Origin of the sequence: Stenotrophomonas sp. SMYL89 (assembly GCF_036319985.1) — a bacterium.
In the GTDB taxonomy this organism is placed as follows: domain Bacteria; phylum Pseudomonadota; class Gammaproteobacteria; order Xanthomonadales; family Xanthomonadaceae; genus Stenotrophomonas; species Stenotrophomonas maltophilia_Q.
In genome coordinates this window covers 285,656-343,326 of the sequence record NZ_JAWIRW010000003.1, presented here as the reverse complement: position 1 = coordinate 343,326, position 57,671 = coordinate 285,656, and the positions used below count along the sequence as shown (strand labels likewise).

The 57,671-nt window shown below is 67.1% G+C and carries 44 protein-coding genes and 1 riboswitch (1 of these 45 cut by a window edge); of the genes, 27 read left to right on the top strand and 17 right to left on the bottom strand.

Going from position 1 to position 57,671, the window contains the following annotated elements; all coding sequences use genetic code 11:
* From V3B41_RS06015 to hemH, 3 genes are all read right to left on the bottom strand, one after another.
* Positions 1 to 1,989 carry the 5' portion of a methyl-accepting chemotaxis protein gene (locus V3B41_RS06015; protein WP_329860431.1) on the bottom strand. The gene continues 117 nt to the left of window position 1, outside the view, so 1,989 of the gene's 2,106 nt are visible here — the first part of the coding sequence; its start codon is at positions 1,987 to 1,989; its stop codon lies beyond the left edge, outside the window.
* Positions 1,990 to 2,279: 290 nt separating this feature from the next.
* Positions 2,280 to 3,134 (bottom strand): alpha/beta hydrolase, encoded by an 855-nt coding sequence (locus V3B41_RS06010; RefSeq protein ID WP_049430281.1) that lies wholly within the window; start codon positions 3,132 to 3,134, stop codon positions 2,280 to 2,282.
* The gene (gene hemH / locus V3B41_RS06005; RefSeq protein WP_049430280.1) at positions 3,131 to 4,093 is read right to left on the bottom strand and encodes a ferrochelatase; all 963 of its coding nucleotides are present in this window, start codon (positions 4,091 to 4,093) and stop codon (positions 3,131 to 3,133) included. Before hemH ends, V3B41_RS06010 begins: the two co-directional genes overlap by 4 nt.
* Before the next feature lie 165 nt (positions 4,094 to 4,258).
* Here hemH and V3B41_RS06000 point away from each other — a divergent pair, with 165 nt between their 5' ends.
* From V3B41_RS06000 to tatC, 4 genes are all read left to right on the top strand, one after another.
* Positions 4,259 to 5,152 (top strand): YSC84-related protein, encoded by an 894-nt coding sequence (locus V3B41_RS06000; RefSeq protein WP_049430279.1) that lies wholly within the window; start codon positions 4,259 to 4,261, stop codon positions 5,150 to 5,152.
* A 75-nt stretch (positions 5,153 to 5,227) separates the two neighbouring features.
* Entirely contained in the window at positions 5,228 to 5,455 is a 228-nt protein-coding gene (gene tatA / locus V3B41_RS05995; RefSeq protein ID WP_049430278.1) for a Sec-independent protein translocase subunit TatA, read from the top strand.
* Between the two features lie 15 nt (positions 5,456 to 5,470).
* Entirely contained in the window at positions 5,471 to 5,932 is a 462-nt protein-coding gene (gene tatB, locus V3B41_RS05990; protein ID WP_049430276.1) for a Sec-independent protein translocase protein TatB, read from the top strand.
* Complete coding sequence (gene tatC / locus V3B41_RS05985; protein ID WP_049430274.1) at positions 5,929 to 6,678, top strand: twin-arginine translocase subunit TatC; 750 nt, start codon at positions 5,929 to 5,931, stop codon at positions 6,676 to 6,678. Before tatB ends, tatC begins: the two co-directional genes overlap by 4 nt.
* A gap of 85 nt (positions 6,679 to 6,763) precedes the next feature.
* Here the strand turns inward: tatC and V3B41_RS05980 are convergent, their stop codons facing one another.
* Genes V3B41_RS05980 through V3B41_RS05970 form a run of 3 tightly spaced genes read right to left on the bottom strand, consistent with a single transcriptional unit; the run spans position 6,764 to position 10,279 of the window.
* Positions 6,764 to 7,675 (bottom strand): BPSS1780 family membrane protein, encoded by a 912-nt coding sequence (locus V3B41_RS05980; protein WP_005411674.1) that lies wholly within the window; start codon positions 7,673 to 7,675, stop codon positions 6,764 to 6,766.
* 50 nt (positions 7,676 to 7,725) lie between these two features.
* Entirely contained in the window at positions 7,726 to 8,472 is a 747-nt protein-coding gene (locus V3B41_RS05975; protein WP_049430273.1) for a glutamine amidotransferase, read from the bottom strand.
* A complete protein-coding gene (locus V3B41_RS05970) occupies positions 8,444 to 10,279 on the bottom strand; it encodes a GspE/PulE family protein (protein ID WP_100443728.1) in 1,836 nt (611 codons plus the stop codon). The genes V3B41_RS05975 and V3B41_RS05970 overlap by 29 nt, the downstream gene beginning before the upstream one ends.
* Positions 10,280 to 10,362: 83 nt before the next feature.
* Between V3B41_RS05970 and glyQ the strand changes: the two genes are divergently transcribed.
* From glyQ to V3B41_RS05950, 4 genes are all read left to right on the top strand, one after another.
* Positions 10,363 to 11,274 (top strand): glycine--tRNA ligase subunit alpha, encoded by a 912-nt coding sequence (gene glyQ, locus V3B41_RS05965; RefSeq protein WP_049430272.1) that lies wholly within the window; start codon positions 10,363 to 10,365, stop codon positions 11,272 to 11,274.
* A 77-nt stretch (positions 11,275 to 11,351) separates the two neighbouring features.
* Positions 11,352 to 13,427, top strand: coding sequence for a glycine--tRNA ligase subunit beta (gene glyS, locus V3B41_RS05960; RefSeq protein WP_049430270.1), 2,076 nt, complete (start codon positions 11,352 to 11,354; stop codon positions 13,425 to 13,427).
* Between the two features lie 235 nt (positions 13,428 to 13,662).
* Complete coding sequence (locus V3B41_RS05955) at positions 13,663 to 15,459, top strand: autotransporter assembly complex family protein (RefSeq protein WP_080355060.1); 1,797 nt, start codon at positions 13,663 to 13,665, stop codon at positions 15,457 to 15,459.
* A complete protein-coding gene (locus V3B41_RS05950; protein WP_049430268.1) occupies positions 15,456 to 19,313 on the top strand; it encodes a translocation/assembly module TamB domain-containing protein in 3,858 nt (1,285 codons plus the stop codon). Before V3B41_RS05955 ends, V3B41_RS05950 begins: the two co-directional genes overlap by 4 nt.
* A gap of 11 nt (positions 19,314 to 19,324) precedes the next feature.
* Here V3B41_RS05950 and V3B41_RS05945 read toward each other — a convergent pair whose 3' ends face one another.
* From V3B41_RS05945 to V3B41_RS05935, 3 genes are read right to left on the bottom strand one after another with little or no spacing between them, the layout of a single operon-like run.
* Positions 19,325 to 20,572 (bottom strand): transmembrane chaperone heat shock protein, encoded by a 1,248-nt coding sequence (locus V3B41_RS05945; protein ID WP_049430267.1) that lies wholly within the window; start codon positions 20,570 to 20,572, stop codon positions 19,325 to 19,327.
* Positions 20,569 to 22,044: a heat-shock protein gene (locus V3B41_RS05940; protein ID WP_329860425.1), complete on the bottom strand. Its 1,476-nt coding sequence runs from the start codon at positions 22,042 to 22,044 to the stop codon at positions 20,569 to 20,571. The genes V3B41_RS05945 and V3B41_RS05940 overlap by 4 nt, the downstream gene beginning before the upstream one ends.
* Complete coding sequence (locus V3B41_RS05935; protein WP_329860423.1) at positions 22,041 to 23,729, bottom strand: molecular chaperone HscC; 1,689 nt, start codon at positions 23,727 to 23,729, stop codon at positions 22,041 to 22,043. The genes V3B41_RS05940 and V3B41_RS05935 overlap by 4 nt, the downstream gene beginning before the upstream one ends.
* Before the next feature lie 126 nt (positions 23,730 to 23,855).
* Between V3B41_RS05935 and V3B41_RS05930 the strand changes: the two genes are divergently transcribed.
* The 4 genes from V3B41_RS05930 to V3B41_RS05915 all read left to right on the top strand — a co-directional run bounded on the left by V3B41_RS05930 (position 23,856) and on the right by V3B41_RS05915 (position 31,433).
* Positions 23,856 to 26,003, top strand: coding sequence for a S46 family peptidase (locus V3B41_RS05930; RefSeq protein ID WP_049430261.1), 2,148 nt, complete (start codon positions 23,856 to 23,858; stop codon positions 26,001 to 26,003).
* A 135-nt stretch (positions 26,004 to 26,138) separates the two neighbouring features.
* Positions 26,139 to 29,597 carry a PAS domain-containing hybrid sensor histidine kinase/response regulator gene (locus tag V3B41_RS05925; protein ID WP_329860421.1) on the top strand — a complete coding sequence of 1,153 codons (3,459 nt, stop codon included), beginning with the start codon at positions 26,139 to 26,141 and terminating at the stop codon, positions 29,595 to 29,597.
* 479 nt (positions 29,598 to 30,076) lie between these two features.
* Positions 30,077 to 30,245, top strand: a riboswitch (yybP-ykoY riboswitch).
* 10 nt (positions 30,246 to 30,255) lie between these two features.
* Positions 30,256 to 30,831 (top strand): manganese efflux pump MntP family protein, encoded by a 576-nt coding sequence (locus V3B41_RS05920; RefSeq protein ID WP_049432085.1) that lies wholly within the window; start codon positions 30,256 to 30,258, stop codon positions 30,829 to 30,831.
* Positions 30,832 to 30,977: 146 nt separating this feature from the next.
* Positions 30,978 to 31,433: a transposase gene (locus V3B41_RS05915; RefSeq protein ID WP_049432088.1), complete on the top strand. Its 456-nt coding sequence runs from the start codon at positions 30,978 to 30,980 to the stop codon at positions 31,431 to 31,433.
* 91 nt (positions 31,434 to 31,524) lie between these two features.
* On the opposite strand, the gene V3B41_RS05910 is transcribed toward V3B41_RS05915, so the two are convergent.
* Both V3B41_RS05910 and acs read right to left on the bottom strand, forming a co-directional pair.
* Positions 31,525 to 32,190, bottom strand: a complete 666-nt coding sequence (locus V3B41_RS05910; RefSeq protein WP_005411662.1) for a response regulator transcription factor — start codon at positions 32,188 to 32,190, stop codon at positions 31,525 to 31,527.
* 121 nt (positions 32,191 to 32,311) lie between these two features.
* Positions 32,312 to 34,255 (bottom strand): acetate--CoA ligase, encoded by a 1,944-nt coding sequence (acs, locus tag V3B41_RS05905; RefSeq protein WP_049432091.1) that lies wholly within the window; start codon positions 34,253 to 34,255, stop codon positions 32,312 to 32,314.
* A gap of 245 nt (positions 34,256 to 34,500) precedes the next feature.
* On the opposite strand from acs, the gene V3B41_RS05900 reads away from it, so the two are divergent.
* Positions 34,501 to 35,928 carry a DcaP family trimeric outer membrane transporter gene (locus tag V3B41_RS05900; RefSeq protein WP_197650791.1) on the top strand — a complete coding sequence of 476 codons (1,428 nt, stop codon included), beginning with the start codon at positions 34,501 to 34,503 and terminating at the stop codon, positions 35,926 to 35,928.
* A 98-nt stretch (positions 35,929 to 36,026) separates the two neighbouring features.
* The gene (locus tag V3B41_RS05895) at positions 36,027 to 37,691 is read left to right on the top strand and encodes an MFS transporter (RefSeq protein WP_197620784.1); all 1,665 of its coding nucleotides are present in this window, start codon (positions 36,027 to 36,029) and stop codon (positions 37,689 to 37,691) included.
* A 280-nt stretch (positions 37,692 to 37,971) separates the two neighbouring features.
* On the opposite strand, the gene V3B41_RS05890 is transcribed toward V3B41_RS05895, so the two are convergent.
* Positions 37,972 to 38,661 carry a hypothetical protein gene (locus V3B41_RS05890; protein WP_329860416.1) on the bottom strand — a complete coding sequence of 230 codons (690 nt, stop codon included), beginning with the start codon at positions 38,659 to 38,661 and terminating at the stop codon, positions 37,972 to 37,974.
* Positions 38,661 to 39,344, bottom strand: coding sequence for a hypothetical protein (locus V3B41_RS05885; protein ID WP_329860414.1), 684 nt, complete (start codon positions 39,342 to 39,344; stop codon positions 38,661 to 38,663). The genes V3B41_RS05890 and V3B41_RS05885 overlap by 1 nt, the downstream gene beginning before the upstream one ends.
* Positions 39,345 to 39,749: 405 nt before the next feature.
* Between V3B41_RS05885 and V3B41_RS05880 the strand changes: the two genes are divergently transcribed.
* From V3B41_RS05880 to xth, 4 genes are all read left to right on the top strand, one after another.
* Positions 39,750 to 40,244: a hypothetical protein gene (locus V3B41_RS05880; protein ID WP_152906616.1), complete on the top strand. Its 495-nt coding sequence runs from the start codon at positions 39,750 to 39,752 to the stop codon at positions 40,242 to 40,244.
* Positions 40,245 to 40,298: 54 nt separating this feature from the next.
* Entirely contained in the window at positions 40,299 to 40,838 is a 540-nt protein-coding gene (locus V3B41_RS05875; RefSeq protein WP_329860412.1) for a DUF3304 domain-containing protein, read from the top strand.
* Between the two features lie 127 nt (positions 40,839 to 40,965).
* Positions 40,966 to 42,375, top strand: coding sequence for a coniferyl aldehyde dehydrogenase (locus V3B41_RS05870; protein ID WP_329860410.1), 1,410 nt, complete (start codon positions 40,966 to 40,968; stop codon positions 42,373 to 42,375).
* A 170-nt stretch (positions 42,376 to 42,545) separates the two neighbouring features.
* Complete coding sequence (gene xth, locus V3B41_RS05865) at positions 42,546 to 43,313, top strand: exodeoxyribonuclease III (RefSeq protein WP_197620787.1); 768 nt, start codon at positions 42,546 to 42,548, stop codon at positions 43,311 to 43,313.
* A 76-nt stretch (positions 43,314 to 43,389) separates the two neighbouring features.
* Here xth and V3B41_RS05860 read toward each other — a convergent pair whose 3' ends face one another.
* A complete protein-coding gene (locus tag V3B41_RS05860) occupies positions 43,390 to 43,641 on the bottom strand; it encodes a GlsB/YeaQ/YmgE family stress response membrane protein (RefSeq protein WP_014648887.1) in 252 nt (83 codons plus the stop codon).
* Positions 43,642 to 43,725: 84 nt separating this feature from the next.
* On the opposite strand from V3B41_RS05860, the gene V3B41_RS05855 reads away from it, so the two are divergent.
* The 9 genes from V3B41_RS05855 (at position 43,726) to V3B41_RS05815 (ending at position 51,887) form a co-directional block, all read left to right on the top strand.
* On the top strand, positions 43,726 to 44,325 hold the full coding sequence (locus tag V3B41_RS05855; protein ID WP_329860447.1) for a 4'-phosphopantetheinyl transferase superfamily protein: 600 nt from the start codon (positions 43,726 to 43,728) through the stop codon (positions 44,323 to 44,325).
* Positions 44,326 to 44,364: 39 nt separating this feature from the next.
* Positions 44,365 to 45,003 (top strand): 16S rRNA (guanine(527)-N(7))-methyltransferase RsmG, encoded by a 639-nt coding sequence (rsmG, locus tag V3B41_RS05850; RefSeq protein WP_197619325.1) that lies wholly within the window; start codon positions 44,365 to 44,367, stop codon positions 45,001 to 45,003.
* A 113-nt stretch (positions 45,004 to 45,116) separates the two neighbouring features.
* Complete coding sequence (locus V3B41_RS05845; protein WP_005411653.1) at positions 45,117 to 45,914, top strand: ParA family protein; 798 nt, start codon at positions 45,117 to 45,119, stop codon at positions 45,912 to 45,914.
* On the top strand, positions 45,914 to 46,837 hold the full coding sequence (locus V3B41_RS05840) for a ParB/RepB/Spo0J family partition protein (protein ID WP_019338308.1): 924 nt from the start codon (positions 45,914 to 45,916) through the stop codon (positions 46,835 to 46,837). The genes V3B41_RS05845 and V3B41_RS05840 overlap by 1 nt, the downstream gene beginning before the upstream one ends.
* A gap of 126 nt (positions 46,838 to 46,963) precedes the next feature.
* Complete coding sequence (locus V3B41_RS05835) at positions 46,964 to 47,695, top strand: suppressor of fused domain protein (RefSeq protein ID WP_329860406.1); 732 nt, start codon at positions 46,964 to 46,966, stop codon at positions 47,693 to 47,695.
* A gap of 51 nt (positions 47,696 to 47,746) precedes the next feature.
* Complete coding sequence (locus V3B41_RS05830) at positions 47,747 to 48,712, top strand: NAD-dependent epimerase/dehydratase family protein (RefSeq protein WP_329860404.1); 966 nt, start codon at positions 47,747 to 47,749, stop codon at positions 48,710 to 48,712.
* 89 nt (positions 48,713 to 48,801) lie between these two features.
* Positions 48,802 to 49,524: a glycosyltransferase family 2 protein gene (locus V3B41_RS05825; RefSeq protein ID WP_049443806.1), complete on the top strand. Its 723-nt coding sequence runs from the start codon at positions 48,802 to 48,804 to the stop codon at positions 49,522 to 49,524.
* Positions 49,524 to 49,871, top strand: coding sequence for a lipid-A-disaccharide synthase N-terminal domain-containing protein (locus V3B41_RS05820; RefSeq protein ID WP_197632582.1), 348 nt, complete (start codon positions 49,524 to 49,526; stop codon positions 49,869 to 49,871). The genes V3B41_RS05825 and V3B41_RS05820 overlap by 1 nt, the downstream gene beginning before the upstream one ends.
* A 246-nt stretch (positions 49,872 to 50,117) precedes the next feature.
* Positions 50,118 to 51,887, top strand: a complete 1,770-nt coding sequence (locus tag V3B41_RS05815; protein WP_049426736.1) for a DUF885 family protein — start codon at positions 50,118 to 50,120, stop codon at positions 51,885 to 51,887.
* A 103-nt stretch (positions 51,888 to 51,990) separates the two neighbouring features.
* Here V3B41_RS05815 and V3B41_RS05810 read toward each other — a convergent pair whose 3' ends face one another.
* Genes V3B41_RS05810 through V3B41_RS05800 form a run of 3 tightly spaced genes read right to left on the bottom strand, consistent with a single transcriptional unit; the run spans position 51,991 to position 57,666 of the window.
* Entirely contained in the window at positions 51,991 to 55,200 is a 3,210-nt protein-coding gene (locus V3B41_RS05810; RefSeq protein WP_329860401.1) for a CusA/CzcA family heavy metal efflux RND transporter, read from the bottom strand.
* A gap of 10 nt (positions 55,201 to 55,210) precedes the next feature.
* A complete protein-coding gene (locus V3B41_RS05805; RefSeq protein WP_197619331.1) occupies positions 55,211 to 56,416 on the bottom strand; it encodes an efflux RND transporter periplasmic adaptor subunit in 1,206 nt (401 codons plus the stop codon).
* Positions 56,413 to 57,666: a TolC family protein gene (locus V3B41_RS05800; RefSeq protein ID WP_197619333.1), complete on the bottom strand. Its 1,254-nt coding sequence runs from the start codon at positions 57,664 to 57,666 to the stop codon at positions 56,413 to 56,415. The genes V3B41_RS05805 and V3B41_RS05800 overlap by 4 nt, the downstream gene beginning before the upstream one ends.
* Positions 57,667 to 57,671 lie beyond the last annotated feature (5 nt).

Here is a 57,671-nt window from a genome sequence, read left to right as displayed (position 1 = left end):
CGCAGCATTCTGCTGCGTGGCCTGGTCCATCTGCACCACGGTCTGGTTGATCTGCTCGATACCGATTGACTGCTCCTGCGACGCCGCGGATATCTCGCGCATCAGGTGGCTGACATTCTCGACACCCCCCACGATCCCCTGCATGCGTTGGCCGGCATCCGCCACCAGCTGGGCACCTTCGCCCACCTGGCGGCCGGCTTCGTCGATCAGCTTCTTGATCTCCTGGGCCGCCGCCGCCGAACGCTGCGCCAGAACCCGCACTTCACTGGCCACCACGGCGAAGCCTCGGCCCTGCTCGCCGGCGCGCGCCGCCTCCACGGCGGCATTCAGCGCCAGGATGTTGGTCTGGAACGCGATGCCGTCGATGACGCCGGTGATGTCGCCGATCCGCTTCGACGCGCCCTCGATGGCCTGCATGGTGTCGACCACCCGCCGCATGGCCAGGTTGCCGTCGCTGGCCGCGTCCTGCGTGGAGGACGCCAGCGCGCTGGCCTCCCGCGCATGGGCGGCGTTCTGGCGCACGGTGGCCGTCAGTTCCTCCATGGAGGCCGCGGTTTCCTGCAGATGCGCCGCCTGCCGCTCGCTGCGCTCGGACAACGCGCCGTTGCCGGCAGCGATCTCACCGGCCGCGGTACTGATCGACGATGCGCAGTCCTGGATGCGGCCGACCATGCGTGCCAGCTGTTCCGCCGTGGCATTGGCGTCGCGCTGGATGGCAGCGAAGGCGCCGTGATACTCGCCGTGCATGCGCCGATCCAGGTCGCCGTTGGCCAGTGCCGAGAGCATCTGCCGCACTTCGTCGATGGTGCGGCCCAGCGTATCCAGCAACTGGTTGATGCCACCGGTCAGGCCATCGAGGAAGCTCGCCCCTTCGGTGGCCTGCAGGCGCTGGTCGAGATCACCGGCGGCGGCGGCAGCGACGATGCCGGCCACGGCGTTCTCCAGCGTGAGTTCGTGGGTCCGATCATGCCACTCCACGGCAAAGCCCAGGCGCGCGCCCTGGTCGTCGAACACCGGTGTGACCACCTGCGCGAAGTGCACCGGGCCGATCTGCACCTTGCCGTTATGCGTGACCTGCAGGCCATTGAGGATGGCGCGGATGCGGTCCGGGTTGGCGTGGAAACGATGGATGCTGCTGCCCACCAGGCGTTCGGCGTCGAAATCGGGGAAGGCCTGTCGCAACGTTGCCTGCTGGTTGCGCAGCAGTGCTACCACCGAACGGTTCACATAGCGGATCACGTGGTCGTTGTCAGCGATCATCATCGCGGTGCGTGAGGCATCCAGCGCCTGGCGGATCTGCGCGTTCTCGGCATGCGCCGCCGCCTCGCGTCCGCGCTGGGCCTGCACGTGGCGCGCAGTGTCGGCCAGGGCGTGGGCCAGTGAACCCGGCGCATAGGCGCTGGTGTCGGCATGTGCACCAAGATCGGCGCCGGTGGCGATATCGCGTGCCAGCGCGGCAAGGCGACGCGGGCCATGCCCAAGTGTCTCGGTCTGCTGGCGAAGCCGCAGCGCGACCTGGCCGAGGAACAGGGTCAGGCCCGCGAACATGCCGGCCTGCAGCAGCGTCGGCCACACTGTGGCACCGCTCAGCAACGGGGCCAGCAGTGCGAGCGTGCCGACCCCACCGGCCAGCCACACCGGCAGCCGATCGCGGTGTCCCAGCAGCACGCCCAGCAACAGGGCAACCGGCAGTGCCGGTGACAGGCCGACGATCGCGCACACCAGCGCCAGTTGCAGTGACAACAGCGAGGCCAGGCCATTGCGGGCGAAGCCATGGCCAGCCTGGGATCCGCCCAGCCACGCCGCAGGCAGCACTGCAGCGGCAGCCAGCACGGCGGCCTGCACCTGTGGACCACGCAGGGCCAGCACCAGGCCAGCCAGGCCCAGTGCTGCGCTGCCGATCAGCAGGCGGCGATCAGCGCGGCGGGCGAGCTGCTGCAGGTGCGGCAGGCGAGCGGTATCGGGGGGACGGGAGAATGCAGCGGACATCGGCGACTCCTGGATCAGCAGACGACAGCGGCCATGCGGCGACGCACGCAGGAGTGCGTGGCCAGGGCATGGACCGGGAATTCGGGGAATGCGACGCAATCAACGTCGCGCAGACGGGGCGCCGTGACCACATCCTGTGGGTAACGGTGCAATGGAGCGGGCATGCGGACTTCCTTGCAGAACCAGACACACGCCGCAGGCCCGACCGGACCTGCGTGCTGCAGGCGCAGCGGCCCGCAACTGATGTATCGGCCGCAACTGCGCAGAGTGAAGTGCGCGGACGCCGCGACTCAGCCGGCGTTGTCGTTGCTGAAGAAGCGCAGGATCACCTCGGCGATCTGCGCCGGATCTTCCATGTGCAGGTGATGGTTGCCGGGAAACACCGCCAGACGGCCATCGCGCAGGTGCTGCAGGCGATCGCTGCGCATCGGCTCGGGATAGTAGGACTGCGCCGGCGTGGCATAGATCACCTGCGTCGGGCAGGCGATGGCCTGCAGCAGGTTGTCGATCTGGCCTTCGCTGAGACGGATCGCTGTAGGCAGCATCAGGCGCGGATCGCTGCACCAGCGGTAGCCACCCTCGACCGGTTCCACGCCGCGCTCGACCAGCAGCCGTGCACAGCGCTCGCTCAGCTGGTTGGTCATCATCCGTGCGCGGATCGGCGCGGCCAGGTCGGGGAACACGCGTAGTTGCTTGCGTGCCAGCCCACGCGTGGCATTCACGTGCTCGCGCAGGCGGTTGGCGGTGTCTTCTTCCGGACCGCGCAGGCCGCCGAGCGCTTCGATCGCCACCAACCGCTCCACGCGATCACTGACCGAGGCGGTGAGGCTGGCGATGCCGGCGCCCATCGAATGGCCGAGCAGGCTGAAACGGTCCCAGCCCAGCGCGTCGGCGACATCGAGTACGTGGCAGATCGCGGCGGCCGTGGTGTAGCTGGCACCGGCCGGCAGATGCGCGCTGTGGCCATGACCGGGCAGGTCGATGGCCACCAGCTGCAGCGAGGACAGGTGCGGGGCCAGTGGCACGAAGCTGGCGGCGTTGTCGAGCCAGCCATGCAGGGCCAGCACGCGTGGGCCGTCGCCGTGGTTGCAAAGGCCGGCGACGCGGGCGCCACCGACCTCGAGCTCAAGCGGCTGCAGGCTCATGCCAGCGAGGCCACGGCCAGTCGCGCCAGGGCGCGTGCGTGCTCCGGTTCGGCGTTGAGACAGGGGATGTAGCGCATTGTTGCGCCGCGCTCGGCCAGCGTCTCGGTGAAGCCCATCGCGACCTCTTCCAGCGTCTCCAGGCAGTCGGTGGCGAAGCCCGGGCAGACCACGTCGATCTGCTTCACGCCGGATTCGGCCAGCGCCCACAGGCTGGGTTCGGCATAGGGCTGCAGCCAGCGCTCGCGGCCAAACCGCGACTGGTAACCCATCTGCCACTCGTCCCTGCCCAGGCCCAGCGCGTTGGCAATGGCCTGTGCGCTGGCTTCGCAGCGCTGCGGATACGGATCGCCTGCATCGGCCAGGCGCTGCGGAATGCCATGGAAGGAGAACATCAGTGTCTGGCCACGACCGTGCTGTTCCCAGTAACGCCGGATCGAGCCGGCCACGGCCTCGACCCAGCCCGGATCGACCGAGTAATCGCGAACCAGGCTGACGGTTACACCCGGGTTCCGGCGCTGCCACGCATCGACCCGGTCTTCGACCGAGGCGGTGGTGGTGGTGGAATACTGCGGATACAGCGGCAGTACCACGATGCGGCGCGCGCCGTCGGCGGCCAGCCGGTCCAGCTCGCTGGCCAGCGCCGGTTCGCCGTAACGCATCGCGTGGCGCACAGTCAGGGTCGGCAGCAGGGCCTGCATGGCCTGCGCCAGCTGGCGCGTATGCACCATCAGCGGTGAGCCGTCGGGCAGCCAGACCTGGGCGTACTTGGCCGCCGAACGGCCGCTGCGCAGCGGCAGGATCAACCCGCGCAGCAGCGGCTGCCACAGCAGCGCCGGGATCGAGACCACGCGGGGGTCGGACAGGAATTCAGCCAGGTAACGGCGTACGGCGGGGGCCGTCGGCGTTTCGGGCGTGCCTAGGTTGACCGCCAGCACGGCGGTATCGGGTGCGTCGAGCATGGGCGGTATTGTCGCCGATCCGGTGCCGCGCCGGGATGCAGGGTTCGGATTGCAGGCATAGCGCGCATCAATGTGAGCAGGGAACGCTCATTGGAGATTCATGACAACACTACTAATTTCAGTCACTTGCTATATCTTCCTATGGACTGACTTCTGGAGCCTGCCATGCGTCGCCCGATCCAAGCCCTGCTGATCGCCGCCAGCCTGCTGTCCAGCCAGGCCATGGCCGGACCGCAGGAAGACCAGCGTGCCCGCAATGCCGTGCGCGTGCTGGCTGAAATCCAGGAAATCCCTGAACAGGGCATTCCGGACAAATTGCTCGACGAAGGCCGCGCGGTCATCGTCATTCCCGACACGATCAAGGCCGGTCTGGTCATCGGCGGTCGCCGTGGCCACGGCCTGATGTCGGTGCGCATGGCCAATGGCGCCTGGTCCAACCCGGTGTTCGTGAAGCTCACCGGGGGCAGCATCGGCTTCCAGGCCGGCGTGCAGTCTTCGGACGTGGTGCTGGTGTTCCGCAACGATCGCAGCCTGGACAACCTGGTCAACGGCAAGTTCACGCTGGGTGCCGACGCTGGCGTCGCCGCCGGTCCGGTGGGCCGCAACGCCGCCGCGGCCACCGACGGCCAGCTGAAGGCCGAGATCTGGTCGTGGTCGCGTGCCCGCGGCCTGTTCGCCGGTGTCGCCCTGGATGGTGCGGTGCTGCAGATCGACGACGCCGCCAACCTCGACGCCTACGGCAGCAACACCACGCCGCGGATGATCTTCGAAGGCCGCGCCGCCGGTTCGCCGTCGATGGACGTGGTCGCCTTCCGCGATCGCCTGGAAGAGGCCACCTACGCTGCGCGCAACAACCGCAGCGGCAACGGCGGCAACGCGCCGCGCCCGGCAGCGGCCCCGGCCGTCGCCCCGGCGCCTGTTCAGGCAGCGCCGGCCGCCCCAGCCGAGGCCACCACCGCGCCGCTGCAGAACGTGCCGCAGAACCCGCCGCCGCAGCAGCAGGGTTTCCAGCCGGTCAACGACGGCGAAATCCGCACGGAAACGCTGGGCGGAAACTGACTTTCGTCACGCGCGCCGGCTAACACCCGGTGCGCTATGCTCGACAGCCTGATCACTAACGTAACGAGCGTCTTTATGGGCAGTTTCAGCATCTGGCATTGGTTGGTCGTGCTGGCCATCGTCCTGCTGGTGTTCGGCACCAAGCGCCTGACCAGCGGCGCCAAGGACCTCGGTTCGGCGGTCAAGGAATTCAAGAAGGGCATGCGCGACGAAGACAAGCCGAACGCGCAGCTGGGCGATGAGTCGCGCAGCCAGGACGCCCCGCGCACCGCGCAGGACGAGCACGACCGCAACGCACGTTGATCCGGAGCGGTTGCGGTGTTCGATATCGGCTTCAGCGAACTGCTGGTGATTGCAGTGGTCGCCCTGGTGGTGCTCGGTCCCGAGCGCCTGCCCAAGGCGGCCCGCTTCGCCGGCCTGTGGGTGCGTCGTGCCCGCAATCAATGGGATTCGGTGAAACAGGAACTGGAGCGCGAACTGCAGGCCGAGGACATCAAGCGGCAGATGCAGGACGTGCGCCAGGGCATGCAGGACACCGAGAACCAGCTGCGCGCCAGCGGCGAAGCGATCCGTCGCGAAGCCCAGCAGGCACAGCAGCAGGGCGATGACCTGGTGCAGCAAGTCCGTGCACCGGCGCCAGCGGATCTGCCGCCGCACATGAGCGCCGCGCCCGATGCGGTTGAACCGATGCAGGACGGTGGTGCCGCCGAGCCGGCTTCGGCCGCGCCCGCTGAAGCCGGTACGCCGCCGCCAGCGCAGAGCACGGAGCGCCAGCCATGAGTGGACAGGATTTCGGCGAGAGCTCGCTGGTCGAACACCTGGTGGAACTGCGCGGCCGCCTGGTGCGCGCATTGCTGGGCCTGGGGGTGGCGCTGCTGGCGCTGCTGCCGTTCACCCAGAAGCTTTACAACGCATTGGCCGAACCGCTGGTCTCGCAGCTGCCCAATGGGCAGACGATGATCGCCACCAATCCGGCCGGTGCTTTCTTCGCGCCACTGAAGCTGACCTTCTTCGTCGCGTTGTTCGTGGCGGTGCCGTGGCTGCTGTACCAGCTGTGGGCGTTCGTCGCGCCGGGCCTTTACGCGCGCGAGAAGCGCCTGGCGGTGCCGCTGCTGGTGTCATCGGTGCTGCTGTTCTACACCGGCTGCGCCTTCGCCTATTTCCTGGTGCTGCCGGCGGTGTTCCACTTCCTCACCACCTTCAGCCCGGACGTGATCGCCATTACGCCGGATGCAAACGCCTATCTGGACTTCGTGCTGGCGATCTTCTTCGCCTTCGGCGGCAGTTTCGAACTGCCGGTGGCGATGGTGATCCTGGTGCTGCTGGGCTGGGTGACGCCGCAGCAGTTCAAGGAAGGCCGTGGCTACGCGATCGTCGGCATCTTCGTGGTGGCGGCGGTGCTGACCCCGCCGGACGTGGTGTCGCAGCTGATGCTGGCGATCCCGATGTGCCTGCTGTACGAGCTGGGCATCCACGCCGCACGCTGGCTGGTGCCATCGTCGGTAGTGAAGAAGCCCGCTGCATGATGCGGTAGCGGCGGGCCATGCCCGGCGTGCCGGGTTCGACGTGATGCCACCGCCGGGCATGGCCCGGCGCTACCGGTGGGACCGGTCAGGCGTGGAACACGTCGCTGGAGGTCGGCGTGGTCGGAATCGGCGGGGCTGCGCGGCTGCCGCGGTGCACGAACATCTGCTTCCAGGCGGCATAGACCGCGCCGACATACAGCGGCATCAGCACCGTGGTCAGCACCAGCTGGGCGATGAAGGCGGCGGCCAGCGGGCCACCGATCAGCATCGCGATCTGGATCACGATCACGAACAGGATGTACATGCAGAACGCGGCGATCAGGCCGAGTGCGGCGAACACGATCATCGCGCCGATGTTCTCGATGCAGCCCTGCAGGCTCAGGCGCAGCGCGTGCATGCCGCTCTGCTTGTCGAACACCACCAGCGCCGGCTGGGTGAACATCGCCAGCGACAGCGCGACCGCACTCAGGAACACCAGCAGCATCCACAGCGCGATGCGCTTGGCCGGCAGGTTGGCAACCAGCGCGGCGGCATCGTCCGGCTTGATCTGCTGGCCACTGCGGCTGATCTCTTCCATCTTGGTCATGACCTCGCTGAAGGCGGTGAAGCCCTCGCGGCCGATCATCAGGAACAGCAGCGCGCCCAGCAGCAGCACCGCCAGCACCTGGATGGCCAGCGGCACCAGCAGGTGACTGACACGGTGGTCGCGGATCGGCTGCAGCAGGTGCGAAGCCAGGCCCGGGCGGCCTTCGTCGATCTCGCCCACGGCATACAGCATGCCGCCGAACATGATCGGCGAGATGGCCAGCGTCATCAGCTGCACCGCCATGCCGGCGGCGCCGGGAATCAGCGTCGACAACAGCGTGACCACCCAGCTCACCAGCAGCCAGGTCAGGCCGATCCGGGCCAGCTGCAGCGGCGCACGCCGGTACAGGGAGAACGTATCCAGCAACCACTGGGCGCCCGCCGAAGCCGGCAGCTTGCGAATCTCTTTCATGGACATCCGGGAAGGACAGGAGGGGGCCGGGCGGCTGCCCGTGCCGCCGATTATCCCTGTTTTGCCATCGGCTGGGCTGAAGACAGCCGCGCCTGGCGGACGAAGCGCCGCAACAGCTGGCGGGCCAGCGGCGCGGCACTGACGGCGCGCTCGATGCTGCGGGCGCAGCCGCCATGGCGGCCGATGCAGTCGGCGCGGGCACGCACGTAGCCACGCATATGGTGGGTGGCGAACTCCGGATGGAACTGCACGCCCCAGGCCTGGCGCCCCCAGCGGAAGGCATGGCAGCCGTCCAGCGGCGAACGGGCCAGCACCTCGGCCCCGTCGGGCGCGCGCAGCACGGTCTGCAGATGGGTGGCGTGGGCGGCGAAATGCTGAGGCAGGCCTTGGAACAGCGGGTCCTGCGCGGCCTGCGGCTGCAGTTCCAGCTCGATCGTGCCGGACTCGCGGCCGGCCGGGTTGTAGGCCACCTCACCACCCAGCGCATGTGCCAGCAGCTGATGGCCGTAGCAGATGCCGAACACCGGCAGGTCGTCGTGGGCGGTCTGGCGCAGCCACGCGGCGCTGCGCTCGCTCCAGTCGGCATGGTCGGTGACGAAGGCGGCCGAGCCGGTCACCAGCACGCCGGCGAAGGCGTGCGGATCGGGCAGGGCGCCACCGTGCTCGACATCGACCACCACGGTCTCGTGTTCCTCCAGCCCGGCGGCGACGCGGATCCAGTGCGGGAAGCGCCCGTAGCGGCGCAGCGACGGCACCGGGCGGCCGGTTTCAAGGATCAGGAACGGGGCTGGGTTCATCCGGGGGCGGCAGGACTGACAGGACTTCCTCGATTGTAGTCAGCCCCTGCGCCACCTTTTCAAGCCCGGCCTGGCGCAGGGTTCGCAGCCCTTCAGTCCGCGCGGCACGGGTGAAACCGGCCAGGTCCATGTCGGCGCGGATCTGCCCGCGCAGCCGCGAACCCAATGGCAGCAACTCATACAGGCCGATACGGCCGAGGAATCCGGTGCGCCGGCACTCCAGGCAACCGACCGGCCGACAGGGCGTGGCGGCATCTGGATATGCGGCATGGCTATCAGCCAGCACCGCCCAATCGGCCGCGCCAAGGCTGTGCGGCTGCTTGCAGTGCGGGCACAGCGTACGCACAAGGCGCTGGGCGAGGATGCCGTTGAGGGTGCTGGCCAGCAGGTAGTGCGGCACGCCCAGGTCGAGCAGGCGGGTGACCGCCGATGGCGCGTCGTTGGTATGCAGGGTGGACAGCACCAGGTGCCCGGTCAACGAGGCCTGCACCGCCATCTGCGCGGTTTCCAGGTCGCGGATCTCACCGATCATGATGATGTCCGGGTCCTGCCGCAGCAGGGTGCGCACGCCGCTGGCGAAGTCCAGGTCGATGTTGGTCTGCACCTGCATCTGGTTGAACTCGGGCGCGATCATCTCGATCGGGTCTTCCACCGTGCATACGTTCACGTCCGGGGTGGCCAGCCGCTTCAGCGTGGAATACAGGGTGGTGGTCTTGCCCGAGCCGGTCGGGCCGGTGACCAGCACGATGCCGTGCGGGCGCTCGACCAGCGCATTCCAGCCAGCGGCTTCCTGCGGGCTGAAACCGAGCTGGTCGATGCTCTTGAAGGCCGCGTCCGGGTCGAAGATGCGCATCACGCACTTCTCGCCGAAGGCGGTGGGCATGGTCGACAGGCGCATTTCGACCTCGCGGCCCCCCGGCGAGCGGGTCTTGATGCGGCCATCCTGCGGACGCCGGCGCTCGGCCAGGTCCATGCGGCCCAGCACTTTGATACGGCTGACCACCGCCGTCATCACCGCCGGCGGCACTTCGAACACCTTGTGCAGCACGCCGTCGATGCGGAAGCGCATGCGTCCCATCTCGCGGCGTGGCTCCAGGTGGATGTCCGAGGCGCGCTGTTCGTAGGCGTACTGCAGCAGCCAGTCGACGATGTGCACGATGTGCTGGTCGTCGGCATTCACGTCGCCGGTGCGGCCCAGCTCGACCAGCTGCTCGAAGCTGGGCAGGGTGGTGCTGGCCTCGCCGCGCACATCGCCACGGGCGCCGCGCACCGAGCGCGTCACCCCGTAGAACTCCATGGTGTAGCGATGCAGGTCCAGTGGATTGACCACCGCCAGCTCAATGCGGCGGCGGGTCAGGTGCTGCAGGTCACGACGCCATTCCTGCACCAGCGGCTCGCTGGTGGCCACCAGCACGCGCTCGGCGTCCACTGCCAATGGCAGGAAGCGGTGGCGGCGGGCGTAGGCATGCGACACCAGCGCGGTGACCGCGGCGACGTCCACACGGGTCGGATCGATGCGCAGGTAGCGGCTGCCGGTGCGCTGCGCCAGCCACTCGGTCAGGCGTTCCAGGGTCAGTTCGCCGCCGCCGGTGGCGGCCAGCTTGAGGTTGGACAGCAGTACCAGCGGATGCACTTCACTGGCGTTGCGCGCGCCCTGTGCGGAAAACCGCATGCGCTCGCGGTCCTGCTCGGCCACCAGTCCATCGGCGGCCAGGGCCGCGGCAATCTGCTCGAAATGCAGCCGTCCCCAGGGCAGCGGGACGCCGCCCGCCTCGCCGGGCGTGCCTGCCGGCAGCCGATGTTCCATCTGCCTGCTCCTCCCGGGTACGGAATGCCCCGCAGGTCGGCCGTTATACTAGCGCACCCCCTTGCCGGCCAAGACTCGTACGCATGTCCGCGACCCCGACCGTTCCGATCACCTTCCAGGGCCTGATCCAGACCCTGAACCAGTTCTGGGCCCAGCAGGGCTGCGTGCTCATCCAGCCGCTCGACCTGGAGGTGGGCGCCGGTACCTTCCACCCGGCCACCTTCCTGCGTGCGATCGGTCCGGAAGGCTGGAACGCGGCCTACGTGCAGCCCTCGCGCCGCCCGACCGACGGCCGCTACGGCGAGAATCCGAACCGCCTGCAGCGCTACTACCAGTACCAGGTGGCGATGAAGCCGGCGCCGGACAACATCCAGCAGCTGTACCTGGATTCGCTGAAGGCGCTGGGCATCGACCCGCTGGTGCACGACCTGCGCTTCGTCGAGGACAACTGGGAATCGCCGACGCTGGGTGCCTGGGGCCTGGGCTGGGAAGTCTGGCTCAACGGCATGGAGGTGACCCAGTTCACCTACTTCCAGCAGGCCGGTGGCCTGGAGTGCCGCCCGGTGCTGGGCGAGATCACCTACGGTCTCGAGCGCCTGTGCATGTACCTGCAGAACTGCGACAACGTCTACGACCTGGTCTGGACCTACGGCCCGGACGGCCAGCCGGTGACCTACGGCGACGTCTACCACCAGAACGAGGTGGAGCAGAGCACCTACAACTTCGAATACGCCGACGTGGAAGAACTGTTCCACCGCTTCGACGCCTGCGAGCGCGAAGCGCAGAAGCTGGTGGAAGTGAACCTGCCGCTGCCGGCCTATGAGCAGGTGATGAAGGCCAGCCATACCTTCAACCTGCTCGATGCACGCCGTGCGATCAGCGTGACCGAGCGCCAGCGCTACATCCTGCGCGTGCGCGCGCTGGCCCAGGCGGTGGCCAAGGCCTACTACGAGCAGCGCGAGAAGCTGGGCTTCCCGGGCGCGAAGAAGGCCTGACGGCCGCTCCCTCCCTCTCTCAACTTCCGGGGCGCCGGACGCGTTGCGCGCTGCGCCCCCACAACAGGATCGAACCGATGAGCCAACTGTCCCCCCTGCTGATTGAACTGGGCACCGAGGAGCTGCCGGTCAAGGCGCTGCCGGGCCTGGCCCAGGCGTTCTTCGACGGTGTCGTCGAAGGCCTGCGCAAGCGCGGCGTCGCGCTGGAACTGGGCGATGCACGCCCGCTGTCGACCCCGCGCCGACTGGCCGTGCTGCTGCCGGGCGTCGGCCTGGAACAGCCGGAACAGCACAGCGAAGTGCTGGGCCCATACCTGAACATCGCGCTGGACGCCGAAGGCCAGCCGACCAAGGCCCTGCAGGGCTTCGCCGCCAAGGCCGGGATCGACTGGACCGCGCTGGAGAAGACCACCGACAACAAGGGTGAGCGCTTCGTGCACCGCGCGGTGACCCCGGGCGCGAGCACCGCCAGCCTGCTGCCGGAGATCCTGCGCGAGGCGATCGCGGCGATGCCGATTCCCAAGCCGATGCGCTGGGGCGACCACGCCTGGGGCTTCGCCCGCCCGGCGCACTGGCTGGTGCTGCTGCACGGCGCCAACGTGGTCGAAGCCGAACTGTTCGGCCTGCAGGCTGGCCGTGCAAGCCGTGGCCATCGCTTCCACCACGACCAGACCGTGTCGCTGGCGCAGCCGCAGGACTACGTTGAAGCGCTGCGCGCTGCGTTCGTGCTGGTCGACCCGAGCGAGCGCCGCGCGCGCATCGTCGCCGAGGTCGAGGCTGCCGCGGCCAAGGCCGGTGGCAGCGCCCGCATCACCGACGACAACCTGGAGCAGGTGGTGAACCTGGTCGAGTGGCCGTCGGCGGTGCTGTGCAGCTTCGAGCGCGCGTTCCTGGCGGTGCCGCAGGAGGCGCTGATCGAGACGATGGAGATCAACCAGAAGTTCTTCCCGGTGCTGGATGCCGCAGGCACGCTGACCGAGAAGTTCATCGGCATCGCCAACATCGAATCGAAGGACGTGGCAGAAGTGGCCAAGGGCTACGAGCGCGTGATCCGCCCGCGCTTCGCTGATGCCAAGTTCTTCTTCGACGAGGACCTGAAGCAGGGCCTGGCGTCGATGGGCGACGGCCTGAAGACGGTGACCTACCAGGCCAAGCTGGGCAGCGTGGCCGACAAGGTGGCGCGCGTGGCTGCACTGGCCGAAGTGATCGCGCCGCAGGTCGGCGCCGATCCGGCGCAGGCCAGGCGGGCTGCCGAGCTGGCCAAGAACGACCTGCAGTCGCGCATGGTCAATGAATTCCCGGAACTGCAGGGTATCGCCGGCCGCCATTACGCCGCGGCCGGTGGTGAATCGGCCGAGGTGGCACTGGCCATCGACGAGGCCTACCAGCCGCGCTTCGGCGGCGACGACATCGCACTGTCGCCGCTGGGCAAGGTGCTGGCGATTGCTGAACGCGTGGACACCCTGGCCGGCGGCTTCGCCGCAGGCCTGAAGCCGACCGGCAACAAGGATCCGTTCGCCCTGCGCCGCAACGCGCTGGGCCTGGCCCGCTCGATCATCGAAAGCGGCTTCGAGCTGGACCTGCGCGCGCTGCTGGCCAGCGCCAATGCCGGCCTGGCGGCGCGCAACGTGCAGGCCGATGTCGGCGAGCTGTACGACTTCATCCTCGACCGCCTGAAGGGCTACTACGGCGACAAGGGCGTGCCGGCCACGCACTTCAACGCGGTGGCCGAGCTGAAGCCGGTCTCGCTGTACGACTTCGACCGCCGCCTGGATGCCATCGCCACCTTCGCCGCGCTGCCGGAAGCCGAAGCGCTGGCTGCGGCCAACAAGCGCATCCGCAACATCCTGCGCAAGGTCGAGGGCGACATCCCGGCCCAGATCGACTCCGCGCTGCTGCAGGAAGACGCCGAGCGCGCGCTGGCCGAAGCGGTCACCGCAGCCATCGACGACACCGGCGCCAGCCTGCAGCACAAGGACTACGTGGCCGTGCTGGCGCGCCTGGCGCGCCTGCGACCGCAGGTCGACGCGTTCTTCGATGGCGTGATGGTCAACGCGGAAGATCCGGCGCTGCGTGGCAACCGCCTGGCGTTGCTGATGATGCTGGGCGAACGCCTGGGCAAGGTGGCAGCGATCGAGCACCTGTCGAGCTGACGGGCAGCTGCCATCCACGCATGGCGTGGATCTACTGGCATTGACACATCGGTAGCGCCGGGCCACGCCCGGCGTCACCGAACAATGTCCATCGGGGTCATTTCCGGCATCGCGCACGATGCCGTCTTCCTCGCCTGCGATCACGACGATCGCCACAAAGGCGCGTATTTTGACCGCCACTTAACAACCGATCCCCAATGACGTGATGCATTTCGCATCGTCACCTCCGGTCGGTATGCTGTGCCGCATGCAGCCAAAGAAATACGCCCTGCCGCTGATGGTCCTGTCGCTGGCCGCCACCTCCGTGGCCCACGCGCGCGGCACCATCGACAAGGTGGACATCAAGGGATTGGACAAGGGCGACGACGCCGCGATCATCGAGAACATCCAGGAATCGCTGTCGCTGTACGACACGATCGGCAAGGAGCAGGGCGAGTCGCGCCTGGAATACCTGCTGTCACAGGCCGAGCGGCAGACCCGCCAGGCGCTGGAACCGTTCGGGTACTACAACCCGGTCATCAAGGTCGAAGCGCCGCGCGTGGATGAGCACGTGCGTGTGCTGATCCATGTCGACAAGGGCACCCCGGTGACCGTGCGCCGCGAGCACATCGACATCACCGGCCCAGCGATGTACGACCAGTACCTGCAGGACGACCTGGCCGCGTTCAAGCCGCGCAAGGGCCAGCGGTTCGAGCATACGCAGTACGAAGCCAGCAAGATCACCGTCACCCGCCGCCTGGCCGAACGTGGCTATTTCGACGCCGACTACACCCAGCGGCAGGTGCAGATCACCCGTGCCGACAATGCCGCCGACATCGATCTGACCTGGGACAGCGGCCGGCGCTACAACATGGGCCCGGTGCGTTTCGAGCAGGACTACTTCGTCGACAAGCTGTTCGACCCGCTGGTGTACTGGGAACAGGGCAGCTATTTCCACGAGGGCAAGCTGGACCGGCTGCGCGAGTCGCTGACCAAGCTGGACTACTTCAGCGTGATCGACATCCAGCCGCGGCCGGACGAGGCTGATGCCAACGGCGAGGTGCCGGTGGATGTGAAGCTGACCCGCGCCAAGCGCACCATCTACACCGCCGGCCTGAGCTACGGCAGCGAGAGCGGCCCGGGTGTGCGCGGTGGCATCGAGCGGCGGTTCCTGAACAACCGCGGCCACAAGATGAACACGCAGCTGGACTATGCGCAGAAGCGCAAGAGCCTGGTGACCAGCTACCGCATTCCGGCTTTCAACTGGCTCGATGGCTGGTACACCTTCGCTGCCAGCGCCTACGACGAGCAGACCGACTACATCGACCTGCGCAACTTCAAGCTGATCGCCAGCCGCAGCGGCGAGATCAACGAGCACTGGACCGCGATCGCCTCGATCAACGCACTGCGCGAGCGTTGGCGCTATGCCTCCGGCACTGAATTCACCGATGCGGTCTACAACACCTCGACCCTGGTGTATCCGCAGATGGTCGCCGACTACGTCAACGTCGACGACGAGATGTTCCCGCGCAAGGGCATCAGCGGTACCGCGACCATGCGTGCCGGCATCGAGGGCGCCGGTTCGGACACCAGCTTCGTACAGGCCAACGCCGTGCTGCGCTGGTACATCCCGGTGGGTGAAAGCAATCGCCTGATCCTGCGCGGCGAAGGCGGCACCACCTGGACCAGCGACCTGGTGGCGATGCCGCCGAGCCTGCGCTACTTCGCCGGCGGTGACCGCAGCATCCGTGGCTATGCCTACCGCGAAGTGGGGCCGCGCACGCCGGCACCGGACAAATACGCGCTGGGCGCCAAGAACCTGGTGATCGGCTCGGCCGAGTACGAGCACTACTTCAACGGTGGCCCGTGGGGTGCGGCGGTGTTCGTCGATACCGGCAGCGCCTTCGACAACACCATCGACCTGCATACCGGCGTCGGCTTCGGCGTGCGCTGGAAATCGCCGGTGGGACCGGTGCGCGTGGATATCGCGCATGGCCTGAACAACCCGGATTCGCAGTTCCAGCTGTACCTGAACATCGGAGCGGACCTGTGAGCACGCCCGCACCGAGCCCGAACACGCCGCCGCCGCGCGTGCGCTTCTATCGCCGCCGCCGCTTCTGGGCCTGGTCGGGCGTTGGCGTATTAGGCCTGGTGCTGCTGGCCCTGCTGGCGGTTTACTGGTTGCTGCAGACCGTGGCCGGCCGTGACGTGCTGCTGGCGCAGGTGGTGGCGCGGCTGCCGGTGGGCGCCAGCTTCACCTGGGACAAGGTGGACGGCCCGGTGGCCGGCCCGCTGACCCTGTACAACGTCGACTTCCGCTACGACGACATCCATTTCCATGCAGAACGCGCGCACCTGGAGCCGGACCTGCGCCCGCTGCTGGGTCGCAAGCTGCTGCTGGACAAGCTGGAGCTGACCAACGCGACGCTGAACCTGGCCAAGAGTGAGGAGCCGTTCAAGCTGCCGTCGTGGCCGGATTCGCTGCCGCAGATCGAGATGCCGCTGGCGATCCAGGCCGACGCCATCGCCATCGATGGCTTCCGCATCAGCCAGGCCAACGAGCCGGTGATCGACATCAGCCGCGTGCGTGGCGGCATCGAGATCGCCAACGGCGAGTTCCAGGCGCACAAACTGGTGGTGGACAGCGACATGGGCAATTTCACCGCCCAGGGCCGCTATATCCCGGCCAAGGACTACGACACCGACGTGACCGTCACTGCCGTGCTGCCGGCGCCGCGTGGACGTACCGCCGCCACCGTCGGCCTGGTCGCTCGTGGCGACCTGGCGCACATGGAGGTGGCCGTAGCCGGGCGCGCGCCGAAGCCGCTGCACGCGATGCTGGTGTTCGATGGCCGTACCGACCCGACCTGGAACGCCACGGTGCGCAGCGACGAACTGGACCTGGCGCTGCTGTCGCCGGCACTGGCGAGCACGGCGATCGCACCGCTGGCACTGGATTTCACCGCGGCCGGCAAGGGCGGCAACGCCAACCTGCACGGCAGGATCAAGCAGGGCGATCAGGAACTGGAGCTGGCACCGTCGGTGGTGTCGCTGCAGGACCAGGTGCTGAAGGTTTCACCACTGCTGGTGAAGGGGCTTGGCGGCGAAGCGCGGCTGGAAGGCACGGCCGATTTCAGCCAGGAAGACCAGCAGAAGCTCAACTTCTCGGTGGTCGCACGCGATCTGACCTACGTGCCGGCGCCCGATCCGAACACGGCCGGCAGCGCACCGGTGCCGGTCACCCTGAAGGAAGCGCGCTTCGGACTGGCCGGTACCCTCAAGGCCTGGGCGGCGATCGGCCGTGCCGAGGTCGAGCGTGATGCGCAGAAGGCACAGCTGCGCTTCGATGTGCGCGGCAACGACCAGGCCGCGTCGATCCACCAGCTGCAGGCACAGACCCCGGGTGGCCAGCTGCAGGTGGAAGGCCAGGTGGCGTGGGCACCGCAGCTGGACTGGGATGCCAAGGCCACGCTGAAGGACTTCGACCCCGGCTATTTCGTGCCGGGCTGGAATGGCCGCCTGTCCGGCAACCTGGCCTCGAAGGGCCGCCAGCTGCCGCCGCCGGCCAATGCGCCGCCGGGTACCGCCGGCACGCTCGAAGCCACGGTCGATCTGCCGTCGCTGAAGGGCATGCTGCGCCAGCGCAACCTCGACGCGCAGGGCAAGTTCGCGTTGCAGGGCGCGCAGGGCCAGGGTGACCTGAAGCTGTCGCTGGGCAGCAGCCGGGTGACCGCGTCGGGCAAGGTCGGTGACCGCCTCGACATCGATGCGCGTTTCGAACCGCTGCAGCTGAGCGATCTGCTGCCGGGCGCCGATGGTGGCCTGCGCGGCCAGGTGCAGGTGAAGGGCCCGCGCGATGCACCGGACATCACCGCCGACCTGGTCGGCAACAACCTCAACTGGGATGGCTACGGCGCCGAAAGCGTGAGCATCAAGGGCCACCTGCCGTGGCGCGGCGACAGCGGCACGCTGGCGGTGCAGGGCCAGCAGGTCAACGCCGGCATGCTGCTGGAACGCTTGAATGTGGACGCGCAGGGCAGTGTCTCCAACCTGCGCCTGGCGGCGCAGACCCGCAACGAGATGGGCGCGGTCGAGCTGCAGGGCAGCGTGCGCCAGCAGGGCACGCAGTGGCGCGGCGAACTGGCTTCGCTGCGCATCGCGCCGGTGAAGGGCGATGCCTGGTCGCTTCGTGCACCGGCGGCGTTCGCGATCAACGGCGGAACCTACACGCTGTCCGAGGCCTGCCTGGCCGCCGCCAGCAGCGGCGCACTGTGCGCACAGGCCAACTGGCCGCGCGAGGGCCTGGTGGTGCGCAGTGATGCGTTGCCGTTGGCACTGGTGCAGCCGTGGTTGCCGCCGCAGTCCGGCCGCCGCATCTACCTGCGCGGCGATGTCAGCCTGGACGCGCAGATCCGCCCGCGCGGCAATGCCTGGGAAGGCCACGTGGAAGTGCGCTCGAAGGAAGGCGGCGTGCGCCTGGGCGAGAACCGCAACACCGTGGGCGATACCACCCGTGGCGAGCTGGTGCGATATGACCAGTTCTCGCTGAAACTCGACATGACCCCAGCCAGCATCAAGGGCTACCTGGGCATGGGCTTCCAGGGCAACGGCTTCGTCGACGCGAAGATGCAGACCGGCTGGGAAGCCAGCGCGCCGTTGAACGGCGAGCTCTACCTCAACATGTCGCGGCTGTACTGGCTGGAGCTGTTCTCGCCGGACATCGTGCGCCCGACCGGCCTGATCGAAGGCCACGTCAGCCTGCGCGGTACGCGTGGCCAGCCGTCGCTGGGTGGCGACGCGCAGCTGAGCAACTTCAAGGGTGAATTCCCGGCACTGGGCCTGACCTTCGACCAGGGCAAGGGCAGCTTCGTGGCGCAGCCCGATGGCTCGGCGAAGATCACTGCGCAGGCCAACTCCGGCCAGGGCACGCTGTACGTGGATGGTGGCCTGTCCTGGTTCGGCGATGCGCAGCCGCTGCAGCTGAAGATCCACGGCGAGAACGTGCTGCTGTCCAACACCAGCGAACTGCGCATCGTCGCCAATCCCAACCTCGACTTCACCCTGGCCAAGGCGGCGATGGAGCTGCGTGGCACCGTGCACGTGCCCGAGGCCGACATCGACCTTGAGCGCCTGGACCGTGGCACCTCGGTGTCCGAAGACGTGGTGGTGCTCGACCCGGCCGATCCGGAAGAGTCGCGCACCTCGCCGCTGGACATGGACCTGACGGTCAGCCTCGGCGACAAGGTGAAGATGACCGGCTTCGGCCTGAAGGGCGCGCTGACCGGCAAGATGCAGGTCTGGGCCAAGCCTGGCCGCGAAATGACCGCCAACGGCGGGCTGGAAGTCAGTGGCCGCTACAAGGCGTACGGGCAGGACCTGACCATCACCCGTGGCAACCTCACCTGGAACTACAACGCGGTGTCCGACCCGCGCATCAACATCCGTGCCGAGCGCCGGATCGGTGATGTCACTGCCGGCATCGACGTGACCGGGCGTGCGCAGCAGCCGCGTGCGGACGTGTGGTCCGAGCCGGCGATGTCGCAGTCCGAAGCACTGGCCTATCTGGTGCTGGGTCGCAGCCTGACCGGTGCCAGCAGCGACCAGGCCCAGCAGGTCAACGCGGCCTCGGCGGCACTCTCGGCCGGCAGCGGCCTGCTGGCGTCGCAGCTGGGTGCCAAGCTGGGCCTGGACGACGCCGGTGTGAGCCAGTCGCGCGCGCTGGGCGGCTCGGTGATCGGTGTCGGCAAGTACATCTCGCCCAAGCTGTACGTCGGCTACGGAGTATCGCTGGTCGGTGCCGGTTCGGTGATCACGCTGAAGTACCTGCTGCGCCGCGGCTTCGACGTGGAAGTGGAATCGAGCACGGTGGAAAACCGTGGTTCGATCAACTGGCGGCGGGAGAAATAACCCGTCGCCACTCAACCCCCCTCTGTGCCGGGGTCCATCTGGCGGACAACGGCGAAGGAACGGGCTGGCCTGCGCGGACGAGGCCCGTGCGTGAGCATGCCGAGTCCATCAAGCGGCGACGGTCGCTCGACGGGCGCTGGCGCGGACGCCGTCCGCGATGGAGTCCCTCCAACGAAGGGTGTCAGCATGAGGACGCCAGACACGATGACCACCGAGGCATGGATTGCCACGTGTTTCATGCTGGACGTGCTGATCGCGATGGGTCGAGCGGCATCACCCAGCAAGGCCAGCGCCGCCAGGACGGCCAGCACGACGAGAGCGCCCAGCAGGCAGCGGACAATTGCCACCTGCATCTTCATGAGATTGAAGCGCCTGGGTTCGGATATCGCCATCCAGAAGGCGACCTGATCCCCGTCCAATGGCGCCAGCGTGTCACGGACGCCATGCACCCCCAGACGCTGCATCGTGTGCCGCATGGTGGCAGCACGCCCGGGCACGCTGGCCGACAGCAGCGATTGCAGCCAGTGCCATGGTCGGGTCAAGCGTTCCACGCGGGCATGCGCCTCGATAGCGGACACCCGGTCGTGCGGTCGGTCCAGGGCTGCGGTGAGGGCCGCGTGGTTGCGCGGCTGCAGCTGCCAGTGGCGATGCAGCAGGTTGCGCCGTGCGCGGACGCGGTAGGGATCGATATCAGCCCGGATCTCATCCCAGCAGAAGTATCGACCGAGCAGATCGAAGTTGGACTCGCACAGCGGCCGGCCCTCGTGCAGCAGCTGCTGCAATACCACGTCACCGATACGCGGCCTGTCGGCCAATGACCACAGCTCCGGACGATGGGCCAGCCAGTGCTCGAAGCTGGCCGGGTCGGCATCGGTCGCGGTGTTGATCAGCAGACGCGCAAACCGGGGCAGGTTCAATGACGGCTCCACCACATCGTCCGGCAGGTCGGTGTCGAACGTGCATGGACGATGCAGCACCGGCATGTGGTCCATCGACGAATGGCTGTCGTACAGCGCCGGTGGGCCGGGTGGGCTGTTGTCTGCAGGTGGGGCCGACAGCGCTTCTGCACCGTCTTCCTCCTGCCATTGCGTGCGGTTGCGCACCCACAGCAGGGCCTCCTGGTAAGCCTCGTGCAGCGCCTGGAATGCCACGGGGTCTTCGTCAGGGCGCGCCGTGCGCAGTTTCTGCGCGTAGGCGCGCTTGATCGCCCGTTCGTCGGCGTCGGTGTCGAGCCCGAGCGCGTCCAGTGCCCGGTTCACACGGTGTTTCCAGAGGCCGGCGGGAGCCCGTCAATCGACGCGTGACGGCGCGTGCGATGTATGAACTCGGCTCCCCACTGCAGCAGGATCAGAACGATGCCTGCTTCGGCGATCAGCATGGCAAGCACCATGAACACGGCATGTCGGATTCCGAACCGTATCCGCGAACCGACGCGTCGCCACAGGCGCGCAGTCGCCAAGGGCAGTGCCATGAAGATCAACAGGGTACCTTCGATGCGGTGGCCAAGGCCATGGACAAGAACCAGGCTGCCGATCGCCATCAAGGGCGCTGGCAGCGCCAGCAGCCATCCCCAGCGTGAAGGGGGCAGATCCAGCGTCAGCTGGCGCAGCGCCCAGCGCACAGGCACCCACAGTGCGCCGATCGCAGCCAGCAGCAGGCCAAAAGGCACCCCCAGCTGGGCGAAAATCGCGGCTTCGCCCGTCTTTCCCTGGACCAGCGAGACGCCTGCGATTCCAGCAAAGAACAACAGGCTGCAAACGCCCAGCAGTACGCCACGCAGTGCGTTCAGCTGCCAGCGCCACCGGTTGGGCCGGGAGATGTCTGCAAGACTTCGCCAGAACAGGATCTGCTGCGGATCCCATGCCTCGGGCACCTGTTCCCTTCCGCCCGCCTCGATGGCATCCAGCAGTGCGTTGACTTCATTGATGTGCTCGGGCAGCTGCGCCTGCCAGAGGGATCGTCGCGGGTGCCATGGCTGCGACAGGTAACGCAGGCAACGGCTGACCGTGATCTTCCCCAGCCGCAGGCTGCCCTCTTGTTCAAGCAGTGCCGACAGCTCCGCCGCATTCCCGGTCTCGGCGGCCCAGCGTCGATGACCGCGCGACTGGATCGATGCCAGCCTGTCCGGATCCACGCCATCGTGTACATCATCCCAGCCAAAGCAGCGTGCCAGCAGACCCATGTTGGCTGCGCTGATGCCGTTGTGACTGCGTGCCAGTTCATCCAGCAGCGCGTCGCCCACCAATGGCTTGTAGCGCAGCGACCACAGCACCGGCGTGGCTTCCAGCCAGGGGCCGAAGTCGTCGACCGGCAACAGGTATGCCTGGCGCAGGATCAACTGGGCGTGGCTTGCTACATCGACCACCCCGTCCAGCTCCACCACCGGTGCCGTGCGCAGCAGCACAGGCGTGCCGCGGGGTGGCAACGGAGGCGAGTACGAACGCGTTTCGGGTGGCGCCCATGCCACGTCGGCGTCGTGCGGCCAGGGGCCGATATCGGCTGCATGCTCCGCCGGTTCGTCCTCGTCCTCGTCCTCGTCCGCAGCATCGGTACCGGCCAGCGCTTCCTGGCGGACCCAGTCCAATGCTGCCTGATAGGCCTCATGCAGGTGCTGGAAGGCGACGGGATCCTGGTCGGGGCGAGTCACCCGCAGGCGCTTTGCGTAGGCGCGCTTGATCGCGCGCTCGTCAGCGGATTCGTCCAGCTCCAGGACGTGAAGTGCCCAGCTCATGCATCGCGCTCGAGGGTGTCGAGTGCGTCGTCCAGCTGATGGCGATGACGCTCGACGGCAACGGCATCCTGGCTCTCCAGCACATGGCGGAAGCTGCTCAGCCACGACTGCAACTGTTCGCGGTGATGGATGCGTTCCTCGTAAAGGCGCTCGGTGCGGGCGATCACCGCGAGGTTGGGCTGGGCGTCACGCGGGTGGATCTTCAGCGCTTCCAGTGCGCGCAGGCGCTGCTGGATCTCTTCGGGTGACAGCAGTCCGGGATTCTGCTCCAGGATGAGCTCGTGGCGCTTGCCGGTGGCGTCCTCGGTGACTTCGACCTGCAGCAGCCCATTCACGTCGTAGGTAAAGCGGGCGGTGACGCTGCGTTCTTGCATCGAGACAGAATGGGTCAGCGGCACGGTCAGCTCACCGAGCTTGATGTTGCGATCCACCGTCGGGCTCTCGCCCTGGAACACGTCGATGCGAATGGCGCTTTGCCGCTCGTGCACCGGGTAGAAGCGATCCTCGCGGCTGACCGGCACCACGCTGTTGCGCTGGATGATCGGGTGGAAATAGCCGCTGCGCTCGCCACCGGAAGCATCCTGGCGGGACACCTGCGTGCCCAGCGTGTAGGGGCAGACATCGGTCAGCACGACCTCGCGCAGCGATTCGTCGCGTGCCTTCAGCCCGGCGGCAACGGCGGCACCCAATGCAATTGCCTGGTCCGGATGGACGTGGCGCAGCGGCAGCCGGCCGAACATGCGGGTCGCCAGCTTGCTGACCATCGGCATGCGTACCGCACCGCCGACCAGGATGATGTCGTCCAGCGCCTCGGGCTTGAGCCGGGCGTCGCGGATCGCGCGTTCGATGGGCGCACGCATGCGCAGCAGCAGTGGCTCGCAGAGCTGCGTGTAGCGTGCCTCGTCCATCTGCCACTGGCGTTCGCTGCCGGCCAGGGGCAACTGCAGGCTGGTGGCGCCGCTCAGGCTGAGTTCGCGCTTGAACAGTTCCAGCCGACGCAGCAGCTGCGCCTGTTCGGCAGCGGACAGGTCGCCGGCGGACGTGCCCTGGTCGGCATGGAAGGCCTGCACGAGTACCTGCAGGAAATCCTCGCCGCCCAGGAAGTTGTCGCCGGCGCTGGCATGTACTTCGACCACGCCGTCGAACAGTTCCAGGATGGAGACATCGAAGGTGCCACCCCCCAGGTCCAGCACCAGCACGCGGCCTTCGCCATCACGCTCCTGCAGGCCATAGGCCAGCGCGGCGGCCGTGGGTTCATTGATCAGGCGCTCGACGCGGATGCCGGCCAGCTCGCCGGCCGCCCGGGTGGCCTTGCGCTGGGCGTCGGAGAAATACGCCGGTACGCTGATCACCGCCTCCTCCACCTTGTGGCCCAGGGCGGCTTCAGCGTCAGCCAGCAGCGAGCGCAGCACCATGGCCGAGAGCTCCTCGGGGCGGAAACTGCGCTCACCCAGCCGGGTCTCGCGATCGCTGCCCATCCAGCGCTTGAAGTGGGCCACGGTCTGCTGTGGATGGCTGACCAGGCGGTCGCGGGCCGGCTGGCCAACCAGCACGGCGCCATCCACCAGGCTCACCACCGACGGCGTCAACAGCTCGCCATGGGCATTGGGGAACAGCTGCGGCCCGGCTGCCGTGTGCATGCCGACGAGGGAATGGGTGGTGCCAAGATCGATACCGACGATCATCTGCTGACGTCCGATGTGCAGAAAACGGCAATTCTAGGAGTGCGGCGCAGGCCTGACTATCGGGCGTTGCCCGACAGCGCCCCAGCGGCTATGGTCCCGGGCTGTTCTGTCGTACCGGATTGCCTCATGTCACCACGCAAAGCCCTTCCCACCGCCCTGGCCCTGGGCCTGACCCTCGCCGCGGGTGCCCACGCCGATGAAGGCATGTGGATGCCGACCCAGCTGCCGGAACTGGCCAAGCCGCTGCAGGCAGCCGGCTTCAAAGGCAATCCGGCCGACCTGGCCAACGTCACCGCGCCGCCGCTGAGCGCGGTGGTGCGTGCCGGTGGCGGCACCGGCTCGTTCGTGTCCGCCGATGGCCTGCTGCTGACCAACCACCACGTGGCGATGGGCGTGATCCAGTACAACAGCTCGCCCGAGCACGACCTGATCAACGGTGGCTTCATCGCCAAGGATCGTGCCGACGAGCGCCCGGCCAACCCGGACTTCCGCGTGCTGGTCACCGTCGGCTTCGACAAGGTGACCGACCAGGTGCTCGCGCAGGCCCGTGGCAAGACCGGTCGCGCCTATTTCGATGCGGTGGACGCGGCCAGCAAGCAGATCGTGGCCGAGTGCGAGAAGGATGGCAGCGTGCGCTGCTCGGTGGCCAACATGTACTACGGCACCGACTTCTACCGCATCGCCCAGCTGGAACTGAGCGACGTGCGCCTGGTGTATGCACCGCCGCGCGCGATAGGCAACTACGGCGACGAGATCGACAACTTCATGTGGCCGCGCCACACCGGCGACTTCACCCTGCTGCGCGCCTATGTCGGCAAGGACGGCAAGCCGGCCGCCTATAGCAAGGACAACGTGCCCTACCAGGCGCCGGCACACCTGCAGATGTCGGTGGAAGGCCCGAAGGAAGGCGATTACGCGATGCTGGCCGGTTACCCGGGCATCACCTACCGCCACCGTACCGCCGCCGAATTCGCCAGCCAGATCGATGCCGTGCTGCCTCGCCGCGTGTCGGTGTTCCAGCAGATGATCGACACCATTGAGGCCGCCAGCGCCAAGGATGCGCAGGCACGTACCCGCTACGCCTCGCAGCTGCAGTCGCTGAAGAACAACCGCAAGCGCGCTGCCGGTGAACTGGAAGGCCTGCTGCGCAGCGATGCCAAGGCCCAGCGTGCCGCCGACGAGACGGCGATGCTGGCTGCCACCGACCGCAAGTACCAGGGCGATATCAAGGCGCTGCTGGCCAACCTGTCGCAGGGCGCGGCGGTGGGCGAGCGTGACCTGCTGCTGGACCAGATGGCCGCGCAGAGCCAGCTGCTGCGCTCGGCGCTGCTGCTGGAGCGCCTGCGCATTGAATCGGCCAAGCCTGACGCGCAGCGCGAGAGCGGCTACCAGCAGCGCGACCAGGCGATGATCGAAGGCGTGCTCAAGCAGGTCCAGCGCCGCTACGCACCGGAGGTCGAGAAGGCCCTGCTGACCACATTGCTGACCCGCTACCAGCAGCTGCCGGACGCACAGCGCGTGGCCGAGTTCGACGCTGCCTTCGGCCGCACCCCGGAGCAGCTGGCCAAGGCGCTGGACACCCTGTACGCCGGCACCCAGCTGGGTGACGAGGCGCAGCGCCTGTCGCGCTTTGCTGCCGCCCGCGAAGGCAAGGCCCTGGCCGCAGACCCGCTCATCGCCGTGGCCGGCCCGCTGGTGGCCGCGCAGCTGCGCATCGAGAACGAGAGCAAGACCCGCGAAGGCGAGCAGTTGCGCCTGCGCCCGGCGTACATGCAGGCGCTGTTCGCCTGGCGTGCCAAGCAGGGCCGTGCGGTGTACCCGGATGCCAACCGCACCCTGCGGATCAGCTACGGCAAGGTCGAGGCGCTGCACCCGCGCGACGGCGTGACCTACTCGCCGGTGACCACCGTGGCCGGCATTGTCGAGAAGAACACCAACGCCTATCCGTTCGATGCTCCCAAGCCGCTGCTGGCGGCGATCGCCAAGGGTGACTTCGGCAGCACCGCCGACCCGGCGCTGAAGACCCAGACGGTCAACTTCCTGACCAACCTGGACACCACCGGCGGCAACTCCGGCTCGCCGGTGCTCAACGCCAAGGGCGAACTGATCGGCCTGAACTTCGACAGCAACTGGGAATCGGTCAGCGCCAGCTGGTGGTTCGACCCGCGCTACAAGCGCGCCGTGCACGTGGACATGCGCTACCTGCGCTGGCTGCTGGCCAAGGTCTACCCGGCGCCCGAGCTGCTGAAGGAAATGGGCGTGCCGGCCCAGTAAGAAGCCGGCCACGACCAACGGTCGTGGCCCGCACCGCGTAGACCCCCACCTTGGTGGGGGTGGTTGCCCCCAACGAGCCCGCACCCCCGGCCACGCCTGGCCTACACTGCGGGTTCCTCCGACGGAAACACACGCGTGGTCTCCAGTTGGATCCTGCTGCTGGTCTCGGTTGCCTATGCCGCGCTGCTGTTCGGCGTAGCGTGGTGGGGTGACCGTCGGCCGATGTATCCCGACCGGCCGTGGCTGCGGCCGGTGGTCTACAGCCTGGCGCTGGCCGTTTACTGTTCGTCGTGGACCTTCTACGGCGCCGTGGGTACCGCCGTGCGCAACGGCATCGGCTACCTGCCGATCTACATCGGTCCGTTGCTGCTGCTGTTGTTCGGCTGGCGCATCATCGAGCGCCTGGCGCTGATCGCGCGCAGCCAGAACGTGGTCTCCATCGCCGATTTCATCTCCTCGCGCTTCGGACGCTCGCGGCGGCTGGCGGCGCTGGTGGCGATCATCGCGCTGATCGGCATCATTCCGTACCTCGCCCTGCAGTACAAAGCGGTGGCGATGAGCCTGCAGGTGCTGACCGGCAACACCGGCCCCACCGGTTTCTTCACCGACCCGGCGCTGTACGTGGCGTTGCTGATGGCGTTGTTCGCCACGCTGTTCGGCACCCGCCAGGTCGATGCCACCGAGCACCACCACGGCATGATGCTGGCGATCGCCTTCGAATCGGTGATCAAGCTGCTGGCGATGCTGGCCGTGGGCGTGTTCGCCTACCTGTGGCTGAGCAACCGCACCGACGCGGTGGTCGAGTCGGTGCATACGCTGTTCACCGGCCTGCCGCCGGTGGGCTTCATCTCGCAGACCCTGCTCAGCTTCCTCGCCATCATCTGCCTGCCGCGCCAGTTCCACGTGGCGGTGGTCGAGTGTGGTGACGTGCGCGACGTGCGCCGCGCGCGCTGGATGTTCGGTGGCTACCTGGTGGTGATCTCGGGCATGGTGCTGCCGATCGCCACCGCTGGCGTCACCCTGTTCGGCACTGGCGGCAGCGTCGCTGACGATTCGATGGTGCTGGCGCTGCCGCTGGCCGAAGGCCGCAACGCGCTGGCGCTGATCGCCTATGTGGGTGGTTTCTCTGCCGCCACCGGCATGGTCATCGTCTCGTCCATCGCGCTGGCCACCATGGTCAGCAACGACCTGGTGATGCCGGTGCTGCTGCGCCGCAGTGGCGACCACCAGGAAGCGGCCGATGTCGCCTCGCGCGTGCTGTGGATCCGCCGCCTGGCGATCCTGCTGCTGGCATTGATGGCCTACAGCTACTACCGCACCAGCAGCAACGACAGCACGCTGGCCTCGTACGGCCTGATGGCGTTCGCGGCGGTGGCGCAGTTCGCGCCCGGCCTGATCGGCGGGCTGTACTGGCGCGGCGCCAGCCGCCGTGGCGTCGAGGTGGGCATGCTGCTGGGCTTCGCCACCTGGCTGTACACCCTGCTGCTGCCGGCGATGACCATGGCCGGTTGGGTTGACGCGGGCTGGGTGCAGCACGGCCCGTTCGGCATCGAGTGGCTGCGCCCGCAGCAGCTGTTCGGCATGACCGGCTGGGACCCGCTGACCCATGGAACCTTCTGGTCGCTGCTGGTGAATGCGGCAACGATGATGCTGGTGTCCGCGCGTTGGCGCCCCGGCGTGGACGAACGCCTGCGTGCCGCGCCGTTCCTCGATCCTTATGCCGAACGCCCGTCGGTGGCGGGTGGCTGGCCCGGCCACGTGCACGTGGGCGACCTGCTGGCGCTGGCCTCGCGCGTGGTCGGCGAACGCCATGCACGGCGTTCGTTCTTCGAGCAGGCGCAGTCGCTGGGCCGCGAGCTGCAATCCTCTGCGCCTGCGGACCGACCGTGGGTACAGTTCACCGAGCGCCTGCTGGCCGCATCGATTGGTGCGGCATCGGCGCGCCTGCTGCTGACCAGCCTGCTGCGTGGCTCGGGCATGGACCTGGGCGAAGTGGTGGCGGTGCTGGACGAAGCCGGGCAGGAGCTGCGCTTCAACCGCGAGATCCTGTCGACCACGCTGGAGAACATCAGTGCCGGGGTCAGCGTGGTCGATCCGGACATGCGCCTGACCGCATGGAACCGCCGTTACCAGGACATGTTCGGCTACCCCGACGGCATGCTCTACGTGGGCCGCCCGGTGGCCGACCTGATCCGTTACAACGCCGAGCGTGGCGAGCTGGGCGAGGGCGATATCGAAGTGCAGATCAACCGCCGCATCGGCTACATGCGCGCCGGTTCACCGCACGTGTTCGAGCGCACCCGCAGCGACGGCAAGGTGATCGAGATGCGCGGCCAGGCACTGCCCGGCGGCGGCTACGTGACCAGCTACAACGACATCACCGATTACAAGCACGCGGAAAAGGCACTGCTGGAAGCCAACGAGACGCTGGAACAGCGCGTGGCCGAGCGCTCGCACGAGGCCGAGGTCGCGCAGCAATCGAAGACGCGCTTCCTGGCGGCGATCAGCCATGACGTGCTGCAGCCGCTGAACGCCGCGCGCCTGTTCGCTTCCGCGCTGCGCGACAGCGACCACGTGAGCGACGAGCAGAAGCACCTGGCCGAGCGCGTGGATGCGTCGCTGCGTGCTGCCGAAGAACTTCTTGATGGCCTGCTGGACGTGTCGCGCCTGGATGCCGGTGGCCTGCACCCGGTGATCGGGGAGTTCGACGTGAGCGCGTTGATGCGCGAGCTGGCGGCGCAGTACACGCCGGTGGCCGCAGGTCGTGGCCTGCGCCTGGACCTGTTCGCGCGCCCGGCCTGGGTACGCAGCGATCGCCGCCTGCTGCGCCGCGTGCTGCAGAACTTCCTCGCCAACGCATTGCGCTATACCCGGCAGGGCCGCATCGTGCTGGCGGTGCGCCATCGTGGCGACGAAGTGGAGCTGCAGGTATGGGATACCGGCCCCGGCATTCCCGAGCACCACATGCGGCAGATTTTCGATGAGTTCCACCGCTACCAGCAGCCGTTCGACTGGGGCGAGCAGGGACTGGGCCTGGGCCTGTCGATCTGCCAGCGTATCTCGCGACTGCTGGACCATCGCCTCAATGCCCGCAGCCGCGTCGGCAGCGGCTCGATGTTCTCGATCATCCTGCCGCGTGTGGCGCCGCTGCCGGGCTACACCGAACTGGCCACGCCGGTGCAGGCCGTGGCCACGCCGCTGCGCAGCGATTCGCTGGCTGGCCTGCGCGTGCTGTGCGTGGACAATGACGAGGAGATCCTCGACGGCATGCGCGCGCTGCTGGGCCGCTGGCAGGTGCAGGTGATCACCGCCGCCACCGTCGACCAGGCGCTGGAGAAGATTGCCGAGCGCCCGCAGGTGATGCTGGTGGACTACCACTTGCATGACCGCATGGATGGCCTGGATGCGCTGGTGGCGCTGCGTGAAGCGGCCGGCTATCCGCTGCCGGGTGCACTGCTGACCGCCGATGGCCGCGACGAGCTGAAGCGGATGGCGCGCGAACGCGGCTACCGCGTGCTGACCAAGCCGATCAAGCCGGCCTCGCTGCGCGCCTTCCTGGGCGCACTGCGCGATGCTGGCAACAGCGACGCCTGACGGGCAACTGTAGAGCCGAGCGCACGCTCGGATCGCGCGTGGTGCGTTGTATTCCGTGGTTCGGCCGAACAGCAGCCGAGCATCGGCTCGGCTCTACAAGTTCCCGGTTGCGCGACCCCTCTGTAGAGCCGAGCCCACGCTCGGCTCGCGCGTGGTGCGTGGTATTCCGTGGTCCGGCCGAACAGCAGCCGAGCATCGGCTCGTCGTTACAAATTCCCGGTTGCGCGACCCTTCTGTAGAGCCGAGCGCACGCTCGGATCGCGCGTGGTGCGTGGTATTCCGTGGTTCGGCCGAACAGCAGCCGAGCATCGGCTCGGCTCTACAAGTTCCCGGTTGCGCGACCCCTCTGTAGAGCCGAGCCCACGCTCGGCTCGCACGTGCAGCGCGGCGCTGATATAGCCATCGCTATACAAACCAGCCCTGCCTGCGCGTTTGTCTGGAAATGCGCCACGCGCGGATCGCGGTGCTAAGCTGCGCGTCCCCTTGGGGAGTAGCCGGATTCCTTCGCAGGAATCGTCCACGTCAACATACTCGGCCAGTGCGCCGTGGCGTGGACAACCATGATGGTTGGCGAGACCAGCGGCCCGCGCGCGCAACGTCAGGTTGGGCGCGAGCGCGAGCCGTGCGTCCGTCCTTGCCCGACCTTCAGCAGCCGCCAATGTCCCCCATTTCGATCCTCCTGATCGGCTTTGCCATGTCCACCGATGCCTTCGCCGCGGCGATCGGCAAGGGTGCTGCCATGCGCAAGCCGGTGTTCCGCGATGCGCTGCGCGCCGGCATCATCTTCGGCGTCATCGAGGCGATCACGCCGATCATCGGCTGGTTGCTCGGCCGTGCCGCCCTGCAGTACGTCGAGGCCTTCGACCACTGGATCGCCTTCGGCCTGCTCGGCGCGCTGGGCATCCACATGATCTACAACGGCCTGCGTCCGGACAGTGCCGAGGAAGACGAAGACCCCTCGCAGCACCACGGCTTCTGGAAGCTGGCACTGACCGGTTTCGCCACCAGCATCGATGCGATGGCGGTGGGTATCGGCCTGGCCTTCATGGACGTGCATATCGGCGTGATGGCCGCGGTCATTGGCCTGTGCACGCTGACCATGGTCACCGTCGGCATCATGCTTGGCCGCGTACTGGGCAGCATGGTCGGCAAGCGTGCCGAGATCATCGGCGGCGTGATCCTGGTGATCATCGGCGCGACGATCCTGTACGAACACCTGCACGGTGTGGCGTAACACACGGACCTGTAGAGCCGAGCCCATGCTCGGCTGGCGTGCGAAGCAGCCGAGCGTGGGCTCGGCTCTACATTGCGGCAATGGCCGACATGCAGCGCAGCATTTCGCTGATGTGGAGATCGTCTGCTGCGTCATAGTCTTCCTGCATGGCCAGTCCCGCACTCCGTTATGGTCGTTGGTCGCATACCGGCAATGTCTATGCGATCACCACGGTGACGCGTGCGCGCCGTCCCTGGTTCAGTGACAAGGCCAACGTTGATCTGCTGATCGAAGCCCTGCGCACGGTAGAGCGGACGGGTCGAAGCTTCTCCCTCGCCTGGGTGATCATGCCGGATCACCTGCACTGGTTGATCGAGTTGCGTACCGGCACGCTCGCCGGCTGCATGCAGATCCTGAAGTCCAGGAGTGGACGATCCATCGCCAGGCGTGTTGATGCGAATGCACCGATCTGGCAGCCGGGGTACTACGACCATGCGTTGCGCAGGGATGAATGCCTGCGCACGCAGGCGGTGTATATCGCGGCCAATCCAGTACGCGCAGGGCTGGCCAACTGTCTCGGTGAATATCCCCACGCCTGGAGCAGGTGGCCTCTGCGGGACTAGTGTGGTCTTCAGACGAAGAGCAGCCGAGCGTGGGCTCGGCTCTACAAGGGCATCATGAGATGCCCATGCTCGGCTCCGCAGCCCGTCACGGTCAATCTTCTTCCGGCGGCAGCACAATGGCGTCGTCGTCGATGGCCAGCTTGCCGGCCATCAGCACGGCCTGGGTGCGGTTGGTCACGCCGAGCTTGCGCAGGATGGCGGTGACGTGGGCCTTGATCGTTGCTTCGGAGACGTTGAGGTCGTAGGCGATCTGCTTGTTCAAGCGGCCTGCGCCCAGCATCTGCAGCACGCGGAACTGCTGCGGGGTCAGCTCGCGCAGACGCTGCCCGACTTCGCGCTCCTCTCGCTCGGTCGGTGGCACGTTGTGCGCTTCCGGTGGTGCCCAGGTCTCGCCATCGAGGATGGTGCCCAGCGCATGGCCGATGGTGTCCGAGTCGGCCGACTTGGGAATGAAGCCCAGCGCGCCGTGGTCGAGCGCACGCCGCATCACCGTCGCTTCTTCGCGCGCGGAGACCACCACCACCGGCAGGTGCGGGTGCAGCGAGCGCATGTGCACCAGTGCGTTGAAGCCCTGCGCACCGGGCATGTTCAGGTCCATCAGGACCAGGTCGGCGTCGTTGTGCTGATCGGCCAGTGCATACAGCGCTTCCACGCTGTCGGCCTCGAACAACTGCACGCCAGGGATGACCCGCTGCACGGCGCCACGCAGGGCTTCGCGGAACAGCGGGTGGTCATCGGCAATCAGGAGGGTGGTCATGGGTCGAGCTTATCGATCAGGGAAAAGAGCGACGTGATGGCAGGTGCAGGACGGGTCGGACGCGGCCGGGTCCCTCCTCCCGGCCACGTCCCTGGCGCGTCCTGCGCCTGCAGTCACGCCATCAGCGCACCTTGCGCTCGTCCACCAGCGACGCCACCACCGACGGGTCGGCCAGGGTCGAGGTGTCGCCAAGCTGGTCGGGCGCGTTCTCGGCGATCTTGCGCAGGATGCGGCGCATGATCTTGCCCGAGCGGGTCTTCGGCAGGCCCGGCGCCCACTGCAGGTGGTCCGGCGTGGCGATCGGGCCGATTTCCTTGCGTACCCAGGCGACCAGTTCCTTCTGCAGTTCGTCGCTCGGCGCCTCTTCGGCCACCAGGGTCACGTAGGCATAGATGCCCTGGCCCTTCACGTCGTGCGGGAAACCGACCACGGCCGCCTCGGCCACCTTCGGGTGCGAGACCAGCGCGCTTTCCACTTCGGCGGTGCCGATGCGGTGGCCGGACACGTTGATCACGTCGTCAACGCGGCCGGTGATCCAGTAATAGCCGTCCTCGTCGCGGCGGCAACCGTCGCCGGTGAAGTAGCTGCCCGGGTAGGTGCGGAAATAGGTATCGATGAAGCGCTGGTGGTCGCCGTACACCGTGCGCATCTGGCCCGGCCAGGAGTCACGGATGATCAGGTTGCCCTCGGTCGGGCCGTCCTGGATCTCGCCATCAGCATTGACCAGCGCCGGCTGCACGCCGAAGAAGGGCAGGGTGGCCGAACCCGGCTTCAGATCCATCGCACCGGCCAGCGGCGAGATCAGGATGCCGCCGGTCTCGGTCTGCCACCAGGTATCGACGATCGGGCAACGGCTGTCGCCGACCACCTCGTAGTACCAGCGCCAGGCTTCCGGATTGATCGGCTCGCCCACGCTGCCGAGCAGGCGCAGCGAGGTGCGCGAGGTCTTCTTCACCGGCTCCTCGCCCTCGCGCATCAGCGCACGGATGGCGGTCGGGGCGGTGTAGAAGATGCTGACCTTGTGCTTGTCGATGACGTTCCAGAAGCGCGAGGTGTCCGGGTAGTTCGGCACGCCTTCGAACATCAGCGAGGTCGCGCCGTTGGCCAGCGGCCCGTACACGATGTAGCTGTGGCCGGTGACCCAGCCGACGTCGGCGGTGCACCAGTAGATGTCGTCCTCGCGCAGGTCGAACACCGCTTCATGGGTGTAGGCCGCGTACAGCAGGTAGCCGCCGGTGGTATGCAGCACGCCCTTCGGCTTGCCGGTGGAACCGGAGGTGTAGAGGATGAACAGCGGGTCTTCCGCGTTCATGCGTTCCGGCTCGCAGCTGGCCGGCTGGCTGTCCACCACATCATGGAACCAGCGGTCGCGCGGCGCCTGCATGTCCACCGCGCCGCCGGTGTGGCGCACCACCAGCACGGTTTCCACGGTATTGGTGCCGGGCAGCTTCAGCGCGGCATCGACGTTGGCCTTCAGCGGAATCCTGCGGCCACCGCGCAGGCCTTCGTCGGCGGTGATGATCAGCTTGCTCTGGCAGTCGCTGACGCGGTCGGCGATCGAGTTCGGCGCGAAGCCACCGAACACCACCGAGTGGATCGCACCGATGCGCGCGCAGGCCAGCATGGCCACGGCGGCGTCGACGATCATCGGCAGGTAGATGGTGACGCGGTCGCCCTTCCTGACCCCGAGGTTGCGCAGCGCATTGCCGAGGCGGCAGGTGCGCTCGTACAGCTCGCGATAGGTCACGTGCTGGGCGGGTGCATCCGGGCCGTCCGGCTCGAACAGCAGGGCGGTCTTGTCGCCGCGCTTCTCGAGCTGGCGATCCAGGCAGTTCACGCTGGCATTGAGCTCGCCATCCTCGAACCACTTGATGTGGAAGTCGGACAGGTCGTAGCTGACGTTCCTGATCTTCGTCGGCTTGCGCATCCACTCCAGCCGTTCGGCGGCCTTGCCCCAGAAACCATCCGGGTCGGTCACCGAAGCCTGGTACTGCTGTTGGTAGGACGTCTTGTCGATGCGTGCCTTGGCGGCGAACTGCGGATCGACGGGGTAGATATCAGCCATGGCACCCTCACTTGCACGTTGACTTTGTGTGTGCGGTCGCAGCATTGCGGCGACCGATCCCCCTCAGTTTGCCCCATCCACCCCCGGCCGCGTCACCACCCTGGTTAGACCATGGTCGAAAGTGAGCGCCCAGCAGGGCCGGGTTCGACCAATGGCGAATAGCCGCTATACATAATCGCCCCGCAGTCTCGGCTCGACCGTGCCCCACGCGCGGCATCACCTTGCCACTTGGGAGAGAGGGCAACATGAGCCACCGTACGTTGAAAGCCGTGCGCAAACCTTTGGCGGCCTGCCTGTTGGTCGCCCTGGTCGCACCGGGCATGGCGTTCGCAGAGACCGCCAAAGAGAAGGCACTGGAAGCACGCGTTGCCGAACTGGAACGCCAGGTCCAGCTGCTGCTGTCTTCGCAGCAACAACAACAGACCCAGATCAGCCAGACCCAGCAGGCGGTGACCGAAGTGCGCACGGTGCAGGCCGAGCAGAAGCCGGTCGCACAGGTGCCGGCCGGCAAGCAGCCGATCCAGGTCACCACCATCACCCCGGGCGCAGCGCCGGGTACCACGGTCAAGATCGGCGGCTTCATCAAGGCCGACTTCCTGGCCACCCAGACCAGCGATGGCCAGCTGGCCGACGACGCCACCGGCCGCTCGCTGTACCTGCCGGGCCAGACCCCGGTGGAAGGCGCCGGCGGCAGCGGCAAGCGTTCGGGCACCGACTTCAACGCCCACGCCAAGTTCTCGCGCTTCAACCTGGGCATCGACAACGTGAGCGAATCGGGCAACAAGGCCGGTGCGTTCTTCGAGATGGATTTCTTCGGCAATTCGCTGGGCAACCAGACCGCCACCAATACCTACGGTGTGACCCTGCGCCACGCCTACATGTACTGGAACAACTGGATGGCCGGCCAGACCTGGTCCAACTTCATGGACGCGGCCGCACTGCCCGAAGCGGTCGACTTCGTCGGTCCCACCGACGGCGTGATCTTCGTGCGCCAGGCCCAGGTGCGCTACACCCAGGGCGGCTTCAGCGTCGCGCTGGAAAACCCGGAAACCACCACCCTCACCGGTACCCGCAACCCGGTCACCGGCGCATGGACCAACGCCAGTGCCAACTCCGACCGTGGCAGCCTGCCCGATCTGACCATGCGCTATGGCTGGAAGGGTGATTGGGGCACCTTCGGTGTCGGCGGCATCGTCCGTCAGCTGAAGGTCGACAACCAGGCCACCGGCGCCAAGGCCGACAAGGTGGCTGGCGGCCTGACCCTGGGCGGCAAGTGGGTGATGGGTGACAGCGATTCGCTGCACTACCAGCTGACCGGCGGCGAAGGCATCGCCCGCTACATCGGCCTGGGCATCACCGCCGACAGTGCCTATGACGTGGCCCGCGACGAGCTCAACCCGACCGGCGTGCTTGCCGGCTACGTGGGCTGGCGGCATGCGTTCTCGCCGAAGCTGCGCACCAACCTGATCTACGCGCGCAGCGACTACGACAACGACAGCATTCTCGGCCCGCTGGTGACCAAGAGCGTGCAGAGCATCCGCGGCAACATCTTCTATTCGCCGCTGCCCAAGGTCGATATCGGCGCGGAGTTGATGTACGGCCGTCGCGAAGTGGAGAACGGCAACAAGGGTGATATCACCCGATTGCAGTTCACCACGAAGTACAGCTTCTAAGAGCGTGCCGGCCAACGGCCGGCACCTACCGAACTGAGTGCCGGCCAACGGTCGGCACCCACCGACCCAGGTCGGCACCTACAGAGGGAAAACGTCCCATGTCCAGCACTGCATCAAGCCCGCACAATCCAGCGGGCACCCTGACCAAGGGCCACAAGAAGGTCATCTTCGCCTCGAGCCTCGGCACGGTCTTCGAGTGGTATGACTTCTTCCTGTACGGCTCGCTCGCGGCCATCATCGCCAAGCAGTTCTTCAGTGGTGTCAACGAAACCACCGGCATGATCTTCGCCCTGCTGGCGTTCGCCGCCGGCTTCTTCGTGCGCCCGTTCGGCGCGGCGTTCTTCGGCAGCCTCGGCGACCGTATCGGCCGCAAGTACACGTTCCTGGTCACGATCCTGATCATGGGCATCTCGACCTTCCTGGTCGGCGTACTGCCCAACTACGCCACGATCGGCTTCGCGGCACCGGTGATCCTGATCGTGCTGCGCCTGGCCCAGGGCCTGGCGATGGGCGGCGAGTACGGCGGTGCCGCCACCTACGTGGCCGAGCATGCGCCGGATGACAAGCGCGGCCTGTACACCAGCTTCATCCAGTGCACCGCCACGCTCGGCCTGTTCATGTCGCTGCTGATCATCCTGGCCTGCCGCTACTTCCTCGGCAATGAAGCCTTCGAAGCCTGGGGCTGGCGCATCCCGTTCCTGGTCTCGATCCTGTTGCTGGGCGTGTCCGTGTGGATCCGTCTGCAGCTGAGCGAATCGCCGCTGTTCCAGCAGATGAAGTCCGAGGGCAAGGGTTCCAAGACCCCGTTCCGTGACAGCCTGAAGGGCGGCAACCTGAAGCTGATGCTGCTGGTCCTGCTCGGCGCTGCGGCCGGCCAGGCCGTGGTCTGGTACGGCGGCCAGTTCTACGCGCTGTTCTTCCTGAGCAGCATGCTGAAGGTCGACGCCACCACCTCCTACCTGCTGATTGCCGCGGCGCTGGCGCTGGGCGTGCCGTTCTTCATCTTCTTCGGCTGGCTGTCCGACCGCATCGGCCGCAAGAAGATCATCCTGGCCGGCTGCCTGCTGGCGGCCGTCACCTACATCCCGATCTTCAAGGGCCTGACCCACTTCGCCAACCCGGCCATCGAAGAAGCCCGCAGCAGTTCGCCGGCGCTGGTCGTGGCCGATCCGAACACCTGCTCGTTCCAGTTCGATCCGGTCGGCCTGCGCAAGTTCACCAGCTCCTGCGACGTGGCTACCGCCGCGCTGACCAAGGCCGGTGTGCCGTATGACGTGCAGCCCGCCGCCGCCGGTTCGCTGGCGATGGTGAACGTGGGCAGCGCCAGCGTCACCTCGTATGAAGCCGCTGGCCTGAGCAAGGAAGAAGGCAAGGCCAAGGCCGATGCGTTCGGTGCCGAACTGAAGACCGCGCTGACCACCGCCGGTTATCCGGCCAAGGCTGATGGCGCCCGCATCAACATCGCCGGCACCATCTTCATGCTGTGGCTGCTGGTGCTGTACGTGACCATGGTCTACGGCCCGATCGCTGCCTACCTGGTGGAACTGTTCCCGACCCGCATCCGCTACACCTCGATGTCGCTGCCGTACCACATCGGCAACGGCTGGTTCGGTGGCTTCCTGCCGGCGATCTCTTTCGCGCTGGTGGCCGGTACCGGCAACCTGTACTACGGCCTGTGGTACCCCATCATCATCGCGCTGATGTCGGTGGTGATCGGCGGCCTGTTCCTGCGCGAGACCAAGGACGTGGATATCACCAAGTAAGAATGATGTTCATCAGATGAAGGAGAGGCCGTGGTGCAGACCACGGCCTTTTCGTTTCCCTGTAGCGCCGAGCCATGCTCGGCGACCGTGCAACGCGCGGCACAAAGCTCCGCAGACGCGAACAGACAGCACTCAATGCCGTCATCGCGGTTGACAAGCATCCGAAGCCACAGCCCGTATCGCGCCCGGGGTCAGATCCCTTTCGCATGCGAAAGGGATCTGACTCAATCGCGGTAGTCAGTGCAAGTTAGAGCCTGGTGCAGTCGATCAACAGTAGGCTCTACCCGCCGTACAGCGCCCTTCTCTGCGAGGGAGTGACGTTAAAGATCCCCGCATCGATCAGCTTCTCGTAGTGGTCTCTGTTGCCTGGGCCTGGTGGGTCGCAGCGAAGCAGATTGTCGAGGGAACCATCGGGTGCATCCGAGGGACTCAGGCGGCCTGAGACATAGTCCTCTGCGGTGGGGCGCCCATCAGCAAGGATCAGCTCTGGAAGCGCCGAAGATACCCAGGCGCCAGCGTCATTGAACTGCCCTCCACAGAATTGCCCGGTCTGACGCGCGAACAGGCAGCCGCTTTGTGTGTCGATGAAACCGCAGTACTGCCTTTCATGCAGAGAACCGCGCCCATCCGTCAAGCCAACCTCCCCGGATTCCAAGTCAGTGACAAGCACATACCGACCGTCAGGGGACGTCGTCGGATCGGGGTCGTACTCGAACAGAGAGTACGAGCGCTTGCCGAGTGCCATGCGGCGCACCAGTTTGCCCTGCTTCATCACCGACAGGTTCCGGTAGCGACCGCTCTCCTCGCCGTCGTATCGCAGTGTGATGTTGCTGCCAGCGTGCACCCATCTCCCGCTGCCAGCCTTCGTATCCTCTGTTGAAGCCAGTGTTGCAAGCAGAGTTAAGATCAAGCTCAACAAGTTCATTCTCCAGGAAACCGTCATCTTCAGGCGGGAGCATGCGATGGGCATCAGGGGCTCGTGTTGGTCACTTCGGGACATTCACCTTCCTCCGCCAGCTGTCGCCTCGAGAACTCCTTGATGCACAACAAGCGCTGTTCACTCTCATCGCCTGCCTGCTCGATCTTTCTGCGCAACTGGTCGGCTTCCGGGCAGCGCGCAGCGCGAGCGACAACGAGGTTGCACACAGGAACAAACGGGAAGTACACGTCATGGCGTGGAACGTTCAGCTTCTCGTCCCAGGCCTTGAACGGGAAGAGCACATGTAACAACCCATCTGCCGCCTCATCTTCGTTTGGTCGCGTGAGGGCGACATCCGGCGCATCCCTGAGCAACGCCGTATAGGCGTCCAGGAAGCGACGGCCCCGACTCTCGTGCTCTGCTGGTGTCTTCGCCTGCCGCAAGGCGGTGTAGTACGGGAAGACGCTGTCTACATCGGGTCCGCCGCAGGTCACGCCGGACGAACGTGAGCTGTCTTTGACGGGGGGCTGTAGATAGCAGGTCGTACGTTCGAGTCTCTCTGCAAGTATCTCGAGCACCCTGCCAATACTGGCACCGGGTGTGGCATCGCCCTCGAGATCGCCGACGACGGTAGCCAGGGTGTCGCCTACCAACGGGATGTGTTCGTGCTCGGCGTTCAGGCCGACTTCCGCGACATCAATGGACTGCTCGCTGGCATCGGCAGTTCCGGCCATGAGAAGACATCCGGTCAGAAATGCAAATACGCGTCGCATCTACGCATGTTATTGGAGGTGGAACACTACCTTCAGCGCGCTGACGTCGTGCGGCAATGAAACAAGTACGAATCTACATATCAGCCCAGTATTTGATCGTACCGGTGCGGGATGACGTATCCAGCCAAACGGAAGACGGGGGCTTCTAGCAAGAACTGCCAACTTCTGACGCAAATGGCCCGAACTCCCTTTGTTCGTCAGTACGCCCCATAGCATGTGTGATTCATCGAATCGGATCGGGACATGCGCAGGGTACTTCTGGCAGCGATCATCACTGTCTCAGCGTCAGCGGCTGGCGCTGAAACGCATGTAGCTGCCGACGGTGCGACACCGCAGGGAAGCCTGCGAGTCGAGGAAAGATCGCCCGTGATCAAACAACTTTGCAAGACAGAGAAGGTCTGGCTGTCCTGGAACAACGCCGTACCAAACGCAACGCTGGTGACCTGCGATTGCAGTTGCACATCGCATGACAACTCAGGATGGCTTGTCGAGGCGCAACCGGAAGTCGACACCTATCGGGTACATCGCGTCTCTCTCGGCAAGGTTTTCAGTCCCACGGAGTTACGTCGGGCTGGTGCGCGGATTCAGGACATCGTCTCGTCGCATCCGTGGTGTTCAGCCGCCAAACCGAGCGTGCCGACGAATGCCGTGTTCGCGACGTTGGTGAAGCAGCCCACGGAATCGGGGGATGAGCCTTACTGCTTTACACCCCACTTCTTCGTAGGTGATCGGAATGTCCCCCTGAAGAGGATTCCAGTGTCGGGCGAACAGTTCTCCGACGCGCCCGCAGCAGAATCAGCACTGATCGCGCGGGAGGTCGAGATGCTGCGTGACTGGAGGCGGGAGTTTGCGCCTGAGTAGGGCATTGGTGCCCTCGGACAAGAAATGAGGGCTATACATTATGGAGTTTCAATGATGTTTGCTTTGAAGCGCGTGGCGCTGGCATTTCTTGCTGGCCCACCTCTGCTCTTGTCTGCCTACGCTGTGGATGCGAGTGCGATCTATGGCGTCAACCACACCCACTGGGCGATCAACCGGTTCAGTGTCGATGGTCGTTCAGCCGTTGACATCATTGGCCCATATCAAGGCGGGGGTGGAGGCTGCTGCTACGGTGCACCAGAGCGCTGGTATCCGGGGCTGACGGTGCGGGTTGACTGGGAAACGGGTGCAGGAAGCTCGATAGATTTTCCTGGGACAGAAGATTGGTCCAAAGTTCTGGCTTGGAGAGAAAAAATCCTGGCGCAGAAGCGCAGGCAAAGCAAAGTCGTCCCCGTCCCGGACTACACCGGCCAGGACGTCTGCGGCATCACCGTGCATTTCCTGCCCTGCGATGAGATTCAGGTCACCACCTCCTGTTACGCGTACAGCAGCCCCGAGTACCCGATCAAAATCCCGCTTGATTTGCCAGAACCTCATTCATGCCCGGCAGAACCTACCGACCAGAAGAAGGCGTAGTGATGGACGGGTTTGCATGCGAGGGTGAACGCATGCAAGGCGGTTGGGAGGTGTCCGAATGAGACCCCGTGCCAGGACGTGAAGGTTGGCATGCGAGCCAAGCACGGCTCGACCCTACAATCGGCCCATGACCACCATCGCCCCAGCCGACCTCCCCGCCATCCTGCACACCCTGCGCAGCGCCTGGCAGTCGCAGCGCCCTTCGCTCGACCAGCGCGAGAATGACCTGCACCGCCTGCGCGAGGCATTGAAGCCGCGCTTGGACGAAATGGCGCAGGCCATCGCCGAGGACTTCGGCCATCGCGCCCACGTTGAATCGAAACTGGCCGATGGGATGAGTGTGCTGTCGGCCATCGACCACCTGCGCCGCCACCTGCGGCGCTGGTCGAAGCCGCAGCGCGTCGGTGCCGGTTGGCGGCTGTGGCCGGCGCGCGCGCAGCTGCGGCCGACGCCGCTGGGCGTGGTCGGGGTGATCTCGCCCTGGAACTACCCGGTCACGCTGGCACTAGTGCCGCTGGCCACCGCGATTGCCGCCGGCAACCACGTGCTGCTGAAGCCTTCCGAACACACGCCACGCACAAGTGCGTTCCTGGCCGATCTGCTGGCCAGCGTGTTTCCGCCTGACCGCGTGGCGGTGGTGCAGGGTGGGGCGGATGTAGCCGCAGCAGTCTCCTCGCTGCCGCTGGACCATCTGCTGTTCACCGGCTCGACGGCCGTTGGCCGCAAGGTGATGGCCGCCGCCGCCGAGCATCTGGTGCCGGTCACGCTGGAACTGGGCGGCAAGTCGCCGGCCATCATCTGCCGCGATTTCCCGCTGGACAAGGCGGCCGCGCGGCTGGCTACCGGCAAGTGGTTCAACGCCGGGCAGACCTGCATCGCGCCGGATTACGTGCTGATCGATACCGTGCGCCAGCGCGAGTTCGTGCAGGCGCTGCAGCAGCAGGTGCGCGAGCGCTATGGCGACTTCAGCGGTGCCGACGATTACACCCGCATCATCAACGACGGCCAGTACCGGCGCCTGCAGGGCTATCTGGCGCAGGCGCGCGAACGCGGCGTGCCGGTCATTCCGCTGGCGCAGGTGGACGAGGCGCGCGCCGACCGCGAGCGTCTGCTGGTGCCAACCGTGGTGCTGGACCCGCCGGACGACCTGGACCTGATGCGCGAGGAGATCTTTGGGCCGATCCTGCCGGTGCGGGCCTATCCGGATCTGGAGGCGGCGCTGGCCGACGTGTTGTCCCGTGACCGGCCGCTGGCGCTGTATCCCTTCAGCCACGACACGGCGACGGTGGAGCGCATCCTCGGCCAGGTGGTGGCCGGCGGGGTGACGGTGAACGACACGCTGCTGCACTTCGCCGCCGACGGCCTGCCGTTTGGCGGGGTAGGGGCCAGCGGCATGGGCGCGTACCACGGCCGGGCCGGGTTCGACGCGATGAGCAAGCGGCTGCCGGTGCTGTGGCAGTCACGCTGGGCGGCCAGCGACCGGCTGCGGCCGCCGTATTCGAAGATTGCAGGGTTGTTGAAGCTGCTGCTGCGGTGAACCCAGGCAGGGCGTGGCTCTACTGAATCAGGGCCCGATGCTTCTGTAGAGCCGAGCCCACGCTCGGCTGCTGTTGGCTGGGTGCCCGATCAATGCAGCCGAGCATGGGCTCGGCTCTACACGGGAATCCAGGCCGAGCCCAGCCCCGCCCACCCGGGTAGAATGCCCCCATGAAGATCGCCTCGTGGAACGTCAATTCGCTCAATGTCCGCCTGCCGCACCTGGAGCAGTGGCTCAAGGAGTTCGGCCCGGACATCGTCGGTATCCAGGAAACCAAGCTGGAGGACCACAAGTTCCCCGACTCTGCGCTGATCGCCGCCGGCTACCGCAGCGTGTTCGCCGGCCAGAAGACCTACAACGGCGTGGCACTGCTGTCGCGTGAGCCGGCGCAGGACGTGCAGATCGGCATTCCCGGCTTCGAGGACGAACAGAAGCGCGTCATTGCCGGTACCTTCGGCGACCTGCGGGTGATCAACCTGTACGTGGTCAACGGCCAGGACATCGGCACCGACAAGTATGACTACAAGCTGCGCTGGCTCGAGGCAGTGCATGCCTGGATCGCCGAAGAACTGCAGCGGCACCCGAAGCTGATCGTGATGGGCGACTTCAACATCGCCCCGGACGCGCGCGACGTGCACGATCCGGAGGTGTGGAACGACAACCACATCCTGACCTCCACCGCCGAGCGCGGCGCGCTCAACAAGCTGCTGCAGCTGGGCCTGCACGATGGCTTCCGCCTGCACAACGACGAAGCCGGTGTGTTCAGCTGGTGGGATTACCGCGCGGCCGGCTTCCGCCGCAACCTGGGCCTGCGCATCGACCTGACCCTGGTCTCCGATGCGCTGAAGGGCAGCGCGGTGGCCTCGGGCATCGACCGCGAGCCGCGCACCTGGGAACGCCCGAGCGACCATGCGCCGGCGTGGGTGCAGCTGGGTTGAGGTAGCGCCGGGCCATGCCCGGCGAGCACAGCGGCGGCAGGTAGACGCCGGGCATGGCCCGGCGCTACCCCTCAGATCACCGTATGCTCTTGCGGGTGAACAGGTTGACGATCGCCAGCAGGATGACCGCACCGATCAGCGAGAACAGGAAGGTGCGGAGGGTGATCGCTTCGTTGATGCCGCCGCCGAACAGCCAGCCGGAAATCAGCGCGCCGACGATGCCGACCACGATATTGAGGATGATGCCCTGCTGGGCGTCGCGCTTCATGATGATGCTGGCCAGCCAGCCTACGATGCCGCCGACGATCAGCCAGATGATGATGCCCATGATCGAACCTCCGGTGGGGAACTGTGACCAGTTGACGCGCACGGCCGTGAACCCGTCGTGCAATTGCGTGATGGGCGCGTGCGGATGAGCCTGCCAGCCACCCTCGACGGCCCGTGGCGCTTCGGTCCGGTGACGGTCTGGCGCTGCCCGCACGTGCCGGGTCACCGCGGTGAACCGCAGGCGCGGCAGGTGCTGGCGCAGGCATTGGGTGCCGACCCCGAGACGCTGCCGCTGGTCCGCGATGACAAGGGCCGGCCGGAACTGAGCGGCGCACTGGCGCACTACGGCACCGGCTGGAGCCACAGCGGCGAGGTGCTGCTGGTCGCGCTGGGTGAAGGCGTGCGGTTGGGCGTGGACCTGGAACTGCTGCGGCCGCGCGCGCGGCTGCTGGAAATCGTGCAGCGCTTCTTCCACCCCGCCGAGGTGGCCTGGCTGGAGAGCCTGGACGAGGCCGGCCGCGAGCACTGGTTCTTCCGCGTGTGGTGCGCCAAGGAAGCGATGCTGAAAGCGCACGGGCAGGGCATCTCGTTCGGCCTGCACCGCCTGCAGCTGGCGCCAGGGGCCGATGGCACCCTGCACCTGCGCTGGTGCGACCCGGAACTGGGCGAGGCCGCGCGCTGGCATCTACATGAGTGGCAGGCCACCGGGCAGTTCCGCGCCGCATTGGCCTGGTATCCGCACTGAAGCGGGGAATCGGCGTGCAAAACCGGCGATAATGCCGGCATGAGCGAACACCCACTTCCCGCCAGCGTGGCCGCCACGCTGGAACAGGGCCTGGCCAGCATGGGCCTGGACGCCGCACTGGCGCCGCCGCTGCTGCGCTATCTGGCCCTGCTGCACCGCTGGAACGGCACCTACAACCTCACCGCCATCCGCGATCCGCAGGAGATGGTCACCCGCCACCTGCTCGATTCGCTGGCGATGCAGCCGTTCGTGGCCGATGGCAGCCTGGCCGACCTCGGTACCGGCCCCGGGCTGCCCGGCATCCCGCTGGCGATCGCCTGCCCGGGCCTGCAGGTCACCCTGGTCGAGAGCAACGGCAAGAAGGCGCGCTTCATGCGCGAAGCCGTGCGCCAGCTCGGCCTGGACAACGCCCGCGTGGCCGAATCGCGCGCCGAGGCCCTGGACGAGGCCGGTCGCTACGACCAGCTGACCGCGCGCGCGATGGACACCCTGGCCGGCATCGTCCGTGTCGGTGGCCATCTGCTGCGCCCCGGTGGCGTACTGCTGGCCATGAAGGGCGTCTATCCCCATGAGGAGATCGCGGAGCTGCCGGCTGGCTGGCAGGTGCGCGAGGTGACCCCGCTGAGCGTGCCCGGCCTGGCCGGCGAACGCCACCTGGTCACTGTTACAGGCCCCTGATTGCCATCGCCAGCCCCTTGTGGAACAAGAGGTTGGCGATTCACGATTTCCGCCCGGGGCCGGTTGTACGCATAATGACCGGTCCCAACCATCCGTCGACGAGGCACACCTGCATGGCCCGCATCATCGCCATCGCCAACCAGAAGGGTGGCGTCGGCAAGACCACGACCGCCGTCAACCTGGCCGCTTCCCTGGCCAACGCCCCCAAGCGCGTGCTGCTGGTCGACCTGGACTCGCAGGGCAACGCGACCATGGGCAGCGGCGTGGACAAGCGTGAGCTGGCCGCTTCCACCTGTGATCTGCTGCTGGGCGAGAACAGCGCCGCCGATGTGCGCGTGCAGACTGCCGAAGGCTACGACCTGCTGCCGGGCAACATCGACCTGACCGCCGCCGAAATCCAGCTGATGGGCCAGAGCGAGCGCGAGCAGCGCCTGAAGCGCGCGCTGGCGCCGATCCGCGACGAATACGACTACATCCTGATCGACTGCCCGCCGGCGCTGTCGCTGCTGACGCTCAACGCGCTGGCCGCCGCCGATTCGGTGATCGTGCCGATGCAGTGCGAGTACTACGCACTGGAAGGCCTGAGCGCGCTGGTGGAAACCATCGAAGCGCTGCGTACCAGCCTGAACCCGGCGCTGGAGATCGAAGGCGTGCTGCGCACCATGTTCGATGTGCGCAACAACCTGGCCAACGCGGTGTCGGCCGAGCTCACCGAGCACTTCGGCGACCGCGTGTTCCGCACCATCGTGCCGCGCAACGTGCGCCTGGCCGAAGCGCCCAGCCATGGCCAGAGCATCGTCGGCTATGACCGCGCCTCGCGCGGTGGCGTCGCCTACCTGGGCCTGGCCGGCGAGATCATCCGCCGCAACAACGAACGCAACAAGGCCGCCAAGGCCGTGGAGACCGTCTGATGACCAGCAGCAAGCCGGCAGCCAAGAAGCGAGGCCTCGGCCGTGGCCTGGATGCGCTGCTGGGTCCCAAGGGGGCGGTCAGCCAGGTGCAGGCCACCACCGCGGTGATCGAGCCGCTGCCGGGCGAAGTGCTGCGCAAGCTGGCCGTGGGCCAGCTGCAGCCGGGCAAGTACCAGCCGCGCCGCGAGATGGACGAGGGCAAGCTGTCCGAGCTGGCCGACTCGATCAAGTCGCAGGGTGTGATCCAGCCGATCCTGGTGCGCCAGCTGCCGGCGGGCAACTACGAAATCGTTGCCGGTGAGCGCCGCTGGCGCGCCTCGCAGCTGGCCGGGCTGGACGAAGTGCCGGTGGTGGTGCGCGAGCTGGAAGACCGCACCGTCATCGCGATGGCGCTGATCGAGAACATCCAGCGCGAAGACCTCAACCCGCTGGAAGAAGCCGAGGCGCTGCAGCGCCTGATCAGCGAATTCACCCTGACCCATGCCGAGGCCGCCGAGGCCGTCGGCCGCTCGCGCGCGGCGGTGTCCAACCTGCTGCGCCTGCTGGAGCTGCCGGTGGCGATCCGCCTGCTGCTGGAAACCCGCCGCCTGGAAATGGGCCATGCCCGCGCGCTGCTGACCCTGGCCCCCGAGCTGGCCGGCAAGCTGGCACAGGAAGCGGCCGATGAAGGCTGGTCGGTGCGCGAGGTCGAGCGCCGTGCGCAGGCCTTCGCCGCCGGCAAGGTGCCGAGCAACCGCCCGGTCGCCACGCCGAAGGTGCAGCAGGCCGACATCGCCTCGCTGGAAACCGAGCTGTCCGAAGCGCTGGGCGCCAAGGTGGCGATCAGCCACGGCCGGGGCGGCAAGGGCAAGCTGATCATCCACTACACCGACCTGGATACCCTGGACGGCGTGCTGGAAAAGCTGCGTACGCGCCAGGGCTGAGCCCGGCGCAGCGCCAGGGGATGCGGCCTGTTCCTGCCGTGTCCTGCAGATGACAGGGAACGCACCGCCGCGCACACCGGGGGATGCATCGCTCTCCGGTCCGTGGCCTCATCCAGGGAGCAGGACATGAGCAACACATTCGACGACGTCAGCCCGGGCGGCAGCCCGATCATGGTGCACAGCCGCCAGAAGGACTTCACCCCGCCACAGGGCGAAGCACACATCGAGGCGATCAGCGCCCACATCGAGCGCCATCTCGGCCCGGTTTCCGGTGTCTTCCACGAAATCATCTCCGACCTGGTGCACATCGACGTGCATGTGGTGCCGGCCAATGACCAGTTCCCGTACCTGCGCCTGGTCACCTCCGGCATGAGCGACCTGCCGATGACCGTGCCAGCGGAAGTGGATGCGGACGTGCCGCGCTACATGGAGCTGATGGTGACCCTGCCGGCCGACTGGCCGATCTCCCAGGACGCCTTCGAGGACGAGCGCAACTACTGGCCGGTGCGCCTTCTGAAGGGCATGGCGCGGCTGCCGCACGAGTACGACACCTGGCTGGGCTTCGGCCACACCATTCCCAACGGCCATCCCAGCGAGCCCTATGCGCCGGGGGTGGGCTTCGACGGTGCCATCGTGTTGCCGCCGGTGACCACCCCGGAGGACTTCGCCACGCTGCAACTGGACGATGGCAAGATCATCAGCTTCATGACCCTGGTTCCGCTGTATCCGGAAGAGATGGATCTGAAGCTGAAGAAGGGCGCCGAGGCGCTGCTCGACCGCTTCGATGCGAAGAAGATCCAGGACGTGATCGAACCCGGCCGCGCCAATGTGGCCAAGAAGCGTTTCGGGCTGTTCTGAGCCCGCAGCGTATCCTCTGCACCTGTACTCATTGATTTCCAGGCAACTGCAATGACCATCCTGCTCACCGGCGCTGCCGGCTTCATCGGTGCCTATACCGCCCGCGCGCTGCTGGAGGCGGGCCAGCCGGTGGTCGGCCTGGACAACTTCAACGACTACTACGACCCGCAGATCAAGCGCGACCGCGTCGCCGCGCTGTGCCCGGCGCTGGACCTGCGCACGCTGGACCTGACCGACCGCGACGGCCTGGCCGCGCTGTTCGATCAAGTGCAGCCGACCGCAGTGATCCACCTGGCCGCGCAGGCCGGCGTGCGCTATTCGCTGGAAAACCCGCAGGCCTACATTGACAGCAACCTGGTCGGCTTCGTCAACATGCTGGAACTGTGCCGTCATCGCGGCGTGCAGCACCTGGTGTATGCCTCCAGCAGTTCGGTGTACGGCGATTCGGCCACGCCGCCGTTCTCCGAAGACCAGCGCGTGGACCAGCCGCGCTCGCTGTACGCGGCGACCAAGGCGGCCAATGAGCTGATGGCCTACACCTACGCGCAGCTGTACGGCCTGCATGCCACCGGCCTGCGCTTCTTCACCGTGTATGGCCCGTGGGGCCGGCCGGACATGGCACCGCTGCTGTTCTCGCGCGCGGTGCTGGCCGGGCGCCCCATCGACGTGTTCAACGAAGGCCGCATGCAGCGCGATTTCACACATGTCTCCGACATTGTGTCCGGTATCCTCGGCGCCCTCGCGCAACCGGCCGACGGCCCGGTGCCGCACCGGGTGTTCAACCTCGGCAACCATACGCCGGTCGAGCTGGAGCGCTTCATCAGCGTCATCGAGCAGGCCGCCGGCCGCCCCGCGCAGAAGGTCTACAAGCCCATGCAGCCCGGCGACATGGTGCGCACGATGGCCGATACCCGGCGCGCACATGACGCTTTCGGCTTCGATGCGGTGACCCCGATCGAAGAAGGCCTGCCGCCTGTGGTGCAGTGGTGCCGCGAGTATTTTGGCGATCGCGCCTGAGGATGGATCCTCACGCCACGGGGTTCATCTTCGGATAACCTCGGTTTCGGAGAATGCGCGCTCTTTGTCCCCCCTTGGCCGAGTGCCTTATGAGCCAACCCGAGCTTTCCGTTGTCGTTCCAGTGTTCAACGAGCGTGACAACGTCGCCCCGCTGGTCGCTGAAATCACCGCCGCGCTGCGCGGCCGGCTGCCGTTCGAGATCGTCTACATCGACGACCACTCGCGCGATGACACCCTGGCCGTGCTGCAGGGTCTGAAGGCGACCACGCCGGAACTGCGGGTGCTGCACCACGTGAACCAGAGCGGGCAGAGCACCGCCGTGCGCACCGGCGTCAAGCACGCGCGCGCACCGTGGATCGCCACCCTCGATGGTGACGGCCAGAACGATCCGGCCGATATTCCCAAGCTGCTGGCCGCGCGCGATGCCGCCGAGGCCCAGGTGAAGCTGTTCGCCGGCTGGCGCGTCAACCGCCAGGACAGCGGCAGCAAGCGCTGGGCCAGCCGCTGGGCCAACGCCATCCGCGCGCGCATGCTGCGCGACGATACCCCCGATACCGGCTGCGGCATCAAGCTGTTCGAGCGCAGCGCGTTCCTCGACCTGCCGTACTTCGACCACATGCACCGCTACCTGCCGGCGCTGATGCAGCGCGCCGGCTGGAAGACCACCAGCGTGCCGGTCAACCACCGTCACCGCACCGCAGGCGTGTCCAAGTACAACAACCTCGGTCGCGCGCTGGTCGGCATCCGCGACCTGCGCGGCGTGGCGTGGCTGATCACCCGCAGCAAGCGCACCGCGGTGGAGGAGCGTTGATGGATCTGGAGCTGCACTGGCTGGACCAGCCGTTGACCTGGCTGTACTGGACCGGCCTGCATGTGACCGGCTGGAAGCTGATCGGTTATACCGGCGCGCTGATGTTCGGCGGCCGCTGGCTGGTCCAGTTCATTGCCTCCAAGCGCGCCGGCAAGCCGGTCATCCCGCGCCTGTTCTGGTACATGAGCGTGATCGGCAGCCTGATGACGCTGAGCTATTTCCTGTTCTCGGCCAAGCAGGACTCGGTAGGCGTGCTGCAGAACCTGTTCCCGGCGTTCACCGCGCTGTACAGCCTGCACCTGGACATCAAGCACCGCGGCTGGAAACGCGACAAAGCCGGCCATTGAGGCTGCGCCGGGACGCGGTCTGCTGTGGGTAGAGTCGACTGTCAGTCGACTTTCGCGCGGAGCGCGGGCTTTGCCACATCTGGCAGAAGAGCAGCCGACTAACAGTCGGCTCTACCTGGTCGGCGCTGGGGACCCGGCCTGCGGCCGGTGCCCGGTCCTGCCTTGTTGCAGGCAGGACCTTCGTCCCATGCCACGGGCGGTGGGGGGTGCCATGATCGGGGTCTGCCTTCCCGGGAACCTGTGCTCGTGAAAACCCGTCTTGCCGTTGCCCTGCTGATCGCCCTGTCCGCCCCCGCCGTGGCCCTGGCCGCGCCGCCCGCCGCCGCGCCGGCCAGCGTCGCCACCGAATCGCCTGCCGATGCCGCCTTCCGCGCACTGTATGAGAAGGAATGGAAATGGCGCCAGCAAGGCGGCGGCGAGGCCAGCGAGGACGAAGACGCCCCGGCCAACGCCACCCGCATGCCCGACGTCGGCCCGGCCGCGCAGCAGGCGCGCCTGAAGGTCTGGGATGAAACCCTGGCCGCATTGAAGAAGATCGATCCGAAGACGCTCTCGCCCGACAACCAGGTCAACTACGCGATCTACCACGACCAGGTGTTCAACCTGGCCGAGGAAGTGCGCCTGCGCGGCTATGAGATGCCGTTCAACGCCGACTCCTCGTTCTGGTCCAACCTGTCCTTCATGGCGCGGCGCGAGATGAAGACCGTGCAGGACTACCAGAACTACATCGCACGCTTGAATGACGTACCGCGCTACTTCGGTCAGCAGACCGAGAACATGCGCGCCGGCCTGAAGCGTGGTTTCAGCGTGCCGCGTGCGGTGCTCGATGGCCGCGAGGTGTCCATCGCCACCGTCGCCGAGCTGAAGGACCCGACCGAATCGCCGCTGTATGCGCCGTTCAAGAAGCTGCCCAATACTGTTCCGGCCGCCGAACAGGCCAGGCTGCAGGCGCAGGCGCGCGCGGCGATCAGCGGCAAGGTGGTGCCGGCGTTCCAGCAGCTGCGCACCTTCTTCGTCAGCGAGTACGTGCCGCAGGCGCGCACCACCCTGGCCGCCGAAGCGATGCCCGATGGCAAGGCGTACTACAAGCAGCAGATCCACGAATACACCACGCTGGACCTGTCGCCTGACGAGATCCACCGCATCGGCCTGGAGGAAGTCGCACGCATCCAGGGCGAGATGAACGACATCATCAAGCAGGTGAAGTTCAAGGGCAGCTTCGCCGAGTTCCTGACCTTCCTGCGTACCGATCCACAGTTCTATGCCAAGACGCCGGAAGAGCTGCTGTCGCGTGCTGCGTGGATCTCCAAGCGCGCCGATGGCCAGCTCGGCAAGTACATGACGCTGCCGCGCGCGCGCTTCACCATCGTGCCGGTACCGCCGGATATCGCGCCGTTCTGGACTGCCGGCCGTGGTGGCATGGGCACCTACTGGCTCAATACCTACAACCTGCCATCGCGCCCGCTGTACAACCTGCCGGCGCTGACCCTGCATGAATCCGATCCGGGCCACGCGCTGCAGGGCGCCATCGCCGCCGAGCAGAAGAACCTGCCCGAGTTCCGCCGCAACGCCTACATCTCCGCCTATGGCGAAGGCTGGGCGCTGTACTGCGAGAAGCTGGGCGTGGAGATGGGCATCTACGAAACCCCGTACGAGGATTTCGGCCGCCTGACCTACGAAATGTGGCGTGCGGCGCGCCTGGTGATCGACACCGGCGTGCACAGCAAGGGCTGGACCCGCGAGCAGGCGCTGGCCTACCTGCGCGACCACACCGCGCTGAGCGAGCATGAAGTGACCACCGAAGTGGATCGCTACATCTCCTGGCCGGGCCAGGCGCTGAGCTACAAGCTGGGCGAGATCGCCATCGTGCGCCTGCGTGCGCAGGCCGAGAAGGAGCTTGGCGACAAGTTCGACATCAAGGGTTTCCACGACACCCTGCTGAAGCAGGGCTCGGTGCCGCTGCCGGTGCTGGAACAACAGATCCAGGCCTACATCGCCGAACGCAAGAAGGCCTGACCGTCGTGTGATCGGGTCAGAGCCCCGCCCTTCGGGCGGGGATCCGACCCGGTCACGGGGTCGGATCCCTTTCCCACGGAAAGGGCTCCGACCCCCTCTCAGCTCACCCCACCGCCCGTGGCTTGGCCACGCGCGCGGCAAACGTCGGCAGCACCAGCAGGGTCAGCACGGTAGCCGTGATCAGGCCACCGATCACCACCGTCGCCAGCGGCTTCTGCACTTCCGCTCCGGAACCACTGGCAATCGCCATCGGAATGAAGCCGACGATCGCCACCAGCGCCGTGGTCAGCACCGCGCGGATGCGGCTGGAGGCACCGTTGATCGCCGCCTGCAGCGGCAGGTCGCCGGCATCCAGGCGTTCGCGGATCGCCTGCATCAGCACCAGGCCGTTCAAGGTGGCCACGCCGGAGACGGCGATGAAGCCGACCGCTGCCGACACCGAGAACGGCATGCCACGCAGCAGCAGCGCGAGGATGCCGCCGACCAGCGCCAACGGCACGCAGCTGAACACCAGAATGGCTTCCTTGCCGCTGCGCAGGGCCATGAACAACAGGCTGCCGATCAGCAGGAACACCACTGGCACCACCGTCGCCAGCCGCTTCTCCGCGCGCTGCAGATTCTCGAACTGGCCACCCCAGGTCAGGTAGGCACCCGGCGGCAGCGCCACATCGGCCACTGCGGCCTGTGCCTCGCCCACAAAACCACCCAGGTCACGGCCACGCACATTGGCCTGCACCACCACGCGGCGGCTGCCGTTGTTGCGGCTGATCTGGTTCGGTCCTTCGCTGACCGTGATGCGGGCCACCGACGACAGTGGAATCACCAGTCCCGACGGCGTGGCGATCGGCAGTGACGCCAGCTGGTCCGGATCGTTGCGCGAGGCATCGTCCAGGCGCACCACCACGTTGAAGCGGCGATCCCCTTCGAAGATCTTGCCGGCCGTGGTACCGCCGATGCCGGTGGACAGTGCGTCACTCACATCCGCGGCGGTCAGCCCGTACTGCGCCGCCGCCACGTGGTCGATCGCCACGTTCAGTGTGGGCAGGCCGGAGATCTGTTCCACCCGCACGTCGGCCGCGCCATCCACCGCACGCAGCTTCAGTGCCACCTGGTCGGCCACCTTCTGCAGCTGGCTGAAGTCATCGCCGAAGATCATCACCGCCAGATCGGTACGCACGCCGGAAATCAGCTCGTTGAAGCGCAGCTCGATCGGCTGGCTGAACTCGAAACTGTTGCCCAGCTGTTGCCCGGCCAGCGCTTCGAAACGCGCTACCAGTTCGTCCTTGGCCAGCTTCGGATCGGGCCAGTCCTTGCGCGGCTTCAGCACGATCACGCTGTCGGAGATGTTGGTCGGCATCGGGTCGATCGCCGCCTCGGCGGTACCGGTACGCGAGAACACGGTCTCCACTTCCGGCTGCTTGGCGATCGCCTTCTCCAGTGCCAGCTGCATCGCCAGCGACTGCTCCAGTGAGGTCGACGGCACGCGCAGGGCCTGCATCGCCACGTTGCCTTCGTCCAGCGTCGGCATGAACTCACGGCCCAGCAGCGAGAACGAGCCGATGCCCACCACCACCATCATCACCGCACCGGCCACCACCGTGCGCGGATGCGCCACGGCCTTGCGGATCACCGGTTCGATGCGCGCACGCAGCACGCGGATCAGCCTGGTTTCGTGCTCGCCCTCGTTCGCATGGGCATCGCCGTCCTTCAGCTTCGGCTCGCGCACCAGCAGTGCGGCCATCGCCGGAACGAAAGTGAAAGAGAAGAGGAAGGCACCGACCAGGGCCAGCATGAAGGTCGCCGCCATCGGGTGGAACGTCTTGCCCTCCACGCCTTCCAGGGTGAGGATCGGCGCGAACACCAGCAGGATGATCAGCTGGCCGAACGCCGCCGGTCGCGCCATTTTCATTGCCGAATCGGCGGCCACGCGCAGCCGTTCCATCGCGGTCAACGCACGGCCCAGTTCGGCGCGGCGCTGGCCGAGCATCAGCAGCGTCGATTCGACCACGATCACCGCACCGTCCACCAGGATGCCGAAGTCCAGCGCACCCAGGCTCATCAGGTTGCCGCTGATGCCGAAGCGGTTCATGCCGATCACTGCGAACAGGAACGACAGCGGAATCACCAGCGCGGTGATCGTCGCCGCACGCAGGTTGCCCAGCAGCAGGAACAGCACCACCACCACCAGCAGTGCGCCTTCGGTGAGGTTCTTGGCCACGGTCTTGATGGTGGAATTGACCAGCACGCTGCGGTCCAGCACCGGCGCCGCCACGATGTCGGCCGGCAGCGACTTGTTCACCTGTTCCAGGCGTGCGGCCGCGGCCTGCGCCACGGTGCGGCTGTTGCCACCGGCAATCATCAGCGCGGTGCCCAGCACGGCCTCGTGGTCGTTGCGGCTGGCTGCACCCAGGCGCGGCGCGCGGCTCAGTTCCACGGTGGCTACATCGGCCACGCGCACCACCACGCCATTGCGGGTAGCCACCGGCGCCTGTGCAAGATCCTCGGTGGTCAGCGCCAGGCCATCGGCACGCACCACCAGACCTTCGCCGGCACGCTGCACGAAACCGGCGCCGGCCTGCACGTTGGAACGCTGCAGGGCAGTGACCAGATCGGCCAGGCCGAGGCCATGCGCGGCCAGCCGCGCGCTGTCCGGATGCACGCCGTATTCCTTGACGTAGCCGCCGACCGTATCGACACCGGCCAGCCCGGGGCTGGAGCGCATCTGCGGCGCGATGATCCAGTCCTGCACGGTGCGCAGGTAGGTCGCGCGCTCTTCCGGCGTGCGCAGCAGGTTGCCTTCCGGTGTGCGGTAGACCTCACCGGCCTGCCAGCCGGCTTCACCGGGCTTGGCCAGCTTGGCCGGATCGAACGTAGTGAAGTCCACCGTCCACATCAGCACTTCGCCGAGGCCGGTGGTGACCGGCGACAGCATCGGCGATGCGCCATCGGGCAGGTCATCGGCCGCTTCGCGCATGCGTTCGGCCACCTGCTGGCGTGCGAAGTAGATGTCGGTGGCATCGGTGAAGATCGCGGTGACCTGCGAGAAGCCATTGCGCGACAGCGAACGCGTGGTGGAGAGGCCGGGAATGCCGGCCAGCGCGGTTTCCAGCGGGTAGGTCACCTGCCGCTCGATCTGCTCCGGGGTCAGTGCAGGTGCCACCGTATTGATCTGCACCTGGCGGTTGGTGATGTCCGGCACCGCGTCGATCGGCAGCTTGCCCAGCTGGAACAGGCCCACCGCAGCGATCAGCGCCGCCAGGAACACCACCAGCCAGCGGTGGCGCACCGCTGTTTCAATGATCAGCTTGAACATGGTCGCCTCCTCAGTGGCCGTGCTCGGCTTCGCCCTTGGCCAGTTCGGCCTTGAGCAGGAAGGCGTTGGCACCGACGATGCGCTCGTTGCCGCTCAGCCCACCGAGGATCTCGATGCGGTCGCCGGCGCGACGCCCGGCCAGCACCGGCTGCGCCTTGAAGCCACCATCGACGGCGACGAACACCGCGCTGCCGCCATCGACGTTCTGCACTGCGTCGGCCGGCACGCTGAGCGAACCGTCCTGGCCCTCGGTGACCACCACCGCCGATACCGGCGAACCGGCCGGCGGCAGCGACGCATCCACCGGCGTGGCACGGATCACCGCGACGCCGCCCTGCTGGCGGACATCGGCGGCCGAACCGGTGACGGTGGCGGTGAAGCTGCCACCCGGCACGCTCACTTCCAGCTTCATGCCGGGCGTGACCTGTGCGGCCAGCGCGGGCGGCGCGGTGAACACCAGTTCGTTCATCGCCGGGTCGGCGACATCGGCCACCGCGCTGCCGGCAGCGACCACGCCGCCCGGAGTGACCTGCACGTTGCCGACGATGCCGGCCACCGGACTGGTGATGCGCACGCGGCCACTGGCATCGGGCGCGCCGTTGGCGGCGGCCTGGGCCTGCGCGGCCGCGGCCTGGGCCTGTGCCGCCAGCGAACGAGCGCGCGAGGCCTCCATCTCCTGGCGCGCGACCACGCCCTGGTCGACCAGCGCCTTGTCGCGGCCATAGGCCAGGCGCGCGGCTTCGGCTTCGGCAGATGCGGCCAGCGCATTGGCACGGAACACCGCCGCCTCGCCGCTGACCACGATGGCCAGTGCCTGGTTCTGTTTCACCGCGGTGCCCGGTGCAACGAGCACGCGTTCAACGCGGCCAGTCACAGTGGAGGCCACCGATGCACGCGCACCGACCGAGGGCTCGACCCGGCCTGCGAGGCGGGTTGAACCGCCGCCGCCACGACCGACGGCGACCACTTCGATACCGGACGCCTTGATCTGCTCCGGGGTCAGCTGCACCACGCCTTCATCGGCGTCTGCCGGCGCCTTCGCGGTTTCTGCCTTGGCGTCCTTGCTGTCGGCGGCGTGGCCATGGCCATCGTCGGTGCCGGCCTTGGCCGCAGCGGGGTCTTCATTGGCAGGCGTCTGCGCGTTGCCAGCGCAGCCAGCCAGGAACACGGTCAGCAGGAGGCCGCCGATCAGGGGGAAGGAACGGGAGAGAGTCATGGGGCCTCCACAAAGGGTGCGCGCCCTTCCAGGCGGGCAAGATCGATTTCCGCGGCGACGCGCGACAGGCGCGCATCCACGGCGGTGCCGCGGGCGGCGATGAGGGCGCTGCGCGTGCTGCGCAGCTCCAGCTGCGAGATGCGTCCGGCGTCGAAGCCGACGCGCGCGAGGCGATAGGCCTCTTCGGCGGCGACCACGCTTTCATCGGCGGCGCGGGTACGGCTGCCGGCGGCCTTCAGACCGGCCACGGCGGACAGGCGCTCGGCCTCGCTGTCGCGACGCTGCTGGTCCAGGCGCGCTTCGGCCGCGCGCTGGTCGGCGTTGGCGGCGCGGATGCCGCCACGGTTACGGTCGAACAACGGGATGCTGAGGCTGAGCCCGAGGTTGTAGGCACGCTCGCCGCCTTCGCGGAAGCGGGTCTGCGCGGCGGTGACGCTGAGGTCGGGCAGGGCGCGCTTGCGCTCCACGTCCACCAGCTTGCCCGCCGCATCGGCTTCGGCTTCGGCGATGCGCACTGCCAGTGCGGTATCGGTGGCCCCGCGCGGCAGCGGTGGCACGCGATCGAGCAGGCTGTTGTCGATCGACTGCACCGGCGCATCCAGCAGCGCGGTGCCGGCCAGGCGGGCCAGTGCGGCATCGCGGAAGGCCTGTGCCTCATCCAGCGCGGCGCTGGCGTTGGCCACTTCGCTCTGCGCCTGCACTGCGCGCAGCTGCGGTTCGCGGCCTTGCTTGACCATCGCATTGACGGCAGCCGCATCGTCGCGGGTCAGGGTCAACGCTTCGCCGGCGAGGGCGTAACGACGCAATGCACTTTCCGCCTGTGCGTAGACCGCCGCCAGTTGGCTGGCGACATCACTGCGGCTCTGCGAACCACGCAGGGCAGCGGCTTGTGCCTCGGCCCGGGCGGCACGAACGCGCGCGCCACGCTGGCCCCAGACCTCCAGCGGCTGGGACAGGGTGAGCACGGTATCGGCCTTGCCCATGCCACGGTAGGTGCCGGAGCCCCAGGCATTCTCGGCCGACCAGGAAAGGGAGGGATTGGGCAGCGCACGGGCCTGGTCGGCGCGCGCATCGGCGGCCTCGGCCAGTGCCGTACCCACACGGGTGCCGGGCAGCTGGTCCAGGCGTTCAAGCAGGGTGTCGTAGGAGGGGGCGGCTTGCGCCATCACCGATGCCGCCGGGGCCAGGCCCAGCAGCACAGCGACGACCAGCCCGGCCGCACGCGGCGACCGAGGTGTCAGGATCGACATAGGGG

Excerpts from the sequence above, each read along its gene's own strand:
- V3B41_RS05840 (WP_019338308.1), top strand. The coding sequence starts at position 45,914 with ATGACCAGCAGCAAGCCGGCAGCCAAGAAGCGAGGCCTCGGCCGTGGC.
- V3B41_RS05910 (WP_005411662.1), bottom strand. The coding sequence starts at position 32,190 with ATGACCACCCTCCTGATTGCCGATGACCACCCGCTGTTCCGCGAAGCC.
- V3B41_RS05885 (WP_329860414.1), bottom strand. The coding sequence starts at position 39,344 with ATGGCCGGAACTGCCGATGCCAGCGAGCAGTCCATTGATGTCGCGGAA.
- tatA (WP_049430278.1), top strand. The coding sequence starts at position 5,228 with ATGGGCAGTTTCAGCATCTGGCATTGGTTGGTCGTGCTGGCCATCGTC.
- V3B41_RS06000 (WP_049430279.1), top strand. The coding sequence starts at position 4,259 with ATGCGTCGCCCGATCCAAGCCCTGCTGATCGCCGCCAGCCTGCTGTCC.
- V3B41_RS05860 (WP_014648887.1), bottom strand. The coding sequence starts at position 43,641 with ATGGGCATCATCATCTGGCTGATCGTCGGCGGCATCGTAGGCTGGCTG.
- tatC (WP_049430274.1), top strand. The coding sequence starts at position 5,929 with ATGAGTGGACAGGATTTCGGCGAGAGCTCGCTGGTCGAACACCTGGTG.
- V3B41_RS05890 (WP_329860416.1), bottom strand. The coding sequence starts at position 38,661 with ATGCCCATCGCATGCTCCCGCCTGAAGATGACGGTTTCCTGGAGAATG.
- V3B41_RS05930 (WP_049430261.1), top strand. The coding sequence starts at position 23,856 with ATGTCACCACGCAAAGCCCTTCCCACCGCCCTGGCCCTGGGCCTGACC.
- V3B41_RS05825 (WP_049443806.1), top strand. The coding sequence starts at position 48,802 with ATGAGCCAACCCGAGCTTTCCGTTGTCGTTCCAGTGTTCAACGAGCGT.
- V3B41_RS05845 (WP_005411653.1), top strand. The coding sequence starts at position 45,117 with ATGGCCCGCATCATCGCCATCGCCAACCAGAAGGGTGGCGTCGGCAAG.
- V3B41_RS05870 (WP_329860410.1), top strand. The coding sequence starts at position 40,966 with ATGACCACCATCGCCCCAGCCGACCTCCCCGCCATCCTGCACACCCTG.
- V3B41_RS05830 (WP_329860404.1), top strand. The coding sequence starts at position 47,747 with ATGACCATCCTGCTCACCGGCGCTGCCGGCTTCATCGGTGCCTATACC.
- xth (WP_197620787.1), top strand. The coding sequence starts at position 42,546 with ATGAAGATCGCCTCGTGGAACGTCAATTCGCTCAATGTCCGCCTGCCG.
- V3B41_RS05875 (WP_329860412.1), top strand. The coding sequence starts at position 40,299 with ATGTTTGCTTTGAAGCGCGTGGCGCTGGCATTTCTTGCTGGCCCACCT.
- V3B41_RS05810 (WP_329860401.1), bottom strand. The coding sequence starts at position 55,200 with ATGTTCAAGCTGATCATTGAAACAGCGGTGCGCCACCGCTGGCTGGTG.
- V3B41_RS05935 (WP_329860423.1), bottom strand. The coding sequence starts at position 23,729 with ATGATCGTCGGTATCGATCTTGGCACCACCCATTCCCTCGTCGGCATG.
- V3B41_RS05900 (WP_197650791.1), top strand. The coding sequence starts at position 34,501 with ATGAGCCACCGTACGTTGAAAGCCGTGCGCAAACCTTTGGCGGCCTGC.
- V3B41_RS05940 (WP_329860425.1), bottom strand. The coding sequence starts at position 22,044 with ATGAGCTGGGCACTTCACGTCCTGGAGCTGGACGAATCCGCTGACGAG.
- glyQ (WP_049430272.1), top strand. The coding sequence starts at position 10,363 with ATGTCCGCGACCCCGACCGTTCCGATCACCTTCCAGGGCCTGATCCAG.
- V3B41_RS05970 (WP_100443728.1), bottom strand. The coding sequence starts at position 10,279 with ATGGAACATCGGCTGCCGGCAGGCACGCCCGGCGAGGCGGGCGGCGTC.
- V3B41_RS05835 (WP_329860406.1), top strand. The coding sequence starts at position 46,964 with ATGAGCAACACATTCGACGACGTCAGCCCGGGCGGCAGCCCGATCATG.
- hemH (WP_049430280.1), bottom strand. The coding sequence starts at position 4,093 with ATGCTCGACGCACCCGATACCGCCGTGCTGGCGGTCAACCTAGGCACG.
- V3B41_RS05895 (WP_197620784.1), top strand. The coding sequence starts at position 36,027 with ATGTCCAGCACTGCATCAAGCCCGCACAATCCAGCGGGCACCCTGACC.
- acs (WP_049432091.1), bottom strand. The coding sequence starts at position 34,255 with ATGGCTGATATCTACCCCGTCGATCCGCAGTTCGCCGCCAAGGCACGC.
- V3B41_RS05975 (WP_049430273.1), bottom strand. The coding sequence starts at position 8,472 with ATGAACCCAGCCCCGTTCCTGATCCTTGAAACCGGCCGCCCGGTGCCG.
- V3B41_RS05915 (WP_049432088.1), top strand. The coding sequence starts at position 30,978 with ATGGCCAGTCCCGCACTCCGTTATGGTCGTTGGTCGCATACCGGCAAT.
- V3B41_RS05820 (WP_197632582.1), top strand. The coding sequence starts at position 49,524 with ATGGATCTGGAGCTGCACTGGCTGGACCAGCCGTTGACCTGGCTGTAC.
- V3B41_RS05805 (WP_197619331.1), bottom strand. The coding sequence starts at position 56,416 with ATGACTCTCTCCCGTTCCTTCCCCCTGATCGGCGGCCTCCTGCTGACC.
- glyS (WP_049430270.1), top strand. The coding sequence starts at position 11,352 with ATGAGCCAACTGTCCCCCCTGCTGATTGAACTGGGCACCGAGGAGCTG.
- rsmG (WP_197619325.1), top strand. The coding sequence starts at position 44,365 with ATGAGCGAACACCCACTTCCCGCCAGCGTGGCCGCCACGCTGGAACAG.
- V3B41_RS05980 (WP_005411674.1), bottom strand. The coding sequence starts at position 7,675 with ATGAAAGAGATTCGCAAGCTGCCGGCTTCGGCGGGCGCCCAGTGGTTG.
- V3B41_RS05955 (WP_080355060.1), top strand. The coding sequence starts at position 13,663 with ATGCTGTGCCGCATGCAGCCAAAGAAATACGCCCTGCCGCTGATGGTC.
- V3B41_RS05800 (WP_197619333.1), bottom strand. The coding sequence starts at position 57,666 with ATGTCGATCCTGACACCTCGGTCGCCGCGTGCGGCCGGGCTGGTCGTC.
- V3B41_RS05920 (WP_049432085.1), top strand. The coding sequence starts at position 30,256 with ATGTCCCCCATTTCGATCCTCCTGATCGGCTTTGCCATGTCCACCGAT.
- V3B41_RS06010 (WP_049430281.1), bottom strand. The coding sequence starts at position 3,134 with ATGAGCCTGCAGCCGCTTGAGCTCGAGGTCGGTGGCGCCCGCGTCGCC.
- V3B41_RS05855 (WP_329860447.1), top strand. The coding sequence starts at position 43,726 with ATGAGCCTGCCAGCCACCCTCGACGGCCCGTGGCGCTTCGGTCCGGTG.